Annotated in this window: 49 protein-coding genes, 2 rRNA genes and 2 pseudogenes; 16 read left to right on the top strand and 37 right to left on the bottom strand. The window is 60.5% G+C overall.

Annotated elements, in window-relative coordinates; all coding sequences use genetic code 11:
- The 4 genes from WDJ60_RS16970 to WDJ60_RS16955 all read left to right on the top strand — a co-directional run.
- Positions 1-388, top strand: a 23S ribosomal RNA gene (locus WDJ60_RS16970); the annotation flags it as partial.
- Positions 389-549: 161 nt separating this feature from the next.
- Positions 550-671 (top strand): 5S ribosomal RNA (gene rrf, locus WDJ60_RS16965).
- Positions 672-792: 121 nt separating this feature from the next.
- On the top strand, positions 793-969 hold the full coding sequence (locus WDJ60_RS16960) for a hypothetical protein (protein WP_340101887.1): 177 nt from the start codon (positions 793-795) through the stop codon (positions 967-969).
- A gap of 18 nt (positions 970-987) precedes the next feature.
- Positions 988-1602 carry a thermonuclease family protein gene (locus WDJ60_RS16955; protein WP_340101886.1) on the top strand — a complete coding sequence of 205 codons (615 nt, stop codon included), beginning with the start codon at positions 988-990 and terminating at the stop codon, positions 1600-1602.
- Here the strand turns inward: WDJ60_RS16955 and WDJ60_RS16950 are convergent, their stop codons facing one another.
- Genes WDJ60_RS16950 through WDJ60_RS16940 form a run of 3 tightly spaced genes read right to left on the bottom strand, consistent with a single transcriptional unit; the run spans position 1603 to position 3763 of the window.
- Positions 1603-2172 carry a DUF7524 family protein gene (locus WDJ60_RS16950; RefSeq protein ID WP_340101884.1) on the bottom strand — a complete coding sequence of 190 codons (570 nt, stop codon included), beginning with the start codon at positions 2170-2172 and terminating at the stop codon, positions 1603-1605.
- Positions 2173-2196: 24 nt separating this feature from the next.
- On the bottom strand, positions 2197-2391 hold the full coding sequence (locus tag WDJ60_RS16945; protein ID WP_340101882.1) for a methytransferase partner Trm112: 195 nt from the start codon (positions 2389-2391) through the stop codon (positions 2197-2199).
- Between the two features lie 40 nt (positions 2392-2431).
- Positions 2432-3763, bottom strand: a complete 1332-nt coding sequence (locus tag WDJ60_RS16940) for an adenylosuccinate synthase (protein WP_340101881.1) — start codon at positions 3761-3763, stop codon at positions 2432-2434.
- Between the two features lie 278 nt (positions 3764-4041).
- Between WDJ60_RS16940 and WDJ60_RS16935 the strand changes: the two genes are divergently transcribed.
- Positions 4042-4347 carry a hypothetical protein gene (locus WDJ60_RS16935; RefSeq protein WP_340101880.1) on the top strand — a complete coding sequence of 102 codons (306 nt, stop codon included), beginning with the start codon at positions 4042-4044 and terminating at the stop codon, positions 4345-4347.
- On the opposite strand, the gene WDJ60_RS16930 is transcribed toward WDJ60_RS16935, so the two are convergent.
- The gene (locus WDJ60_RS16930; RefSeq protein WP_340101879.1) at positions 4344-6896 is read right to left on the bottom strand and encodes a DUF7527 domain-containing protein; all 2553 of its coding nucleotides are present in this window, start codon (positions 6894-6896) and stop codon (positions 4344-4346) included. The genes WDJ60_RS16935 and WDJ60_RS16930 overlap by 4 nt on opposite strands.
- A gap of 116 nt (positions 6897-7012) precedes the next feature.
- Between WDJ60_RS16930 and WDJ60_RS16925 the strand changes: the two genes are divergently transcribed.
- The 4 genes from WDJ60_RS16925 to WDJ60_RS16910 all read left to right on the top strand — a co-directional run bounded on the left by WDJ60_RS16925 (position 7013) and on the right by WDJ60_RS16910 (position 10369).
- Positions 7013-7444: a DUF7541 family protein gene (locus WDJ60_RS16925; RefSeq protein WP_340101878.1), complete on the top strand. Its 432-nt coding sequence runs from the start codon at positions 7013-7015 to the stop codon at positions 7442-7444.
- Between the two features lie 39 nt (positions 7445-7483).
- A complete protein-coding gene (locus tag WDJ60_RS16920; protein WP_340101877.1) occupies positions 7484-7789 on the top strand; it encodes a DUF6684 family protein in 306 nt (101 codons plus the stop codon).
- 179 nt (positions 7790-7968) lie between these two features.
- Positions 7969-9885, top strand: a complete 1917-nt coding sequence (locus WDJ60_RS16915; protein ID WP_417750474.1) for a cytochrome c oxidase subunit I — start codon at positions 7969-7971, stop codon at positions 9883-9885.
- Positions 9886-10099: 214 nt separating this feature from the next.
- Positions 10100-10369 (top strand): DUF7520 family protein, encoded by a 270-nt coding sequence (locus tag WDJ60_RS16910; protein ID WP_340101875.1) that lies wholly within the window; start codon positions 10100-10102, stop codon positions 10367-10369.
- A 2-nt stretch (positions 10370-10371) separates the two neighbouring features.
- On the opposite strand, the gene WDJ60_RS16905 is transcribed toward WDJ60_RS16910, so the two are convergent.
- The 7 genes from WDJ60_RS16905 to WDJ60_RS16875 form a co-directional block, all read right to left on the bottom strand.
- The gene (locus WDJ60_RS16905; RefSeq protein WP_340101874.1) at positions 10372-11982 is read right to left on the bottom strand and encodes a long-chain-fatty-acid--CoA ligase; all 1611 of its coding nucleotides are present in this window, start codon (positions 11980-11982) and stop codon (positions 10372-10374) included.
- Between the two features lie 87 nt (positions 11983-12069).
- A complete protein-coding gene (locus tag WDJ60_RS16900; RefSeq protein ID WP_340101873.1) occupies positions 12070-12864 on the bottom strand; it encodes a CBS pair associated ParBc domain-containing protein in 795 nt (264 codons plus the stop codon).
- 39 nt (positions 12865-12903) lie between these two features.
- A complete protein-coding gene (locus WDJ60_RS16895; RefSeq protein WP_340101872.1) occupies positions 12904-14409 on the bottom strand; it encodes a DHH family phosphoesterase in 1506 nt (501 codons plus the stop codon).
- A gap of 62 nt (positions 14410-14471) precedes the next feature.
- The gene (gene lrpA1 / locus WDJ60_RS16890) at positions 14472-14900 is read right to left on the bottom strand and encodes an HTH-type transcriptional regulator LrpA1 (RefSeq protein ID WP_340101871.1); all 429 of its coding nucleotides are present in this window, start codon (positions 14898-14900) and stop codon (positions 14472-14474) included.
- Between the two features lie 116 nt (positions 14901-15016).
- Positions 15017-15955 carry a thiamine pyrophosphate-dependent enzyme gene (locus WDJ60_RS16885; protein WP_340101870.1) on the bottom strand — a complete coding sequence of 313 codons (939 nt, stop codon included), beginning with the start codon at positions 15953-15955 and terminating at the stop codon, positions 15017-15019.
- A 2-nt stretch (positions 15956-15957) separates the two neighbouring features.
- Positions 15958-17856 (bottom strand): 2-oxoacid:acceptor oxidoreductase subunit alpha, encoded by a 1899-nt coding sequence (locus WDJ60_RS16880; RefSeq protein WP_340101869.1) that lies wholly within the window; start codon positions 17854-17856, stop codon positions 15958-15960.
- A gap of 291 nt (positions 17857-18147) precedes the next feature.
- Complete coding sequence (locus WDJ60_RS16875; RefSeq protein WP_340101868.1) at positions 18148-20001, bottom strand: glycosyltransferase family 39 protein; 1854 nt, start codon at positions 19999-20001, stop codon at positions 18148-18150.
- A gap of 156 nt (positions 20002-20157) precedes the next feature.
- On the opposite strand from WDJ60_RS16875, the gene WDJ60_RS16870 reads away from it, so the two are divergent.
- Positions 20158-21177, top strand: coding sequence for a sensor histidine kinase (locus WDJ60_RS16870; protein WP_340101867.1), 1020 nt, complete (start codon positions 20158-20160; stop codon positions 21175-21177).
- 63 nt (positions 21178-21240) lie between these two features.
- Here the strand turns inward: WDJ60_RS16870 and WDJ60_RS16865 are convergent, their stop codons facing one another.
- From WDJ60_RS16865 to WDJ60_RS16820, 10 genes and pseudogenes are all read right to left on the bottom strand, one after another.
- The gene (locus WDJ60_RS16865) at positions 21241-21609 is read right to left on the bottom strand and encodes a DUF7522 family protein (RefSeq protein WP_465269249.1); all 369 of its coding nucleotides are present in this window, start codon (positions 21607-21609) and stop codon (positions 21241-21243) included.
- Positions 21610-22138: 529 nt separating this feature from the next.
- On the bottom strand, positions 22139-22738 hold the full coding sequence (locus WDJ60_RS16860; RefSeq protein ID WP_340101865.1) for a cupredoxin domain-containing protein: 600 nt from the start codon (positions 22736-22738) through the stop codon (positions 22139-22141).
- 303 nt (positions 22739-23041) lie between these two features.
- Complete coding sequence (locus tag WDJ60_RS16855) at positions 23042-23383, bottom strand: hypothetical protein (RefSeq protein ID WP_340101864.1); 342 nt, start codon at positions 23381-23383, stop codon at positions 23042-23044.
- Positions 23384-23413: 30 nt separating this feature from the next.
- Positions 23414-23793: pseudogene (locus WDJ60_RS16850) on the bottom strand (mechanosensitive ion channel domain-containing protein); the annotation flags it as partial.
- Between the two features lie 53 nt (positions 23794-23846).
- Entirely contained in the window at positions 23847-24842 is a 996-nt protein-coding gene (locus tag WDJ60_RS16845; RefSeq protein WP_340101862.1) for a hypothetical protein, read from the bottom strand.
- A gap of 294 nt (positions 24843-25136) precedes the next feature.
- Positions 25137-26291, bottom strand: coding sequence for an acyl-CoA dehydrogenase family protein (locus tag WDJ60_RS16840; protein ID WP_340101861.1), 1155 nt, complete (start codon positions 26289-26291; stop codon positions 25137-25139).
- 68 nt (positions 26292-26359) lie between these two features.
- Positions 26360-26962, bottom strand: a complete 603-nt coding sequence (locus WDJ60_RS16835) for a chemotaxis protein CheC (RefSeq protein WP_340101860.1) — start codon at positions 26960-26962, stop codon at positions 26360-26362.
- Between the two features lie 112 nt (positions 26963-27074).
- Positions 27075-27743 carry an O-methyltransferase gene (locus tag WDJ60_RS16830; RefSeq protein ID WP_340101859.1) on the bottom strand — a complete coding sequence of 223 codons (669 nt, stop codon included), beginning with the start codon at positions 27741-27743 and terminating at the stop codon, positions 27075-27077.
- A 45-nt stretch (positions 27744-27788) separates the two neighbouring features.
- Positions 27789-28598 carry a BtpA/SgcQ family protein gene (locus WDJ60_RS16825; protein ID WP_340101858.1) on the bottom strand — a complete coding sequence of 270 codons (810 nt, stop codon included), beginning with the start codon at positions 28596-28598 and terminating at the stop codon, positions 27789-27791.
- Positions 28599-28678: 80 nt separating this feature from the next.
- A complete protein-coding gene (locus WDJ60_RS16820) occupies positions 28679-29263 on the bottom strand; it encodes a thioredoxin family protein (RefSeq protein ID WP_340101857.1) in 585 nt (194 codons plus the stop codon).
- A gap of 108 nt (positions 29264-29371) precedes the next feature.
- Here WDJ60_RS16820 and WDJ60_RS16815 point away from each other — a divergent pair, with 108 nt between their 5' ends.
- Positions 29372-30229 (top strand): alpha/beta fold hydrolase, encoded by an 858-nt coding sequence (locus tag WDJ60_RS16815; protein WP_340101856.1) that lies wholly within the window; start codon positions 29372-29374, stop codon positions 30227-30229.
- A 6-nt stretch (positions 30230-30235) separates the two neighbouring features.
- Here WDJ60_RS16815 and WDJ60_RS16810 read toward each other — a convergent pair whose 3' ends face one another.
- Positions 30236-31510, bottom strand: a complete 1275-nt coding sequence (locus WDJ60_RS16810) for an MFS transporter (RefSeq protein ID WP_340101855.1) — start codon at positions 31508-31510, stop codon at positions 30236-30238.
- A 67-nt stretch (positions 31511-31577) separates the two neighbouring features.
- Positions 31578-31898 carry a hypothetical protein gene (locus WDJ60_RS16805; protein WP_340101854.1) on the bottom strand — a complete coding sequence of 107 codons (321 nt, stop codon included), beginning with the start codon at positions 31896-31898 and terminating at the stop codon, positions 31578-31580.
- Positions 31899-32026: 128 nt separating this feature from the next.
- On the opposite strand from WDJ60_RS16805, the gene WDJ60_RS16800 reads away from it, so the two are divergent.
- From WDJ60_RS16800 to WDJ60_RS16785, 4 genes and pseudogenes are all read left to right on the top strand, one after another.
- Positions 32027-32515 carry an Lrp/AsnC family transcriptional regulator gene (locus WDJ60_RS16800; RefSeq protein WP_340101853.1) on the top strand — a complete coding sequence of 163 codons (489 nt, stop codon included), beginning with the start codon at positions 32027-32029 and terminating at the stop codon, positions 32513-32515.
- Entirely contained in the window at positions 32512-33657 is a 1146-nt protein-coding gene (locus WDJ60_RS16795; protein WP_340101852.1) for a pyridoxal phosphate-dependent aminotransferase, read from the top strand. Before WDJ60_RS16800 ends, WDJ60_RS16795 begins: the two co-directional genes overlap by 4 nt.
- 117 nt (positions 33658-33774) lie before the next feature.
- A complete protein-coding gene (locus WDJ60_RS16790) occupies positions 33775-36291 on the top strand; it encodes a type II/IV secretion system ATPase subunit (RefSeq protein WP_340101851.1) in 2517 nt (838 codons plus the stop codon).
- Positions 36288-38309 (top strand): annotated as a pseudogene (locus WDJ60_RS16785) (type II secretion system F family protein); the annotation flags it as partial. The gene WDJ60_RS16790 and the pseudogene WDJ60_RS16785, both read left to right, overlap by 4 nt.
- Positions 38310-38824: 515 nt before the next feature.
- On the opposite strand, the gene WDJ60_RS16780 reads toward WDJ60_RS16785, so the two are convergent.
- From WDJ60_RS16780 to WDJ60_RS16760, 5 genes are all read right to left on the bottom strand, one after another.
- Complete coding sequence (locus WDJ60_RS16780) at positions 38825-39847, bottom strand: tyrosine-type recombinase/integrase (protein ID WP_340101849.1); 1023 nt, start codon at positions 39845-39847, stop codon at positions 38825-38827.
- Positions 39848-39938: 91 nt separating this feature from the next.
- Complete coding sequence (locus WDJ60_RS16775) at positions 39939-40265, bottom strand: hypothetical protein (RefSeq protein WP_340101848.1); 327 nt, start codon at positions 40263-40265, stop codon at positions 39939-39941.
- Positions 40262-40405, bottom strand: coding sequence for a hypothetical protein (locus tag WDJ60_RS16770; protein ID WP_340101847.1), 144 nt, complete (start codon positions 40403-40405; stop codon positions 40262-40264). The genes WDJ60_RS16775 and WDJ60_RS16770 overlap by 4 nt, the downstream gene beginning before the upstream one ends.
- Positions 40405-40803, bottom strand: coding sequence for a hypothetical protein (locus WDJ60_RS16765; RefSeq protein WP_340101846.1), 399 nt, complete (start codon positions 40801-40803; stop codon positions 40405-40407). Before WDJ60_RS16765 ends, WDJ60_RS16770 begins: the two co-directional genes overlap by 1 nt.
- Positions 40796-41218, bottom strand: a complete 423-nt coding sequence (locus WDJ60_RS16760) for a hypothetical protein (RefSeq protein WP_340101845.1) — start codon at positions 41216-41218, stop codon at positions 40796-40798. The genes WDJ60_RS16765 and WDJ60_RS16760 overlap by 8 nt, the downstream gene beginning before the upstream one ends.
- A gap of 516 nt (positions 41219-41734) precedes the next feature.
- Between WDJ60_RS16760 and WDJ60_RS16755 the strand changes: the two genes are divergently transcribed.
- A complete protein-coding gene (locus WDJ60_RS16755) occupies positions 41735-41974 on the top strand; it encodes a transcriptional regulator (RefSeq protein ID WP_417750473.1) in 240 nt (79 codons plus the stop codon).
- A gap of 92 nt (positions 41975-42066) precedes the next feature.
- Here WDJ60_RS16755 and WDJ60_RS16750 read toward each other — a convergent pair whose 3' ends face one another.
- The 9 genes from WDJ60_RS16750 to WDJ60_RS16710 all read right to left on the bottom strand — a co-directional run bounded on the left by WDJ60_RS16750 (position 42067) and on the right by WDJ60_RS16710 (position 52667).
- Positions 42067-44184, bottom strand: coding sequence for a type B DNA-directed DNA polymerase (locus WDJ60_RS16750; protein WP_340101843.1), 2118 nt, complete (start codon positions 44182-44184; stop codon positions 42067-42069).
- Between the two features lie 3 nt (positions 44185-44187).
- Entirely contained in the window at positions 44188-44433 is a 246-nt protein-coding gene (locus WDJ60_RS16745) for a DUF8156 family protein (RefSeq protein WP_340101842.1), read from the bottom strand.
- Position 44434: 1 nt separating this feature from the next.
- Entirely contained in the window at positions 44435-45124 is a 690-nt protein-coding gene (locus WDJ60_RS16740) for a hypothetical protein (RefSeq protein WP_340101841.1), read from the bottom strand.
- Entirely contained in the window at positions 45121-45384 is a 264-nt protein-coding gene (locus WDJ60_RS16735) for a hypothetical protein (RefSeq protein ID WP_340101840.1), read from the bottom strand. Before WDJ60_RS16735 ends, WDJ60_RS16740 begins: the two co-directional genes overlap by 4 nt.
- Positions 45385-45530: 146 nt before the next feature.
- Positions 45531-46568 (bottom strand): Cdc6/Cdc18 family protein, encoded by a 1038-nt coding sequence (locus tag WDJ60_RS16730; RefSeq protein ID WP_340101839.1) that lies wholly within the window; start codon positions 46566-46568, stop codon positions 45531-45533.
- Positions 46569-47533: 965 nt separating this feature from the next.
- Positions 47534-47668: a DUF7692 domain-containing protein gene (locus WDJ60_RS16725; RefSeq protein WP_340101838.1), complete on the bottom strand. Its 135-nt coding sequence runs from the start codon at positions 47666-47668 to the stop codon at positions 47534-47536.
- 356 nt (positions 47669-48024) lie between these two features.
- The gene (locus WDJ60_RS16720) at positions 48025-48747 is read right to left on the bottom strand and encodes a class I SAM-dependent methyltransferase (RefSeq protein WP_340101837.1); all 723 of its coding nucleotides are present in this window, start codon (positions 48745-48747) and stop codon (positions 48025-48027) included.
- A 7-nt stretch (positions 48748-48754) separates the two neighbouring features.
- Entirely contained in the window at positions 48755-49639 is an 885-nt protein-coding gene (locus tag WDJ60_RS16715) for an aldo/keto reductase (protein ID WP_340101889.1), read from the bottom strand.
- Between the two features lie 292 nt (positions 49640-49931).
- Positions 49932-52667: a hypothetical protein gene (locus tag WDJ60_RS16710; RefSeq protein WP_340101836.1), complete on the bottom strand. Its 2736-nt coding sequence runs from the start codon at positions 52665-52667 to the stop codon at positions 49932-49934.
- Positions 52668-53022 lie beyond the last annotated feature (355 nt).

Genomic DNA, 53022 nt, shown 5'->3' with positions numbered 1-53022 from the left:
ATGTCGGTTCCCTCCATCCTGCCCGTGCAGAAGCGGGCAAGGGTGAGGTTGTTCGCCTATTAAAGGAGGTCGTGAGCTGGGTTTAGACCGTCGTGAGACAGGTCGGCTGCTATCTATTGGGGGTGTTTTGGTACCTGACGGGAACGACCGTATAGTACGAGAGGAACTACGGTTGGTCGCCACTGGTGTACCGGTTGTCCGAGAGGGCACTGCCGGGTAGCTACGCGACACGGGGTAAGAGCTGAACGCATCTAAGCTCGAAACCCACCTGGAAAAGAGGTACCGTCGAGGTCTCTCGTAGAAGACGAGTTCGATAGACTCGGGGTGTACGCACCGAGGTAACGAGGTGTTTAGCCCGCGAGAACTAACTGACCGAAGCCACCATTCATACGCATAGGACGCACTGACCCGTTGATTCGGGTTCAGGCGTAAACTGGATTGCACGTACATATTGGTTTGACCGACACATGGTATTCCGGACGAGCGTCCGGAGCCCGGGAGACAACTTCTCCCGGTGCAGCATTGTGGTTCGAATCCGCAAGTCGGCGTTAAGGCGGCCATAGCGGCGGGGTTACACCCGTACCCATCCCGAACACGGAAGTTAAGCCCGCCAGCGTTCCGGCGAGTACTGGAGTGCGTGAGCCTCTGGGAAATCCGGTTCGCCGCCTCTCCTCATACCGCGGTGGCCATTCCACCGCACTCATTCATTACCCCCGAACAGTGACAACGCTGTTCGGGGGTTTCTGTCGTCGCAGACCACACTTATCCGCTCGCAGACGCAACGGGTAGGCAATGGGACTGTTCAACGACCTCGGCAAGAAATTCGAGAAACTGAAGCAGACGGCCGAGTCGTCGGCCGACGGTGAAGCGACACACGGGTGCAAGGAGTGTGAAACGCTGCTGTACACTGACTACGACGAGTGCCCCGAGTGTGGCAGCGACAGCGTCGTCCCGGTGCGCCAGGACTGAGTCCATTTCGGCCTCCCTATGACAGCTGCACTCCGAGTCCTGTTTCTCCTCGTTCTCGTTGCGCTCGCCGGGTGTACCGTTGGCATCACTGATTCCCCAGCAGCCGACGCGGAGACACCTACACCCGGGACGCTGCCAGATGCCAACGGGACGAATCTCACCCTCCCGTCCGCAGAGCGCGTTTCGGTCGAGGTGACGAACGTCGTCGACGGCGATACGATCGACGTGCGTCTGCCCGACGGGAGCGAAGACACCGTTCGACTGCTGGGTGTCGACACGCCGGAGGTCTACGCCGACAACAGTCCCACGGAATTCGAAGGTGTCCCAGACTCTGAGGCGGGTGCGGAGTGTCTCCGTGACGCCGGCGAGGACTCGACGGCCTACGCCACCGAGCAGCTGGAAACAGGGAACATCACGCTCGTCTTCGACCCGAACGCCGACCGCCGCGGCGGGTACGGTCGACTGCTCGCGTACGTGACTGTCGATGGCCGAAATCTCAACTACGACCTGGTAGCGACGGGTCACGCGCGGGTCTACGATACCGACTTCGGATTCCGAGATAGTTTCGACGCCGCAGAACAGCACGCGCGAGACCACCAGCGTGGGCTCTGGCGCTGTCAGCGCGCCGGGTAATCACTCGACGAGCAGAAAGTACGTCGCGACGAGGACGCCGGCGAGTACCACCAGCGACCCGAGGGTGACCAGCAGGTCGCCGATGATCAGTGCGGTGAGGGCGGCGACGAGAAGAGCGACCCCGCCGAGGACGAGCACGGGCAGCTCCGGTCGTGCGAGGCTCGTCTCGGGCTCCGGTTCGGTCTCGCGGGGCTGTGGCTGGGCGAGCGACTCGTCGACTTCGACCGTCTTTCGCTCTTCGACGGGGGGTTCGAGCTCCACGTCAATCCAGCGCGTCTCGGCGCCGTACGCCGAGGCGACTTTGAGCCGGCCGAAGACGCCGTCGTCGGGGAGTCGGTCGGTGTCGACGGTGACGCGGACAGCGCGCTGGGACTCGCCCTCGACGTAGTGATTCGAGGCGTCCATGGTCGCCACATCCGAGAGTGCGTCGTCGAGGTGGAGGTGGACGTGGAGCGACTCACCGTGATTGACGAGCACGACGTCGAACGAGCGACTGGCCTCGAAAGACGCTGGAACCTCTAATGCGTGGAGATTCTGGCGGCTCACGTGGACGGGAAGCTCGTCTGGCACGGTTTTGTCGTATGAGAGTCGACGTCAGGCGGGCGCTTCGTCGCGCATATCCGGCGGCAGGAGGTTCGGAATCCCGTCTTCGATGGGGTAGGCCTCTCCACACTCCGTACAGACGAGGCGGCCACTGAGAATCTCGCCGTCGTCACGCTCGTCGACCTCCAGTTCGAGGTCGTGCTTGTCCACTGGACAGCACAGGATATCCATGAGTTCCTCTTTCATATACAGGTCCAGGGAAGGGCGATAGAAAAGCGTTTGCAGTTTACTGCTCGAACGGCCGCTCGAGCACGATAGATTCGCTGCGGTCCGGGCCGATGCCGACAGTGTAGATGGGCGTGTCCAGTTCCTCACTGAGGTAGTCAAGATATGCCTGGGCGGTGTCGGGCAACGCGTCGTACCCTTTTTCGGCGACTGCCTCCCAGTCTTCCTCGGGCCAGCCGTCGAACGTCCGGAAGACGGGGTCACACTCGCCCCACTTCTCGGTCGTCGGTGGCATCGAGTAGATGGTCTCTCCGTCGAGTTCGTAGGCGTGACCGACTTTCACTTCGTCCAGTCCGGCCAGCACGTCGAGGTGGTTGATCGCGAGACCAGTAAATCCACTCGCGCGCGTAGCGTGACGGAGCATCGGCACGTCGAGCCAGCCGACGCGACGCGGCCGCCCCGTGACGGTACCGTACTCGCCACCTTCTTCGCGGATGTACTCCGCAAGTTCTTCCTGCTCGTCGTCGCCTTTCAGTTCTGTCGGGAGCGGACCGGTGCCGACTCGAGAGAGGTAGGCTTTGACGATGCCGACGATTTCGCCCTGGCCGACGGTAGTGGGACCGAGACCGGTGCCGGTACAGGCCCCGCCAGCGGTGGGGTTCGAAGAGGTGACGTAGGGGTAGATTCCGTGGTCGATGTCGATGGACGTCCCCTGTGCACCTTCGAGGACGACGTTGTCGCCGTCGTCGACGGAGTCTGCGAGGAACTCGCCGGCGTTGACGGTCATGCCCTCCTCACGGAGGCGACGGCCGTACTCGCTGAACTCCTCGTGGAGGGCGTCGATGTCGAACTCCTCGCCGGCTTCCATGCCGAAGACGTCCTCGACGAGTGCGCGTTTCTGGGGGACGACGTATTCGAGTCGGTCACGGAACACCTCTGGGTCGAGCAGATCCCCGATTCGGATGCCCCGGCGGCCGGCCTTGTCTTCGTAGGTGGGGCCGATACCGCGGCCGGTCGTGCCGGCTTCGAGGTCGTCGTCGCTCTTTGCCTCTTCTTCGATGCCATCGAGAACGCGGTGGTACGGCAGAATTGCGTGTGCGCGCTCGGCCACGCGAACGTCAGGGTCGAGTCCGCGCTCACGGAGCGTATCGAGTTCGTCGAAGAGCGTCCGCAGATTGACGACACAGCCATTGCCGAGGATACCAACCTTGCCTCGGATGGCGCCACTCGGCACGAGCGAGAGCTTGTACTCCTCGCCCTGGTGGACGACGGTGTGACCGGCGTTGTCGCCGCCCTGGTAGCGCGCGACGACGTCCGCCGCGTCGCCAAACAGGTCGACGATACCGCCCTTCCCTTCGTCTCCGAGCTGTGCGCCGACGATTGTAACGGTCATCAAAGCGACGTTCCGCCTATGGTGGTAAACAGATTACGGTCCTGCCCGGACCGACCTCGGACCACACAGTTTAAGTTCGGCCTATGTCAAACATTGTGGTGCTAACAGTAAACATGGTACTGGCTCTGGCTGGCGGTCCCCCCTGATACGGCTCTGCCACGCCAGACCAAACCAAGACATTGATTACCAGTAAAATCCAACCAGTGGAGTGAAAGACCCGGAAAACGGCTGCACCGACAGCAACCTTTAAATCCGGGCAATACAAGTTAACAATTGCCATGATAGATAGACTGGAGAAAGAAGTCGACATGCTGGAGCGCCATCTGCAGGTGCTGCGGATGGTTATCGAAAGCGAACCGATCGGTATCGTAAAGATGTCCAACGAGACAGGCTACCCTCACCACAAGGTCCGATACTCCCTCCGCGTTCTCGAGGAAGAGAACCTCATCGAGCCGTCGAGTCAGGGTGCGATTACGACCGAGGAGACTGAGGAGTTCGTCGAGGACCTCGACGAGAAGGTCGACCATATCATCGAGAAACTCGAAGGGATGAAAATCGAGAGCGTCGCGGAAATCGAAAGCTAGAGTTCCGGTACTTCGAGGTGGAAGTTCTGGTTTCGCGCTTCGACCAGACAGAGGTGGTAGCCGCGTTTTCTCGAGAGGTTCACGAAGCTCTTTCGCTTGTCTCGACTTAGAATGCCGCCGCGAGTCGCCTCTGCGACCGTTTCGAGGGCTTCCGGCTCGAAGAAGCTCTCTGTGACCAGAAACGCCGAGGCGAACTGATCGCTCGTCTGCCCGACGCGTTCCGCGGCCGTGATGAGTCCCTCCATCATCGATTCGGACGCGCCCTGCCGTGAGTTGTTGATGTTTGCCACCAGCAGCGGGTCCCCCATCCGTTCGCGAAAGACCACGTCGAACGTCTCGGTCGACTCCGTCTCCTGCCCGCCCTCGCTGACGGTGACGGTGACCGCACCGTTGAGTTCGACCCGGTTTATTTTCGGGAGCGCGTCGTAGAGGTCGCCCAGCGTCTCCGTGTGGCCGGTACTCTGAATTTCGAACAGGAGGTCCTCGACTACCCAGCGGACGAACTTGTAGGCGATCGTGTCTTCCAGAAACTCGTCGTACTCACGTCCACCGACGGCGGAGACATCGGCGTCGAACTGCGTGTGTTTCTCTAACCGGAGATTCTCGGTGACATCTGTCTTTACCGCCCCGCTGTCGTGGGCTTTCTCCAGGGTCGCATCCCCCTTCGAACGGTATCGAACAAAGATGTCCGTCCCCGTCAGTGCCTCCTGGGGGGTCATTCGCTGTTGTGCGTTCGTCGCCGCGCCGAGTTCTTCCTCCAACTGCTGCAGGTCCCGCTCTAACTTCTCGACTTGATTCTCCAGTTCGTCGCGTTCCGCTCTGACCTGCTCCAGTTCCTGACGAACCGACTCGCGTTCCGTCTCTGCGGTCTCCAGGTCCGACTTCAGACGCTTGATCTCCGTTTCGCGCTCCGTGAGCAGGTTCTGGAGCTCCTCGATTCGTTCGCTGACGGACTCGTCTGTGTCTGTTTCCTCCCCTTGAGTCTCCTGTTCTGGTTGATCTGGCTCCACTGTGGCCGGTTTCTCCGTCGTGGTCGAGTCCTGCGACGGTACCCTGGACCGGTCCTGCCGGGCTACCGACTGTTCCTCTGACTCGCTCGATTCTTCCGCGGTGCTCGTCGATTGGTCTTTCTGCGGTGTCGACTCGACTGGTTCGGCGGTCTGGGCTGCCCCGTTGGTCTCTGCATCTCTCTCCCGTCCCGGTGCGTCGCGACGCGGCTCGCTCGCCCCGCTGCGCGTGCTGGTCCGTTCGGGATCCAGTGAGGGAATTGCACGCGTCTCTAGCGATCGGGGGGCACCAACCGCCGATTCGCCGTCGTCCGGACGCTCCGTCGTCGGCGTCGGTGGCACATCCTGCTGTGGCTCTGTTGGCGCTGCCGGCTCCGTCCCATCGTGGCCTGAACCGCTCCCGGTCGAACCGGTCTGCTCCGGTGTCGACTGGGGTACCGTCTGCTCCGGTGTCGTGTCGTCCGCCTCACTGAGAGTCGGCGTGTCGGTCGCACCGCTCACCTCGGCCGTCTGACCCCGGGAGTCGACGTGCTGGCCGGTCTCGGAGTCTCCGGTTTCTGCCTGCTCGGTCCATTCGACGCTAGATTCCTCTACGCCCGTCTCGGAACTCCCGTCTCGTTCTGGCTCCGGGGTTGCGGGTCCGTGGTCAGCGTCCGCCCCGGACTGGTCGAGCGCGGGTTCCGGGTCGTTCACGTCTGGACTGGGGGTTTGCGTGTCCTCTTCGGTGTCGACCACTGCCTCGCTCGGTTCGGTATCTGCTGTCGCTGTCTGCTCGGTGACCGCTGACTCCGGGCTGACCGCCGATTCGTCGTCGACGGGTGTGGGCGGTTCATCGTCGACAGGTGTCACTGGTTCGTCGGTTGACTGTGTGGATTCGTCGTCGGCCTCGGTCGCTGTCGCCGCCTCGATGACGGTTTCTGCCGACTCGGTGTCCGCAGCGTCTGGGTCGCCGTCGGGAGCGCCCGCCACCATCGGGTCGGAATCGTCCGGTTCGGGCTCGGGCGGTTCTGGAATCTCGACCGGTTCGATGTCGACCGGTCGAACCTCGAAGATGCCGACCTCGTCGTCGGCCCGCTGGAAGGCTTCGTCGTCGGTCAACAGTTGCTCGGCGTTGCCGACGTAGGCGACGCTCATCGAGCGTCCCTGATGGTAGACGAGATAGTAGTCACCGCTGAGGACGTTCTCCGAGAGTTCGACGTAGCCGGTGAACTTGCCGTCTTCGAGTGTCCGGTCGACCTCCGAGATGCTGGTCTCTTCGCTGTAGTACTTCGCACGGACCTCGTCGCTTCGCTCTTGCATGACCGCGAGCAGCGGGAGGGCATCGGTCGGTGCGTCGTAGACCGTTCCCGAGGCGTCCTCGAAGTCGTCTATCGAGCCTCGGTGGATTCCGACGACGGTCCCTTTCGTCATGTACAGTTCCGCGCCGCCAGCCCGAACGGCGCCCGAAAACTCCGAGTCGGCGAGGTTCTGCAGTTCCCGATACCCCCCGCTGAACGGTCGTTCGGTCCAGTTGTCGACACGTTCTGTCACGGGAGTACTCATTGGTTCACACCAGGCCGATGCGGGACTAATACTTTGTGGGCCGTCAGACGCACCCAGGCTCGGATGTGCGTCGGACGAACGACGGACCTTTGATTCTTGATTCCGTACGTATGCGTATGTCTGACGAGTACGACGATGTCGGCGAGGTCCAACCGGGGTTGAGCGACCAGTACCGGAAGGCCAGTCCGTGGCCGATGCTGGTCGCGCTCGGCTTCGTCATCTCGGAGGTCGGGGTGGTCCTCGGCCTCTTTCCCGTCACTGTCGGCGGACTGCTCCTCTTTGGCGGCACCGTCTCGGGCATCCTGAGCGAGTCGGGGTACGTCGAACAGACCTGGCGGTCGCTCGTCGCCTTCGGCGTCTTTTTGCTCGCGCTCGGGGCACTGACCATCGGTCTCAACATCGACCCGAGCGCGCTCTCTGTCGATGCGTTACTCGATACCGCACGACCGTTCGTCTACCGGGGCAGCGCTATCGCCGCTTCGGGACTCATGCTCGTCGCCGTTGGCGCGACACTGCGGCTCACCAGTCCGTCGCGTCCGTCGCCGTGAACCAACACGCTATTTACGCCCTCCGTTCAATAACCGAGTATGTCCGAAAAAGTCTTCGACCGTGAAACCCTGCTGGACCTCACGGTCAACGTCATTCCGTTCGGCATTCTGGTCATATTCTTCGTGGGATACCTCCTATTCAGTCCCTGGGGCTTCGACAGCGTCATTTCAGGAATCCAGCTCGCTATCATCGCCGTCTTCGGTATCGGGCTGATGATTCTGACCTACTATTCGGGTGCCGCTGTCTCGAAGGCGGAGATGCGCACCGAAGCGGCGCTCGAAGCCGAAGAAACCGCCGAACTCGAATCAGGCGACGAAACAGACGGCGAAGAAACTCCAGAATAGCTGCGTTACTCTATTGCCGACTCGTCCAGTTGAGCGGATTTTCGGCCGGTTCTGACTCTCCTCTCTTAAGCAAGCCGAAGCTGTTCGGAACCCCCCCGGAAGGCGGAACCTAAGCTTTGATAATCCTGTGGTCCTGAGAAACGTCCATGGCTGCAGAACAACTTCTGTTGACGGGGCTGATGGGCGTCTTGCTCCTCGTCGTTATCGCCCTTCTCGGGCGCGTCGAGGACTGGCGCTCGTACACGCCACTTGCCGGCGGTGGCGCGTACGGCGGTGACTCAGCTCACGTTCACGAGGAGAAGCCGGCTGGGCTCATCCGCTGGCTGACCACGGTCGACCACAAGGACATCGGGCTGTTGTACGGTACCTACGCTATCATCGCCTTCGCGGTCGGAGGACTGATGGCCGTCGGTATTCGGCTTCAGCTCATCACACCCGAGGGAACCGCGTTCGGAAATCAGTTCTACAACGCTATCCTGACCAGTCACGGCATCACGATGCTGTTCCTGTTCGGGACGCCGATTATCGCGGCGTTTGCGAACTACTTCGTCCCGCTGCTCATCGGCGCGGACGACATGGCGTTCCCGCGTATCAACGCCATCGCGTTCTGGCTGCTTCCGCCGGGTGCGATACTCATCTGGGCGGGCTTCTTCCTCGAACCGCTCACTGGCGGCACCATCCAGGCGGCACAGACCTCCTGGACGATGTACACGCCGCTGTCGGTCGAGCAGGTCAACCCCGGTGTGGATCTCATGCTCCTGGGGCTGCACCTCACCGGTGTTTCGGCAACGATGGGGGCGATAAACTTCATCGCGACAATCTTCACCGAGCGCGGTGACGACGTGAACTGGGCGAATCTCGACATCTTCTCGTGGACGATTCTCACCCAGTCAGCGCTCATCCTCTTTGCATTCCCGCTGCTCGGCAGCGCGCTCGTCATGCTGCTGATGGACCGCAACCTCGGCACCCTCTTTTTCGCACAGGAGGGCGGCGGTGCCATGCTCTGGCAGCACCTGTTCTGGTTCTTCGGTCACCCCGAAGTGTACATCCTCGTGCTCCCGCCGATGGGGCTCGTGAGTCTCATTCTGCCGAAGTTCGCCGGCCGGAAGCTCTTCGGGTTCAAGTTCGTCGTCTACTCGACGCTCGCTATCGGTGTCCTCTCGTTCGGTGTGTGGGCCCACCACATGTTCTCGACGGGGATGGACCCACGCTTGCAGGCGTCGTTCATGGCTGTCTCTTTGGCAATCGCGGTGCCGAGTGCAGTCAAGACGTTCAACTGGATTACGACCCTGTGGAACGGGTCTCTCAGACTGACGACGCCGATGCTGTTCTGTATCGGCTTCGTCTCTAACTTCATCATCGGCGGCATCACCGGTGTCTTTCTGGCATCGGTGCCCGTCGACCTCATACTCCACGACACCTACTACGTCGTGGGTCACTTCCACTACATCGTCATGGGTGTGATCGGGTTCGGTGCCTTCGCCGGCATCTACTACTGGTTCCCGGTCTTCACCGGCCGGATGTACCAGAAGAAACTCGGCAAGGCACACTTCTGGCTCTCGATGGTTGGGACCAACGTGACGTTCTTCGCGATGCTCCTGCTGGGCTATCTCGGGATGCCCCGGCGGTACGCGACTTACGAGGTTGCGGCCGGTGTCGCGCCGCTCGACCTGCTGACACTGAGCCATCAGGCTGCAAGCGTCGGCGCGCTCATCCTGCTGATCGGTCAGATCATCTTCGTCTGGAACTTCGCCCAGTCGTGGCTCGAAGGTCCGGAAGTCGACGAGGGTGACCCGTGGGACCTCGAAAAGACTGGTCAGAAGACCAAGGAGTTCCAGTGGCACGAAGATCGGATTTCGACGGCGCTGACCGACGGCGGTTCCGAGAGCGGAGAGAGCGGAACCACGTCAGAGCTCCGCTCTGACGGCGGTTCCGAGAGCGAAGAAGAAGAGGTTGTCACTGACGGCGGTTCCACGAGCGAAGAGAGCGGAACTTCGTCAGAGCTCCGCTCTGACGGCGGTTCCGAGAGCGAAGAAGAAGAGGTTGTCACTGACGGCGGTTCCACGAGCGAAGAGAGCGGAACTTCGTCAGAGTAACACTCTGACGGCGGTTCCACGAGCGAAGAGAGCTGGACGCAGTTGATTTTCGCGGCGCGGATGTGCTACGCGTTAAAGATGAGGACGATACCGGTGAGGAACATCATCAGCGCGATACCCCCAAGGACGAGCATCAGCAGGTCTTTCTCGGACATACAGACGATACGGTGGCAAACGTGTAAAGCCTATTCGTCTGCGAATCCAACACTCGCCTGTGACAGAGACATCCGAGTGGCGGGGCCAACGGTTCGTGCTGGTGCTGTACGTGATATTGGTCGCTCTGGCGGGAACGTTCGGGTTTATTATCGGACTCGTCCGTCCGAAAGACCTCGACCCCAAACTCTTCATGCTCGTGGACTTGCCACCAAACGCGGTCGGGATGGCGCTGTACGGCGCGCTGACGATCGGGACGATTCTCGGTGTGTTGTTACTGGCTGTGCGCTACATCGCTAACGAATACGACACCGTCGAGAATAGAGGGTAGCCCTACCCCTGGCCGACCATCCGGTCTTCGTCGTCCCACTCCTGCTCGCGGAGTTCGTACTTCTGGACCTTCCCGGTCGCCGTCGTCGGGAGTTCCTCGACGAACTCGTACCGGCGGACAATCTTGTAGCGTGCGAGTCGGTCCGCGGTGAACTCCTTGAGGTCGTCGCTGGTGACGCCCGGATTCTCGGAGTCACCGCTCTCGGGGACGATGAACGCTTTGGGCGTCTCACCCCACTCGTCGCTCGGGGCGGGAATGATGGCCACGTCGGACACGTCGGGATGTTCGAACAGCGTATCTTCCAGTTCGATGCTGGAGATGTTCTCCCCGCCGGAGATGATGATGTCTTTCTTGCGGTCCTGGATGGCGATCATGCCGTTCTCGTCGACGGTCGCGAGATCGCCCATGTGGTAGTAGCCCTCGACGCGGTCGTTGAACGCCTCTTCGGTGGCCTCGGGCTTGTTCCAGTAGTGGTCCATGACCTGATTACCGCGGACGACGATTTCGCCGATTTCAGCGTCATTCCAGGCCACGTCGGTGCCGTCCTCGTCGACGACGCGCACGTCGGTGCCGTGGACGCCCATCCCCTGGCGTTTCTTGATGTCGAAGCGGGTCTCGTCGTCGATGCGGCGCTTGTTGTCCGACATCGTCACGAGCGGCCCGGTCTCGGTCGCGCCGTAGAGGTGTTTGAGATACCAGCCGAAGTCGTCTTCTACCTCGCGGATCGTCGCTTCCGGTGGGGCGGAACCGGCCGTGGTGACGCGCACGTCGTTGGCCCCGCTCATCGCCGGCTGGTCGTTCTTGTTGTAGTAATCGATGAGCTGGTTCAGGACCGTCGGTGCCGCACAGAGGAAGGACACGTCCTCGGTCGTGACCGTCTCGACGATGTCGGCGGGGTCGACGCCGCGCGTACAGACGTGTTTCGCGCCGACGCCGCTGACGGCGTAGATGTGGCCCCACCCGTTGACGTGGAACATCGGGAGCGTCCACAGATAGACGTCGTCGTCGGTGAGCTCGTGGTACATCGTGACGATGTACGCGTGGAGCGTCTCGGTCCGGTGGGTCCGACAGACGCCTTTCGGGTCACCCGTCGTTCCGGAGGTGTAGTTGATGGTGATGACCTCGTCTTCGGCCATCTCCGGTCGGTCGTAGTCGGCGCTGGCGGCGTCGAGGACTGCATCGAACTCCTCCCAGTCACCGTCGACAGCGTCGGCGTCGTTCGTGATGAACGTCTCCGTCGGAACCTCGTCGCGGATTGCTTCGATCTTGTGTGCGAAGTCGTAGTCGGCGTAGATTGCGTCGACGCCGGCGTCGTCGAGGATGTACTCGTAGTCTTCGGGGATGAGTCGGTAGTTCAACGGCGTGTGGACCGCGCCGATCTGCATCGCGCCGTAGGCGGCTTCGAGATGATAGTGCGTGTTGGGGTCGAGAATAGCGACGCGGTCGCCCTTCTCGATACCGCGTGCCTGCAGTGCGGCCGCAAACCGATCGGAACGCTCTCCCAGTTCGTCGTACGTGTACCGTTCGCCTGTCGTTGCGACGACGGCTTCCTGGTCACCGTAGTATTTCCGTGCCCGGTCGAGGAATTCAGTTACCAGTAGTGGCTTCTCCATAGCTCAATGGTTTTCACCCCCGTCAAAAAGCACACCGGCTAGTTATCTTAAATTGAGAATCGTGAGGGTAGCGACGCAGTCCGGTCGCTACTCCTCTTGCAACCGTTGTGTCGTCTCGATGAGTGGATGGTGGGCGTAGTCGACGGCGTCGATGTCCGAGATCGATTCGAGATTCTCCTTCTCTGCGGTCTTTGCCATCCCGAGGTCGACGGGTTCGTCGATGACGATGACGTAGGCGTCCATCTCTTCGATGCCGAGCCGGCTCGCCGCTTTCACGCGGTGGTGGCCGTCGGCGAGCAGGAGTTCCTGCCCGGTATCGATAACGACGAGCGGCTCTGCGAGACCCCGCTCGAGTTCGTAGCGTCTCCCTTCGAGTTCGTCGGCATACACTTTGCTCTGAGTCGGTGTGAGTTTCGCCAGCGGAACGTCCTGTCGTTCTTCGCGAGCGGCGACACCGTGGATATTCTCCAGCGTGCGCATCAGCTTGTCGACCTTTCCGGGCGTCGCCCGCTCGATCTGGCTCCGGATGACATCCGCATTCGAGATGATGCCGACGAGGTTTCCCGCGTCGTCGACGACGGGCAAGCGACGGATGCCCGACCGGAGGATGACGCGAGCAGCGTCGTTGATTTCCATGCCAGGATGAGCGACCAGTAGGTTTGTCGTCATTACCTTGAAAATCGGCTCGTGGTCATCTTCGAGCAGGAGATCGCGGGCGCTGACGAACCCCTCGACGTGGCGGCCGTCACAGACCGGAAATCCGCTGTGTTCGTCACTTTCGGCGATACGCTCGGCCACGTCCCTGACGGTGTCGTCGGGCGAGACCGTTGCCACGTCGTGCGTCATGTAATCTTGGACGGTCGGCTTCCCCTCGTCTGCCATTACTCACACTGATGGGTCGGGACCGCAAAAGCCTCCCGGCTACTCGCTCCCGGGCTCCTCCTCGGCATCCGTCGGGAAGTCTTCGTCGGGGACGAGATACTTGTCGGCGTTGAGACTGCCGGGGTAGATGTCGACGACAGTCTGTTCTGCACGGTTGTCCAGTGCTTCGAGAAAACGTCCGTTGACGACTTCTTCGACGATTTCGCGGATCGATTCTTCACGCTCTTCGACGGACTCGAAGACACCCAGCGTGATCTGTGCACCCGCCATGTCGGCATGGCCGCCGGCACTGCCGATACGACCGAAGGCGTCACGGAGCACTTCGCCGAGGTCGATGTCGGTTCCTCGTGAGCGCGCCGAGACGTAGATTGTTCCCTCACGGAACCCGTAGACGACCGTCGTCGATACGTCTTCCAGCGTCAGCAAGCGGTCGGCGGCCTGCGCGAGCGCGTCTCTGTTCGTGAGTTCTCCGACACAACTCAACAGGACAGTCCCTTCCTGAGTGCGATTGGCGATGGCACTGGCGATGATCTCGAAGGTATCCGCGCTGATGCTCGGTGATTCGATCCGTTCGAGCATTCCCAGGTCCGCTGCCGGGAGCAGTTTCGCAGCCGCCTCGAAATCCGCCTGCACCGCTTCCCGAGTGAACTCCCTCGTGTCGACGCGGATGCCAAAGAGCAGTCCAGTTGCCACTGCATCGGTGAACTCGATGCCAAACAACTCCAGATAGTCGACCAGGAGCGTACTCGTCGCACCGACGTTGCTCTGCAGGTCGACGAACCGCGCCTCGACAGGTGCGCGCGGCGGATGGTGATCGATGACGATATCCACGGGAAGTTCCTCCGGTAGCTGGTCGTTGACGCCGGGTCGCGAGTGATCCACGAGTGCGAATCCGTCGAACTCCTCGAGGCTCTCCCCCGGGGAGAGGTTCCGGAGGTCGAAATCCAGCAGATTGACCAACGCGCGGTTTTCCTGGTGGGTAATATCGCCATAGTAACAGATATCCACTGTACAGCCCTTGGTCTTCGCGAGTCGACCGAGTGCGACGGCGCTGGCGATGGCGTCCGGGTCGGGGTTGTCGTGCATGACGACCGCCAGTCGGTCGATACTCCGAAGTACGCGACCGAGCTGGCGCTTCTGGAGTCCGTCGTCGCCCACGCGTTCGAGTAGCTGATCGGCCACGGCCGCCGTCGGGTCGACAACTCTGTCTGCAAACTGTTCTAACTGGTCTCGCTGGCTGGTGTCTCCGTTACTGACGTAGGCAACGAGCAACGCGTCGGGCGCAACTGTGCGGGCGGCGCGCGCGGCTGCTACGTTGACTGCGGGGTCGTCGTCGGCGACGAGAATGGTGTCGACTGGCAGTTTCTCGCGGAGAGCGGACTCGTCCGTCGGGTCGGCTGCAGTGGCCGCGATTCCGCTCCCGACGAACGTCTCGACCCGACTCTCGTCGGTGGTGAGAACTTCGAGCGTGCCCGGCCGGTCGGAGAGCGTCTCTGCGAGTCGATCTCCGAGCGATCCACTCCCCAGTACCAACCGGTCGAGCATGTAGTCGTCTTCCGGAGTGCGTCCCCTAAAAGGTCCGGCTTTGCCGCGCCCACCGTCGACCGTTACTTGAGTCGTTCCTGCAGGAAAGACGGGTGTGCAGCAGCGACGCCGTCGATAGATTTGATTCCTTCGTTGATGATGTCTCCGAGTTCGTCACCATCGCTGGCGCGGACCTCGGCCATCAACATGTGATCTCCGCTGGACGTGTACAGCGCCTCGATCGCGTCCAACTCCTTGAGTTTGCGGGTCACTTCGACGTAGTGTTCGCTCTCGACGTCCACGCCGACGATTGCAATCGACTGCCCGGCGAGTTTCTTCGGGTCGATATCCGCTGAATACCCGACGATAACACCTTCCTCTTCCAGTTTCTGGATGTACTTTCGAACCGTCGGCTTGGAGACGCCTGCCCGTTCTGCAATCTCCGCATACGACGCCTGTGCATCATCTTCTAACACCGACAGAATTTGCTCTTCGGTGGGCTCGGCACTCATACTACTTCTTTTTGCTCCGATGAAAAAATATCTTCCGAACCGCAAAACATCATCCAGACCGGACGAAGCCAGTGTCAGATGTCGCGTGCGGGCCGGTCGCAGATCGGCAGTCGCCCTCAGGTATGGCGTTCGATGAGTTTGTCGGCGGTGCGCTCCCACTCTGCGTCCTCGTCGAAGTACCGCTCCGCGAGGGGTTCCTCGGGCATCTCGCCGACGTCGCGTTTCTCCTCGCCGTAGGAGAGTCGGTTCTCGTCGTGGTAGAACCGACCGGTGAGGACTTCACCCTCCCAGAGTCGGGATTCGGCTTCGTACATCATGTCGGCCGCTTCCCGGCGGTCGGTGATGTCGAAGTCGAACTCGTCGTCGTTCTGGATGTCGGTGTAGGGGACGTACTCCTTTGCGTCCTTGTTCCAGGTGGGACACTGGGTGAGGAAGTCGACGTGGGCGAAGCCGTCGTGTTCGATGGCTTCGACGAGAATCTCCTTGGCCTGGCGGGGGTTGACTGCTGCCGTTCGGGCGACGTAGGAGGCACCCGAAGCCAGCGAGAGCGAGAGGGGTCGGACGGGGTCCTTGGCGCTCCCGTGTGGCTGGGTTTTGGATTTGTGCCCCTTCGGGCTCGTCGGGGAGGTCTGGCCCTTCGTCAGCCCGAAAATCTCGTTGTTGAACACGATATACGTCATATCGTGGTTCTCGCGGGCGGTGTGCATGAAGTGGTTCCCGCCGATCCCGTAGCCGTCGCCGTCACCGCCGGCCGCGATTACTTCCAGGCCGGGGTTTGCCAGCTTTGCTGCGCGTGCGATTGGCAGTGAGCGACCGTGAATCGAGTGGTAGCCGTAGCTCTCGAAGTACGAGGAGAGTTTCCCCGAGCAACCGATGCCGGTCACCAGCAGCGTCTCGTCGGGGGAACGGCCGATCTCGGGCATGGCCTGTTTCAGCGCCTTCAGCACGCCGAAGTCGCCACAGCCCGGACACCACGTCGCCTGCGGCTCAATACCGGGTGTGAAGTCTTCCTGGTCGATTTCGCTGTCGTCGTCGATTGCTGAGAATGTACTCATGGTTAGTCACCTGCCGCGGGAACGTATTTGACGTTCTGTCCCGCTGGCTGGTTGCCGTCGAGTGTCGATTCGAATCCCTCGACGATTTCGCCGGGTTCGAACGGTTCGCCGTCGAATTTCAACAGACTGGATAGCTTCGGCCCGAAGCGACCGAGCTCTTTCTGCGTCAGTCCGCGGAACTGTCCGCTTGCGTTCATCTCGACGACCAGACACTCCTCGACGCTCTCCAGGAACGCCGTCACGTCTGCCTCGGGGTACGGCATCAGGTCGCTGACGCCAATCGCTTTCACCGAGTGGCCGAGATCGTTCAGCCGGTCGACGGCCTCGAAGACGGTGTCCTGCTGGCTGCCCCAGGTCAGGATACCGTACTCCGCGTCTGCCGGGCCGTGGTAGGTCTGATTCGACTCCTCTCGGTCGTCCAGACTCTCACGAATCAGATCGAGCTTGCCGAGCCGTCGCTCGACCTGTGCCACGCGGTTGTCGGGATCTTCGCTGATGTGGCCGGTCGGCTCGGACTCGTTGCCCGTCGCGAGGAAGCGGCCGTCCTTCTGGCCCGGAACCGTCCGGGGGTTGACGCCGTCTTCGGGGTCGTGGGCGAACCGCTGGAACTTCCCGGACTTGTGGTGGGCGGCCTCTCGAATCTCTTCTTCGGAGAGCGTCTTGCCCGTCGATGGGTCCGGCTCCCGGTCGAAGAAGCTCTTCGGGACGTTCCGTACTTCGCCCTGTATCTTCTGGTCGTAGACGACAATGGCCGGTAGCTGGTAGTCGTAGGCGAGTTCGAACGCTACTCGCGTCTGTTCGTACGCCTCCCGGATGTTCGCGGGAGCGAAGACGACGCGGTTGGAATCGCCCTGGCTCGTGTAGAGGACGTGTTCGAGGTCGGATTGCTCGGTCTTCGTCGGCATTCCCGTCGACGGTCCGGCTCGCATCGCCTCCACGAGGACGACCGGGGTTTCGGTCATCTCTGCGAGACCAAGCGGCTCGCTCATCAGTGCGAAGCCACCGCCCGAGGAACCACTCATCGCTTTGACGCCAGCGTGAGAGGCCCCGAGTGCGAGTGCCGCGGCGGCAATCTCGTCTTCGACCTGCTCGGATATCCCCCCGAACTCGGGGAGATTCTGGGTCATGATGGTGAACACGTCCGTCCACGGCGTCATCGGATAGCCCGAAATGAACCGACAGCCGGCGTCGAGCGCGCCGTACGCGATGGCGTTGCTGCCGGTCAGCATCGCCTGCTCTTCGTCGTGACTGCCCGTGGGGACGCGGAGCTCGTGTTCGCCGTTGGAGAGCTCCTTTGCTCGCTCGTAGGCCGCATCGAGGATCTCGATGTTGGCCTCCATTACCTCGCCCGACATGGCCTCCTGGATGAGGTCCTCGAAGTGTGTGGGGTCCATGCCGATGAGGGCTGCCGTTGCGCCGACGCCCGCGGTGTTGCGCATCACGTCGCGGCCGTGTTCGCGCGCAATCTCCCGCAGGTCCATCGGGTAAACGTGCCAGTTGTTCGCTTCCGCTCGTTCCTCCAGCTCTGTCTGTGCGACTTCTTCTTCATCGAGCTGGCCGGTATCGTAGACGATGATACCGCCCTCGTTCAGGTCGTCGAGGTTCTCCGTCAGCGGTTTCAGTTCCTCGTTGCCGTAGTAGGCCCCTTCCTGTGGATTCCGGGCGAAACTGTCGCCCAGACACAACAGGAAGTTGAAACCGTCGCCGCGCGAACGCACGGGCTCGTCCGATGCCCGTACCTCGACGTACGTGTGGCCGCCACGAATCCGCGAGGGATAGTGGCGGTGAGTGAAGATGTCCAGTCCTGCGCGCATCAGCGCCTTGGCGAAATTCTGGCTTGTCGAATCAATGCCGTCACCGGAGCCACCGGCGATTCGCCACATTAGTGTGTTTGCTGTCATGTGTAGGTCCGTGGCCCCGCCTGTGCTGGTGTCTGACAGTCGGTGTCCGCCGAAACACTGACGGCGGACCCGGGACTACAGACACCGGCGTGGGTGCCGTATCTGTACACAGGACCGGTCGGAACTAAAGACTTATCACGATGAATAATGATTATCGTTACCAATCATCGATGATGGACAGACGGCGCGTGTATATGGACAGCTGACACGTCCTCGGACGACCTGACTGTCACCGTCGAATCGGTGATTTGGAGACTCTCTCTGTGGGGTTTCAGCGTTCCTGGTGTGTCATCAGCCCGCAGACCCGGTACACTGTCCGGTCCGTTCGAGGACGACGGTGTACTGGTTTTCTCCCAGATCCTGGGGGTCGCCGTACTGGATAGTCCGTGGATAGACGCCGACGCGGCCGAGGTTCCACCACCAGCCGCGCGGCTCGGGGTCCTGGCTTTCCAGGAACCACGGTCGCGGGCCGAACGTCCCGGCAATCCGGTAGGGGTACGTCTCCTCCGCGAGCAGGTCACCGATATACGCGGCCAGTTCCGGGTTCGACATCGCCTGGGCGCGCACGCTGTGGTTCTCCGGGGCGAGGTAGTAGAGCGCGCCCGGATACGTCAGCGACACGTATTCGGGACAGCGGTGCGGCATCGCGCGCATCCACTCGCTCCGTCCCGGTTCGACCCGTTCGCCGTCGATGACCATCGTCCGGTTGGTCGGCTGGTTGACGGTCATTCCGTGCGGAACTGCGGCCTCCTGTGGGTCGTACTCGTAGGTTTCGACCGTCGCGTCGTCGGGCGCGTTGGCTGCCAGCCAGTTCGTCGCCTGGTCGCGGGGCTCTGCGACGTACCCGGCGACGCCGACGGTCGTGTAGAGCCCGCTCGTCACGAGCAGTACTGCAACCAGTGCGCGACCGGCGGTCCTGTGGGAGTCGATGAGTCGACGCAGCGCGAGGACGACAAGCACGAGGAGTATCGGAACGGTCGGAAACAGGTGCGTCGAGCGGATGTACTCCCACTGGAAGAAGACAGCCAGCCAGACGCCCAGTCCCACCAGCGCGAGAATACTCCCCTCTGATTCCAGCGACCGCTTTCGGATGCGTGGCACGGCTGCGATGACGCCTCCGACGAAGGCGACGGCCATCGGTATGCCGACGCTGTGGAGATACCCCCGAAGAATCCACCACCAGCTGGGTTGGTTCCGCCAGCCGTGGGTGTCCTGTTTCGTCGAGACGCCGCGCGCGAATCGGTCGACGACCACGTCGAACCCACCCGCGAACGAACTCGGATACCCCGCGACGAGCGTGACCACACCGAGTCCCAGCGCACCGACGAAGAGTTTCGGTTTCCAGAGGGCGGTTGTCCAGCGGTCCTCACTGCGACGCGCACGCAACAGGTACGCGACCCCGAGGAAGATTGCGGAGACGCCCATCGAGAGTTTGACTGCGGTGGCAAAGCCGCCGACGGCCGCGCCGGCAGCGAAGTGAAACGGCTCGCCGGACTCGACGTAGCGGATTGCCAGATAGAACGACACCAGCAAGAAGAACGTTCCCGGTCCGTCCTCGCCGGCTTCGTGGATGAGTATCTGGAACACCCAGCTGAGCGTCAGAAAGAGCGCCATGAGTCGTCCCGCCGCCCGGTCACGCAGCGTCGTCCCGATGCGATACATCACGTAGACGCTGGCGACACCCAGCGCGACGTTGACAGCGCGCGCGAGGACGATGCTCCACGTCCAGACCCACGCTGGCGTCTGCTGCCAGTGGTGCCAGTAGCTGACGATTTCGCGGCCCGACGGGGCGGCAAAGCGGTGGGTCGCGGCGTCGACGAACACCTCCATCTGCCCGTTCAGGAACGCCACCGCGACCACCGGTAGAAGTGCGATCGCGTAGAGGTAGAAGGTCCCGCCGTAGTTGCGCCAGGAGAGCAATCCTTCCTTGAATGAGTCGAGACTCGGGTCGGCGAGGACGTGACCGATGACTTCCATCGGGTCGATGACCCGCCAGCGCTCGTCACGGGTAGCGAAGTTCGGGACTCGGTGCCAGATACCGGCCAGTCCAAGCACGAGCGCGAAGCCGAGGATGTACACGAGATGGGGGTCTGTGGTGATGTCGTCGACGAACTGCCGTTTTGCGGCCCGCAGACGCCCTCTCATTCTCGACTGTCCCTCCGATTGCTGAATGAAAAAACCTGCCGAGTCGGCGGGACGATTCCTCACCGCTGGACACCGCTTTAATTAGGATGGCTGGCCAGTACCTGGTATGCGAGTAGCTCGTATTCCACTCAGCGTGGCTATCAGACGGTGGTCGAGGTGGATCTGAGACGATTGCTCGCCGGTGGCGTCGTTGCGGTGACCGGCGTTGGCGTGGCGTTGCCGAACGCAACGGCGTTGGCGACGGGCGACATCTACGAACTGGCAGCGACATCGCTCGGCGTCGTGCTCGGTCTCGCAATCGTCGGTGCGGCTGCGGTCCTCTACCGGAGTGACGTGTCCACCGCTCACGCCCTTCGAGTCGCTGGCTGGAACACGCTCGGCGTCGCAGTGCTCGGTTCCGTACTGTTGCTGGCGATGGAGTATCCCGGCGTCTCGCTGCCGACACCGATTGCTGCCTCGATACTCGGTGTGAGTGCCGTTGCGCATATCCTCATCGGGTTCAACGACGTGCGCCGCATCCGCGCGGGCGAACTCGCCCGCGAGCGGGAGAAACTGGCAGTGCTCAACCGACTGGCGCGACACAACCTGCGCAACCAGGCGCAGATACTGACCAGCGCCGGCGAACTGGTTGCCGAACATACCGCCGACGAGACGGGTCGTGCGGCTGCCGAGCGCGTTCAAAATGGTGCAGCGCGGATTGCGACTATCAACACCAAACTCAAACGGTTTCAGGATGTGACCGAACGCGATGCCCCACTCTCGTCGCTCGACGCCGCACGCGTCCTCGAAAGCGCCGTCGCCCCATACCGTGAGGTACACCCCGATATCGACATCGCTGTCGAGGCTTCCGACGGGCTCGCTGTCGAAGCGTCCGAGGACCTCGAAATCGCTCTCGACGAACTCCTGGAAAACGCGTTCGAACACGGCGACGCCGCCGCGACTGGGGTGACCATCAGTGCGACGGCCGACGGAAATCAGGTCGAACTCACCGTGTCCGACGGCGGTCCCGGAATCCCCGACCACGAGTGGCAGGCGGTCTCCGGTGAGACGACACAGACCCAACTGGAACACGCGAGCGGGCTCGGGCTCTGGGTCGTCAAGGCTGTCGTCGAGCGTGTCGATGGCGATTTCCGGCGCAGCGATGGCGGTATCACGATGTCTGTGCCCCAGGCTTGAGTACGACTGGTGGGCGGTCATTGACTCCCGGTTGAGAACCCATTGCGCAGTCCGGTTCCCGAATCAGATCTGCTCTCGGCAGCCGTCGATGAACGACTTCAGCCGTGAGCCGACCCGCGGTTCGACGCTCAGCAGAATACTGTGGCAGTTTTCGTGGGGGAACTGGAAGATGTAGGCGCTGTCGTGGTAGTGGATGACCGTCGCTTTCTCGCCGATTGGTGCACCTTCCCAGTCGTTCGTCTCCGCGTTCATCTCAATTCGGAATGACTCGGCCACCGACTCGTACTCGTCTGGACTGTAACTACCTTTCAGGTCGTCACGGAGGTGCAGAATCTCGTAGCCGTCGTCGTAGAGGATCAGAACCGTGCGTAACGCGTCGTCCACCTGCCGTCTCGCATACTGGACGAGCCGGTTTCCCGTATTCTGGGGCATAACAGGAGCGTCTCTCTTGTTTGACGTGAAGTACCACGGGCACGGTGGCCCGTGGCTTCGCCGTGGTCTCTGGCGTGGAGCCAGCGAAACGACCGGTGGCGAATTTAATTCCGCCCGCACTCGTCTCTGGAGAGACTTGCGTGGAACCGGTAACACCCGAACACACCGGAAGTGCCACCGCAACAGAGGTCGTCTGTTGCTGCCGTGGCGGGTGTCTCCGTGGGCGTCCGCCCCCTCACGTGGGCGCGACACAGGCCCGGCGCACCGCGTCTTACCCCGAAGTGGGTGCGCGGGTTTTGCGAGGCCGATAACGTGGGTTCCAAACTGGTGTAGGGCGTCCCAGTCCTTAAAAACAGGGACGCAGCCGAGCGTACGCGCTTCACCCCTGCCCACGGTGGGGCGGGGAACTCGCGCTGCTTTCCATTTAGAAACTACGTCCTTGTTGAACCCCTCAGCAACTGGGAGGACCGGACTGCTGCATACAGAGGTTAAGTTCAGCAGACAGCCCGGTCAATATCAAATTACAAATTTATTCCTCCCAACTAGACAATACCTGTAGTTTTCCTACCATGTCCTCTCTAGCCCCGGATTCGTGGTCGGTACAGAATTCTTCACCGCACGTAATCTCGTACTCTGTATCTTCCCCAGATTCGTTAAATTCGACTGTGACTTCAACGATCTCCTCGGATGGTATTTTAGCATTTATATTCTTATTTTCAAGGGTGAATGCATGTGTTATATCCCGTGAGGTCATGTAAAAGGTTACCACGCTGTTTTCGGGCACTTCGATCGGATCGATCGATCCTGGTCTGTATATATACATCATAGCTTCTACGGCAACAGCATACTCATCACCCTCGACGTGGGTAGCCCGTGGATTCTGATACTGTTCAAAGAGCTCATGATCAGAAATATTTTCTGGATCAACTTCTGCTACCACCTCTCCATCAGTTGGCTCCTCCTCGTCGGTATCCTCTGGCTCCTCCTCGTCGGTATCCTCTGGCTCCTCCTCGTCGGTATCCTCTGGCTCCTCCTCGTCGGTATCCTCTGGCTCCTCCTCACCAGTACAACCAGCTACTCCGGCTATTGCCATAGTCCCGAAACCGGTCAAATACTTCCTACGTTTCATGGTTGCTACATGTTATACAGTATATTCTATATAACTTTTATTCCATATCTCGCTTACTTCATCTCACGCAAGACTTGCGCCCTGTATCTTACACGCCTCGTTCAAAGTATGCAGAAACTGTCAGAAATGGTATGTGATACAGAGGATGTATGCAGCAGAAGCCAGTGTTCGTTTCAGGTGGTACAGCGTGAGTTAAGCCGTTACGACGAGCAGCATCTAGCCGGGCCTGAGAAGTGGTTCGCTCCAGAATCGACCTTCGAGATACTTGCTTCGGCGGGCGAAACCAACAGGCGACACGCAGAGTCAGCGGTGCTCGGAGACGCGAACGGGTGCCTCGGGCATTTCGATCCCTTCGCTGGCGAAGGCGGCCATCGAGCGCTCTGTCACGTCCGAGGCGAACTCGAACTCGTCGCGCAGGTCGGCTACATAAGCCTTGCCGCGAATCGTCCGATAGTAGGATTCGTCCTCGACCAGGACCGTGAACGGGTGGTTGTCGTCGACGTAGACGTACTTCGAAGTCACCATGGCCTCCTCGACGATCGCACTCGCTCGATCGACGTCGGCAGCGGCCGTGACCGCGAGTTCGACGACGACCATCATCTGCGGCTGACCGTTGTTGGCGTTCGAGACGTTCGCAGTGAACATCGTTGCGTTCGGAACACTTACGGCGCTGTCATCGGGCGTCCTCAGCGTCGTCGCCCGGAGTCGATGTCGGTTACCTCGCCGTAGTCGCCGTCGATGGTGACCTTGTCGCCGACCTGATAGGGACGCTCGGTGACGAGCACCAGCCCACCGACTATCGCCGCGAAGAGGTCCTTCAGGCCGAGCCCCAGAGCCGCCCCGAACAGTCCCGACACTGCGAGCAACTGTGCGGCCGATAGTTGAAGCAACGGTCCCAGGATCAGATACGCCGCGGTTCCGTAGATGAGAACCCGCGCGACCGGAATGAAAATCTTGATCGTGATCCCCCGGCGGGGAATGCGCTCGATGACCGCCGTGAGCACGTACCTGACGACACGGGTGGCCAGGTACGCGGCTACGAGCACGCCCACCATTCTCGTGAGCGTCTCCTGGGCTACCCCCAGGTCTACCAGCGCCTGGAGCGCGGTCACAGTATCCGCCCCAGTTCGGTCGCCGGTGCGGCAGCCGGCACTGCCGCTGGTACCAGTTCCACGATATCGTCCTTGACCGTGACGAGGCCGTCGCGCGAGAGGCGCCCGAGAACACGGTCGAGACCGTCAATAATGCCCGTGAGCTGTGCCCGGTTGACCCGCTCTTTCGCGAGCACGATCCGCAGACAGAACGCCTCCTCGCGGTCCAGATCCGGGTCGGACGCGGGGACGGTCACGTCGCTCGGGCGCACCTCCGGCCCCTGCCGGGTCTCCCAGATCGCCGTGGCGACGCCGAGGTTCCCGTTCGAGACCGCAGCGAGGCGGCCGAACGTTACGTCCTGTGGGTCCAGACTTCTCTCCGAAAACAGGTTCTTGACTGCAACTGGGCTCAGCATAGGGATTGGCACCGATACCGACCAGTCCCGCCAGCCAATCTCGTGGCGCGTCGTGACGACCAAGCCGCCCTGCTCGGAGTCGTCTGCGACGAACGCCGGCATCTCGTCGTACCGATCAAGCACAAGTTCCGCAATCTGTTCTGCGGGAAGGGACTGAATCTCAACAGTGACGGGAAACTCCCGCCCGAGGGCCCGCACTGCCGTGAGGTACGCCCACGCATACCGGTTCCAGCCGGTCACCACTGTCGCATCGACGCTCGCCAGGTCGTCGAGAAACGCAGACAGCTCCTCGAAGCCGCCGATGCGACGCTCGTACAAGTGCTGGCAGTCCTCTATCACGACTGGCCCCCCATTGCTCCTCGCCCGGAGCCGGTCGACCCCGTCACCCGGGTCAAGGCTAACCCGGGTTGCGTCCAGATCCCGCACGGCCCGGTCTAGGACGGATCCGCGTCCGGAGAAGGGATCGCCCACGACGGCAACGGGCCCGGCCTCCTCGCCCGCGAGGACTGCCTTGAACGCCTCGTGGTCATCACCGAGGAGCGTGGGAACGCCGACGTCCGGTCCCGGACGTCTCCTTTCGACGGCACTATCCTTCATTATACCCTCACTTTTTCGTCCAGCCGGTTGACAATACCGGATCAGGGTCGACCCCGTCAAACGGTCTTAAGCCCCCTATCAATTCGTCTGGATCGCGGCTCAACACGGCTGTGATACGATCATTCGAGTCACTGATTGTGTCCTACCCGGCCCATCTACGTACTTTAGCGATACCGCCGCTGAATTCGCGCTGTGTAGTCACCACAACTGCTGAAAATTGTCAAGTAATGAGGGTTTCAATCGAGCAAGAACTGCGGGTGTTCGCTCACCCGGGCGTCGATCCGACCACCGACACTACCGCGGGGCCTGGTTGTAGATGAGATTTCGCTGGACCGCGTTTGCGCCCTCGTAGATGACCGGAATCCGCACGTCGCGGTAGACGCGCGAGATGCGATTTTCCGTCAGGACCGACCGGCCGCCGTGGAGTTGCATTCCGCGTTCGGCACAGGTCACCGCCGTTTCGGTGGCGTCGGCTTTCGCCAGCGCGGCCCAGTAGCCGGAGTGGTCCTGATTGGCGACCTTCTCGGCGGCACGCCAGACGAGCGCGCGCGACCCCTCGAACTCCATGCGCATCTCCGCGAGGTCGTGCTGGACGGCCTGGAACTCGTCGACTGAGCGGCCGAACGCTTCGCGGTCGTGGACGAACTCGGACGCTTCTTCGATGGCCGCCGCCGCGAGACCGAGTCCGTGACCACCGACGATGACTCGTCCGTGATTGAAGAACTCCGCGAGCATGTAGAAGCCCGCCCCCTCGGCACCGACGAGATTCTCCGCCGGAACTCGGCAGTCGTCGAAGACGATGTGGGCCTGTTTCGACGCTCGAAAGCCCATCTTCTCGGGGATGTGTTCGGCTTCGTAGCCGTCGGTATCCGTGGGGACGATGAACATCGAGAAGTTACCGTACCGGTTGTTCTCGTCGTCGCCCGTCTTCGCGTAGACAGTTACCCAGTCGGCCTCGACGCCGTTGCCAATCCAGTACTTTTCACCGTTGAGGACGTACTCGTCGCCGTCCTTTTCGGCCGTCGTCGACATCCCGGCGAGGTCGCTACCCGTCTCGGGTTCCGAGACTGCCAGTCCGGTGAGTTGGTCGTTCTCGGCGACTGGCCGGACGTACTCTTCTTTCTGTTCCTCGTCCCCGTGGTCGACGACGATTTCCGCGCCGAAACTCGCCAACTGGAGCGTCAGCGCGATCCCGGCATCGGCTCGGTAGAACTCCTCGGCGATCGCCAGAACTTGCTCTAGAGAGAGCCCCCGTCCGCCGTACTCCTCGGGGATATCTTGTGCAACGAGATTCGCGTCCATCCCCGCTTCCAGAATCTCCCAGGGGTACTCGCCCGATTCGAAATACTCCGCCGCGTTCGGCTCGATGTGCTCCTGAGCAAACTCCCGGGCCTGTGTCTTCACCTCGCGTGCCTCCTCGGGCACGATGCTGTCTTCGAGTAGCTCCATACCCCGTCCAAGGGAGCCATTCACATATAGGACAGGGAACCCATTAAAACTCTAAATGAGTTCTTTATTCAAACTTCGATTTGCTGCATCAGGCCGACCAACTCTTCGAGTTCGGGGAAGGTGTAGACTTTGACGTTGATATCGGATTCGAGCGCGTGGACGCGGGAGTCGAACATCAGCGCCATCTCGTCGGCGCGAGTGCCCACGAGGTCGTCGACCATGCCGCTGCCGGGACCGTACGTGAAGGTCGGCGTGGACATGTCGATCGTCGTGTTGAGGACGTTCGCCCACCCGTCGATGAAGCCGCTCGTCATGATGTTGCCGATCTCCTGAATTGCCGAGCGCTCCATGTTCGAGAAGCCGCTTTCGGAGGGTTCGGCGCCCGCCATGTCGCCCATCATCCCGTGGGCGAGTTCCTTCGCGCTCTGGGCGTTGAACAGAAAGAGAATGTGACCGTGTGGGGGCTCGAGCATCTCGATGCTGATACCGATCTGCTTCTGGTCGCCGACGTGGGTCTTGATGTCGGGAATGTCGATGAAGTTAATTTTCGTAATCTCCATCTCCGTCTCCATCCCCGTCATCTGGCTGAGGTGACTCGCAACCGTGTTGCCACCTTCCTTTGCCATCTTGTTGAACAACCCGAGCTTCCGGATATCTATCATCAGACTCATGGATACAAAGCGAGCGTTGCCCGTGGCTTTCGGTCGGACCCATATAATTCATCGCCCTCCATTTTCGGTAGCGAGAATGCTGGCTGCACCGCTGTCTGCCGCTTGTCGGTCATCACAGTCGAACGCTCACTGCGACGCCCTCCCCGAGTGGGAGCAGCGATGTCTCGAAGTTCTCGGCGGTGCGCACGTGGTCGAGATAATTGGCTATGCCGACACTCGACTCGCTTGCCGCCGGCCGAGGCTCCTCGGCCAGTAACCTGTGAACGTCTTCGGCGTCGATGCTGCCCGCGGTCACGGCGTTGTCCGCCAGCACGAGACTCCCCTCCCGGAGCTTCCCTCGGACGGCCTCGAAGGCCTCGACGTACCGGTCTTTCTCGTTGTCTAGCAGGACCACGTCGAAGGGACCGTCGTAGGTCTGGACGATTTCAATAGCGTCGCCGTGTTCGAACTGCGCCAGGTCCGCGACGCCGCCGCGGTCGAAGTACTCGCGAGCGACTTCGAGTTCGTCGGCGTCGATTTCTGTGAGAACGACTTCGCCGTCGGAATCGAGTGCGCGTGCGAACCAGTACGCCGAGTAGCCAAAGCCCGACCCGAACTCGAAGACGCGCTCGGCGTCGACGGCACGGGCCAGCAGCGAGAGCCACCCGCCGACCTGTGGACCCACTGTCGGGAACCCTTCACGGTCGGCGCGCTCGTCCATCTCACGGAGTATCTCGTCTCGCTCTGGACCGACAGCCGCTGCAATCCCACTGACCGTCTCGGTGACCAGGTCGTCAGTCATACTCGAGTGTTCGACTGGCTGCCGGATAACTGCTGGTCCGCCGTCTTACCTGTCCCGTACCGCACCGACGAATGCCTTCGCCCGGTCGGGGTCGACGGGCGCCGTCGTCTCACCGCCCCGTTTGAGTGCCGTCCCGACGATGACGCCATCGGCGAGATCCAGCAGAGCAGAGACGTTCTCGGGGGTGACGCCACTGCCGACGAAGACGGGAACGGACGGATCGACGCTGTCACGGCGGTCCAGCACCGTTTTCAGTTCCTCGGCGTCGGCCGGTTCGCCGGTTGCCGGGCCAGAGACGACGAGTCCATCTGTCAGGCCACGCGTGATGGTTTCCTCGGCGACGGCCGCGATGTCGCGCTCGCCCACCGGTGCAGAGTGTTTGACGGCCACGTCCGCGAGAATCGACACGTCCGCGTCCAGTTGCTCGCGCCGTCGGAGTGTCTCGTGGGCTGTTCCTTCCAGTATGCCCTGGTCGGTCACGCGCGAGCCAGTGTGGACGTTGACGCGGATGAACGAGCCACCGCCGGCGGCCGCCACCGAGAGCGCGGCATCGGCGTCGTTTCGGAGGACGTTGACGCCGTACGGACACTCCACGCCGATGCCCAGCTCCCTGACGATAGCAGTCATCTCGGCGACGGTCGACTTCGGGACGTCGTCGGGATAGTAGGGGGCGTCGCCGAAGTTCTCGACGAGCAGACCGTCGAAGTCGGCCTCGACGAGCGCGGACACGTCGGCGAGTGCCCGCCCGCGGAGTTCCGTCCGGTCGCCGGCAAAACGTGGCGACCCCGGGAGCGGCGGCAGGTGAACCATCCCGATAAGCGGTGATTCGCTCTCGAAGCGCTCGACGACGTTCATACGGGCTATTCTGGTGGGGGTATCAAAACAGGTGCGTTCCTCCCAGCTTTGGGGGCGTCGGTGGCTCTTCAGCCGACTGTTCAGTTCCAGTAGTCCGGCTCGTTGCCCTCTTTCCACTTGATAGAACAGCCACGGGAGGGCTGGAACTCCTCGGAGACCTCATCGCCGGCCAGCAGGCTGTCGATGTGTGCTTTCATCTCCCGCTCGGTCGGTTCGTCGTCGGGGTTCAGCGCGTCGTCGAGTCGGCCGTGGTAGACCAGTTCGAACCTGTCGTCGCTCCGTTCAAACAGGAACGGGTCCGGTGTACACGTCGCGCCGTACGCGGCTGCCACCTCCTGTGTCTCGTCGAAGAGATAGGCGTCGTACTGAATCGTGCCGTCTGCGACGAGTTCCTGCATTCGCTCGAAGGAGTCGTCGGGATACTCCGCAGGGTCGTTCGAGTTGATTCCGACGACAGCAACGTCGTCGTACTCGGTTGCGAGCGCGTTCAGTTCGTCGAATTTCGCCTGTGCGTACGGGCAGTGGTTGCACGTGAACACGACCAGCAGTGCTTCGTTGTCGGCGAAATCCGAAAGGGTGTACGTCTCTTCGTCCGTGCCTGTCAGTTCGAAATCCGGTGCCTGATCTCCTCGTTCGAGGACTTCGACGGAATCTGCTGCGACCATACCCGCGTTTGGGTCTCGACAGTCTAATCGGTTCGGCCAGCGGCAACTCACTGGCCGGTCCCAACGGTCCGCGAGCGAGTTTATCGGGCCGTGCTTCCTACGTCCGGTATGCCGACCGTTCAGACCAACGACATCGAGACGTACTACGAGCGCCGAGGGAGCGGACCGCCGGTGGTGTTCGTCCACGGCGCAATCGTCGATTACACGCAGTGGCAACCACAGTTCGACGCACTCAGCGACGACTACACCACGATTGCCTACGACGTGCGCGGCCACGGCCGGACAGGCGGCTCTGACAGGGAATCGTACTCCATGGACCTTTTTTCGGACGACCTGGCGGCTCTCGTCGACGCCCTGGAACTGGACCGCCCGGTTGTCTGCGGGCTCTCGCTGGGCGGGTGCATCGCGCAGGCGTACGCCGATCGTTACCCTGACCGACTGTCTGGGCTCGTTCTCGTCGATACGTTCGGTCCGTCGCCACTCTCCCCTGGCGAACGAGTTCAGCGCCGACTCTTGCGCGCGATTATTCCACTGGTTCGGCTGTTCGGCTACGAGCGCGTCGAGCGGGTGATGGTGTGGCTCCAGGAGCGTCTCTCGAGGGGTGTCAGCGGCGAGTACGAGAACATCGAGGCGATTCGTGCGACCGGACCGACGATGGCAACCGAGGAGTTCGCCAAGGTCATCCGCGCGCTCGCTCGCTTTCACGAAACGCCAGTCGGCTATCGCTCGATTACGGTCCCGACGCTCGTCCTCTACGGCGAACACGACGCGGGATTCATTCGACAGCACGCGCCGGCACTGGCCGATGCAATTCGGGGTGCCAAGGTCCGGGAAGTACCCGGCGCCGGCCACGCATCCAACCTCGACAACCCCGAGTTCGTTACAGACGCACTTCGGCTGTTTCTCTGGGGTATCTGGTCTGGTGATCGAACTGCCCGCGACGCCACAGCCGTCGGGCCGGCCTGACTGGCGTCAGTCGTCACCCGGCTGTGGCGTTCTCGCTGGACGGGCACTCTCGACGCGCAGGACGACGGCCGTCAGGGCGAGCGAGACGATGCCGAGAGCGCCCATCACTGCGAACGACGCTTCGACGCCGTACCTCCCCGACACCCACCCTAACACCGGTGGAGCGATGGCGCCGCCTCCTGAGATGCCGATGGTGACCAGCCCGAAGCTCTTTCCGATGTCGTCGGCCGACGAGAAGCGGTCTGCGAGCGTCGCGCGAGCCGGACGGCTGTAGTCGATCGTCGAGGCGAGGACGAGCGTGAGTCCGACGACCAGGAGTGCGGGGAGGATACCGGTAGCCAGCGCCGCGGTAACGGCCACGAGCGAGACGTAGCCGGCGACCAGCACGAACCCGGGCGAGGTGCGGTCGGTGAGCCAGCCGCCGCCGAACATCAACACCGCACCGACGACGAACATCGCCGAGACGAGCGTGTTTCCGGTGGCTTCCGGCAGGCCGTAGGTCTCGGTCAACAGTGGCAGTGTCTGGGTCTTGATGCCCCATCCCGCGATAGACGTGACCAGCCAGAGTACGGTCACGAGAAGGATTCCGCGGTCGGAGAGCATCCCGCGGAGGCTGCCGACGGCCCGCTTCGGGAGCGCCTGCACGCGAGAGACGGTCCACGATTCGTCGGCGTGGCTGGTATCGCTGGGTGCCGTAATCTCGTCGTCGACGAAGCGAACGAACACGGAGATGCAGCCGACCGCGTAGACCGCCCCGAGAGCGGCAACGACTCCGAGTGCGACCCGCCAGTCGTAACCGAGTGTCACGACGCCCGCGACGACCGCCGGAGTCGCAGCGAACCCGAGCGCGCCGGTAAAGCCGTGGACACTGAAGGCTCGTCCCCTTGTTCCGGGGTCGGTCGCCGCAGAGAGCAGCGGGTAGTGGGCGGGGTGATGACCGGCGATACCGACGCCGAGAACCACCTGCGACGCGAGGAGCCACGCGTAACTCTGTGCTGTGGCAGTGAGGATGGCACCGACTGCGCCGAAGCCGAGCGAGAGGGCGAGCATCGGCGTCCGGCCGCGGGTGTCCGAGAGGTGACCGAAAGGCAACTGCAGCGCAGTCACGACGGCGCCGAGGAGACCGATAGCGAGACCGATGCGGGCGACACCCACCCCGAGGTCTGCGGCCGCGACGGTCGTCACTGGTGGCAACAGGATGTAGTACATGTGGTTGATGACGTGTGAGCCACCGACCAGTGAGACGACGAGTGCGGCCTGCCGGTCTCTGAACCTCGTCACAGACGGTCGCAGACAGTGCGGAGACAAAGAACTCTCGAAACGAGTGTGTCGGGCGGTGTGTCGCTGCCTACTCTGCTTCGACCGCGAGCTGTTCGGCGACCGCGTCGTCGAATGCCCGGGCAGCCTGAACGACGGCACTGTCTTCGTTGAGAACGAACGTGGCTTCGCTGTTCTCGCTCTCGGTGTGATCGAGTGCACCCACGTCGACGAGGTCCTCGAGCGCGTCTGCCAGATAGAGCGTTTTCAGTGGAATGCCGGCCGCGTCGGCGATGTCCGACCGGGTGTACTCGGTCCCTGCATCGAGTGTGACGATCGCACCGATGAGTGACGCTGCTTCGTCTCGCTGTGCGACGAGTTCCCAGCCGGATTCGGGCACTTCTGGGCGCATTGGGCGGCAATACGGAGTCATTCACTATAAAATCTCGAATCGACTCAGACAGTGAGTGCTCGACGTCGGGGGGGTGCCACCGGCGACGTGTAGCAAGTCTTTATACTGTCGCACGGCGGTCTATCGGTATGAGCAGTCGCGACGAGGTCCTAGAGCTACTCCGAGAGAACGCCCGCTACACTGTCGAGGATATAGCCCGCCAGACCGACATAGACTCCGAGACAGTCGAGGAAATAATCGTCGACCTCGAATCGGAAGGCGTCCTGAAGGGGTATCGCGCCGTCGTCGACTGGGACAAACTCGAACAGGAGACTGTGCGCGCGGCAGTCGAACTCAACCTCACACTCGACCGCGAGACCAGTTACAACGACGTCGCCGAGCGCATCGCCAAATTCCCGATGGTCGAGTCGCTCCACCTCGTCAGTGGCGACTACGACTTCATGATGGAAGTCGAAGGCGACTCGATGCGCGAAGTGTCTCACTTCATCAGCGAGAAAGTCGCGCCCGTCCCCGAAATCACGCAGACTGTGACCCACTACGTCATGGAGTCCTACAAGGAACACGGCATCGAGTTTGGCGACGGCGACGACGACGACCGGCTCTCCGTCTCACCATGACATTCGACATCGCCGACCGGGTCGACGCGGTGCCACCGTCGGGTATCCGACGGTTTTTCGAACTCGCCGAGGAGATGGACGACATCATCTCGCTGGGCGTCGGTGAGCCTGACTTTTCGGCGCCGTGGGCGGCACGCGACGCCGCGATCGCCTCGCTGGAGCAGGGCAAAACCTCCTACACCGCGAACCGCGGCCGACGAGAACTCCGCGAGAAGATTTCCGACCACGTCGCCAGGCGGTACGACCTCGACTACGGCGCCGACGAGGAGATTCTCGTCACCGCCGGGGCCAGCGAGGGAATCGACCTCGCCTACCGGGCGCTGGTCGACCCCGGCGACACCGTCGCTGTCGTCCAGCCGTGTTACGTCTCCTACGTTCCCGGCGTCATCTTCACTGGGGGGAACGTCCTCTCGGTCGAGACGCAACGCGAAGACGAGTTCAAGCTCACTCGCGAGGTTCTGGAGGAATCCGGTGCAGCCGACGCGGACGTCCTCGTCCTCTGTTACCCGAACAACCCGACCGGTGCGACGATGACCGGCGAGGAACTCCGACCGGTCGCTGATTTCGCCTGCGAGCACGACCTGACGGTGTTCTCGGACGAAATTTATGCGGATTTGACCTACGAACACGAACACACTTCCATCGCGACGCTGCCGGGGATGCGCGAGCGAACTGTCGTATTCAACGGCTTCTCGAAGGCGTACGCGATGACGGGATTGCGACTGGGCTACGCGATGGCCCCACCGGAAGCGACCGCCGCGATGAACCGTATCCATCAGTACACGATGCTGTCGGCGCCGACCACCGCGCAGTACGCCGCAATCGAGGCGCTCGAGTCGTGCGACGGCGCCGTCGCCGAGATGAAAACGCAGTACGACCGCCGCCGGAAGTACGTCCTCTCGCGGTTCGAAGACATGGGAATCGACTGCTTCCGGGCCAGCGGCGCGTTCTACGCGTTCCCGGAGTGTCCCTGGGACGACGCCGGCGAGTTCGCGGAGGCTCTCCTCCACGAGGAGGGCGTCGCTGTCGTGCCGGGAACTGCCTTCGGTGAGGGGGGCGAGGGGCACCTTCGCGTCTCGTATGCGACCGGTCTCGACGAGTTGAAAGAGGCGATGGCGAGAATCGAGCGGTTCGTCGACTGACCGCCCCGCTCTCGAACTTGCGAGCCTCAACCGCGCCGGTCGGGAGAATCGAGAATTTGGTGGCAGGCGGTGTTCCTGGCGTAAAGTTTTTTCACCCATAGGGGCAGATGAATTGTAATGGCAATCGATGACACAGGGGGCGGCGAGGAAGAGGCCTCGGCGGGGGTCGATGTCGGGGGGGGCACGAGTGTAGCAGTGGGGGAATACTCCTGGAGTGATTTTCGGAGGGAAGAACACGACGAGGGTCGGTTCGATCGGTCGGCGTATCTCGGGTTCGACCCGCGGGACCTCCCGCGAAAACTCGAATCCGGTGCGAGCGCCGGCAAGACGCTCAGCGAGCACTTCGAGGCGTTCTGTGACCCCGAGCGCACCCCTGTCGTGAAGGGGACGTACTCCTGGGAGCATTTCAAACGGGAGTACTACTACGACGAGAGCGGGAACGCGCCACGCAAGAGCGACGGACAGAAGGAACCGTTCGAGCCGGAACAGTACCTCGGATTCGACCCCGACGGTACCGAGGAACGACTGAGCCACGCCCAGTCGATCGCCTCGGACCTCGAGCATCTCGTCGACGAACGGACCGTCAACGTCCCCGACGAACTCGACGAGGACGCCTTCTTTTCGGACCGAAACGGCAACACGACGGTCGTCAACCGCTACGACCTCGAAAAGGCCGTCCCGCTGGAGAAGAAGAGTCACTTCGTCGAGGAGAACCGCTACTGGGTGAACAAACCCTACGCCTGTGTCATCATCTTTCACTCCCGCAAGGAGAACGAGCGCAAGTACTACGTTATCGAGCCACACTTAAACGATATCGAGGACGAGCTCAAGGAGTTCCTCTCGCGGAAACTCAAAACCGCAATCAAGTACTCCGAAGACGATGTCATCGTCCAGGGCGACGAGACCGACCGGGCGGAAGTCATCCAGCGCGAAGCAGAACGGCTCCTCCAGCGCTACGGGCTCTACGAGGGAAAGATAACCGACGTGACTGGCTCTACCGACGGCGGGGGAATGATGGGGTCACTAAAGGAGATGCTCGGGATGAACGAAGCCGAGCAGACGGTCGAGGAAAGCGGTCTCGACGGCATCGAGGTGCGGCCCGAACCCATCATCCTCGATGAGGACCCCGACACGTTGACCGAGTACCAGGTCGAGAAACTCCTCTATCTGCTCAAGCGAAACTTCATCGGGTACGCCAACATCGACCCGGTGAAACACGACATCAACGTCGAGGACATCTCCTGTGACGGCTACAACAGCCGCGTATTCGTCTACCACACTGACTACGAACAGATTATTTCGAACGTCACGCACGGCGAGTCCGAACTCGACGATTTCGTGGTCAAACTCGCTCAGCGCTCCGGGAAAGGCATCTCGAAACGGCAACCGCAGGTCGACGCGACGCTTCCGGACGGGTCGCGTGCCCAGCTGACGCTCGGCCGTGAAGTCTCGGACCACGGAACCAACTACACCATCCGTCAGTTCAAAGACGTGCCGTTCACCCCCATCGACCTCATCAACTGGAACACGTTCAACTTAGACGAGATGGCTTTCCTCTGGCTCTGTATCGAGAATCACAAGTCGCTCATCTTCGCCGGCGGGACGGCTTCGGGGAAGACGACCAGCCTGAACGCGATCTCCCTGTTCATACCTTCGAACGCAAAAATCGTCTCGATCGAGGACACCCGTGAGGTCGAACTCCCACAGCGAAACTGGGTTGCGAGTGTTACCCGTCCGTCGTTCGGACAGGACGACACCGGTGACGTCGACGAGTTCGACCTGCTGGAAGCCGCACTCCGGCAGCGTCCCGACTACATCGTCATGGGTGAGATTCGGGGCGAGGAGGGTCGGACGCTGTTCCAGGTCATGTCGACCGGTCACACGACCTACACCACGTTTCACGCCGACTCGGTGGGTGAAGTCATCAAGCGTTTTACCACCGAACCAATCAACGTCTCGAAGACGCTGTTTACGGCGCTCGACCTGGTGTCGATTCAGACCCAGACCAGGGTCGGCGGGCACAAGGTGCGCCGGAACAAGTCACTGACCGAAATCAACGAGTACTCCCCGGAGAACGACGAGATAAACGTCCGGGACGTCTACGAGTGGCGCGCCGAGACGGACAACTTCATCCAGATGGGGTCGTCCTCGACGCTGGAAGAGATCAAGTTCGACCGCGGGTGGACCCAGGAACGACTCGACGAGGAACTGTTCAAGCGGAAAGTGGTGCTGGCCTACCTCATCGAGAACGGGTTGAACACCTACACGCAGGTGGCGGCGACAGTGCAGGCCTTTATCAACGACCCCGAAACGATTCTGACTATCATCGCAAACGAGTCCCTGGAGCGTTCTCTGGAAGACCTTCGGGAGATGGAATCGGTCCAGATAGAAATCGAACCCGAAAAAGAGGAACTCGTTCCACGCCCCGAAGCGCCCGAGGACCTGCTGGAGGAGACTGGGGAGATTCTGGAGAATGCCAATCCGCTGCTCCAGCGGTACCGTGAGCGCGATTCGACGGACATCGTTTCTGCCCTCTCGGGGCTCGAAGCCGACGACGGCGGTGGAACTGAAGAGGAAGCTATCGACTTCGGGCAGTTCGTGCCGAAGGCCGGTTCCGGGGAGGACGAAGAATGAGCCTCGACACACGAGGTGGCCAACAGGTCGGCGGAGCCGGCGGGTCTGCCCTCGGCGACGCCTTTTACCCGCTCTTCGAGTGGCTGTTCGACGAGGACGGCGACTTTGTGGGCGGCATCGAGACGAAGTTGGCCGAGGCACGGATGGCCGACAACGTGGAGATGTTTCTCTCGCGTGCGCTCGCCATCGGGTCGATTGCCGGCCTCGCACTCTGGTTGCTCGGGATGTTCGTCGGCTACCTGTTCGTCCAGTTTCTCGGCGTTCCGGAGGGGATACTCACGTTCAATCTCCCGGAGTACATTACCGCACTGAAGACGCCGGCTATCATCATTTTCTCTGGGTTGATTTTCGGAACCATCGGCTTCGCCATGGGGTTTGGCTCGCTCGTCTCGATACCCTACTTCCGGTCGAGTGCTCGCGAACGCGAGATCAACGTCCTGCTCTCGGATTCGATTTCGTTCATGTACGCGCTGTCGGTGGGGGGAATGAACCAACTCGAAATCCTGCAGGCGATGGCCAAAGCCGACGACACCTACGGGGAGGTCGCAAAGGAGTTCCAGTCTATCGTGCTGGAGACGGAGTATTTCGATACCGATTACCGGACGGCCATCCGGAACCAGTCCCTCGAAACGCCCAGTGACGAGCTCTCACAGTTCCTGACTGACATGCTCTCTATCGTCAACTCAGGAGGTGACATGACGGATTTCCTCGAAGACCAGAAGGACAAGCACATGCGGACGGCAAAGCAGGAACAGGAGAAGTTGCTAGACACGCTGGAGTTGTTCGGCGAGATGTACATGACCCTCTCGCTGTTTCCGTTGCTTCTCATTATCATCCTGGTGATTATGGACCTGATGCAGGGCGGAAACCAGGAGCAACTGCTGTATGGCACCGTCTACGGGCTGATTCCGCTCATCGGCGTCGGCTTTCTGGTGCTCGTCTCGACGGTCACCCAGGACGATATCGGCGACGGTTATCTGCGTCCGGACAGCAAAGAAGAGGAGTTTCGGGTCGACGAAGGTATCGGCGTGTTCAATCCCGGTCTCGTCGAGCAGTACACCGGCGAGCGAACCGTCTTCGACCGCATCAAGCGCCGGGAAGGGACCTACGAGCTGATGGAGATTCTGCGAGCCCCACACTTCTTCTTCCGGGACCACCCGCTGATGGTGCTCGTCGTCACGGTGCCGTTGACCGCGCTCGTCCTCATCGGGGCTGTCGCGACGGGGAACGCACCACTCTCGGTGGAGGCGATGGAGAACAATGTCATCTACGGGACGGTCGTCTGGGTCTATCTCCCGCTGTACCTGAATCTGCTCCCGCTCGGCGTGTTCTACGAGTGGAACGTCCGCTCGCGCCGCGGCGTCCTCGGGAACATCTCGGAGAACCTCCGGAAACTCGCAAGCGCCAACGACACCGGGATGACGCTGCTCGAATCCATCAAGGTCGTCTCCGAAACGTCCTCCGGGAAGCTGGCAGACGAGTTCGAGACGATGCACGCGAAGGTCAACTACGGTACGAACCTGAAAGACGCCCTCCGGGAGTTCAACAACAAGTACCACATCCCGCGCCTGGCGCGGACGGTCAAACTCATTAGCGAAGCCCAGGAGACCTCGAGCCAGATTCAGGACGTGCTCTCGACGGCGGCTCAGTCCTCGGAGAATCAGGACGATATCGACCGCGAACGGAAGTCACGAACCCGGATGCAGACGGTTATTATCATCATGACCTACCTGACGCTGCTGGGCGTGATGGCGCTCTTGCGCGTGCAGTTCATCGATGTCATCGGTGGGCTGGACATGAGCGCCGGCGGGAGCGGTGCCGGGACTGGAACCGGTGCCGGTACCGGCGGTGGCTCGATCTCGCCCGAGCGGATGTCAATGCTGTTTTTCCACGCAGTGACACTGCAGGCGATCATCTCGTCGTTTATCGCCGGCTACATCCGGAACGTGGAACTCATCTCGGGCGTCAAATACGCTGTCGTCCTCTCGACTATCGCACTCATCGTATGGGTCACGGTCGAACAAATGACCAGTGGTGGGGGTGACGAAGCGGCGCTGCTGTTGCTGGTCGGGTCAGTGGGGAGACCACTGTGGGACCGGGTGGAACGCAGGCGTGGCAGTGACATCAGGGATACTTCGGGTTCGACCAAACGGGAAGGCGGGGGCGATGTCAGATGTGTCTGAAGTAGTTGGACCGAATAAATGGAGAATGTTTGGGAGGAATCGCCGGGACCGAGCAAACGCACAGCGTTTGCGAGGGTCGGAGCAGCGACGCTGCTCCGGGATTCTCGTGAGCGAAGCGAACGAGAAGTCGGCGAGGAAACGGCTGAACGAACGGAGTGAGTGAAGAAGTGAACTCGTCGGGATTTGAACCCGATGGCGAGACTCGCTGCCGCTCGTCTCGCGTGATTCAAATCCCGCGTCGACTATTCTCGCTCGTAAAACGCGCTCCGATGGACTCGCCGGGGTGCGAGGTTCTTTCGGGCCGGTGCGTCGTGGGTTTCAATTGCGGTAGTGCTTGCAGTGGTCATATTTTAGCTGTCCAGGAACTCTCTCCTGGTCTCCATTCGCTCGCGTTCGGAACGCTGGTCGTAGTGCTGGTCGAGGACATCTGACGAGACGTTCATCCGGTCAGTGACGACTTCCTCCGGGACTCCGTCTCGCAAGTGCTGAGTAATCGATCCGCGTCGGACTCCATGCGGTGATCGCGAGCTGGGGCAACCACTCGCCTTCGAGTCGTTGAGCATCCACTCGCAGGAATCGGGTTCCTTGTCGTGCGGACACCCAGAAATCATGCACGGGCGCGTCCATCGGTAGAGTATCTGTCGGATGGGTGCCTCGGTCAGTCTGCCCTGCCGACTGCTGATTAAGGGCTCTCTCCCGTACTCATCGGTGACATCATGCCGATGATGCCGAATGTAGTCACTGATGACCTGCGAGTAGTGGTTCCCAACAGCGATCTTCCGCTCTGCTGCTCTCTTGTTCTTCAGCGGCGTTCCTTCATCTGGCCGATGCCGTAGGGTAATGTACTGGCCTTCCGGGTCAAAATCAGACACATCGAGCGCACGCAGACTACCGAGTCGTATTCCAGTGTGCCACAGAATCGCGATGACAACATGGTCGCGGCTCGCGTACTGGAACTTATCCAGGTACCTGAGCAAGTCTCTGGCGTGCTCCTCTGGCAACTTCACATCGCTCGCTTCCTCTTCAGCCTCTACCTTCGGTAATAGCACCCGCTCACGGAGACCGTCCTCAACGGCATCGATACTGGCACAAAACTCCAGGAACTTCCGGAGTGTCATCAGGATACCCCGGAGTGTGACCGTCGAGACGGCGTCGTAGCGTTCACTATCACCGTTTGACCGCCAAACGCGGAACTGGTGCAGATCACGACCAGTCAGGTCGTTCATATTGTCGATATCCTCAGACTTGCACCAGTGGACGAAACTGAGGAGGCGGTACCGCTGGTTCTCAATCGATTTCTCGGACAACTCCGACTCGCGGGCATCAAGGTAGAGCGTCATGGCCTCCTCCGGCGTAATCGGCTTCAACGTCATGGCTGGCAGTCGTGCTCGTCACCTTCCGAAAACCCCAGCAAGAGGTCCCCGCAGTCGTCGCACTGCACCAGTTGACTCCGTCGCTGACTCTTCACTCCAGACCACCTCTCTCGTCGACGACGAGATCTCGAACATCGTCGGCGTCCCCGTTGTTCTCTTCATCAGATTCTGCCAGTTCTTCGGTGAACGTCTCGACTTCCTGGCGGAATAGCTCGAAGAACTCGCGCGTCGAATCCTGCGAACGGACCTGCGAGTGCTGTTTCGTGATGCTCGTCACGAGTGACTCGAAGACCTGGTCCTCGTCTTCGAGAACCTCAATACCATCTGCGAGACGTCGGTAGGCCAGAGCCTTCTGGAACATCCGCGTGTTGACGACCGACCGAATTTCCTCGTCGCTGAGTTCGTCGAGGTCGATCATGCCGAATCCCCACCCAGTGTCTCCTGATTGCAGTCCGGACAGAGGGGGATCACGTCACCGTCGACGCGGGTCTGTGTCACGCACAGCCCGGAGAACCCACACACTTCACACGTCCGCACGGAGTTCTGTTCGCAGTACATCAAGCATCAACCTCCAACTCGTCGCGATCGAACTCCTGCTCACAGAGGTCGAACTGACATTCGAAGTGGTCGCCACAGTTGGAGAAGCCACTGTGTCCACACGGACAAATTGCGTCGCGACTCTCAATTGATTCCTCGACAAGCGGAGGGACCCAGTCTCGAATCCGGTACTCCCGACGGTCGTTGTTAGTGCTGTCCAGGTGTTCGTACTCAACGAAACCGACTTTCTCGATGACGCCGACTCGACAGAGGGAACGAACAACCCCGTGGTACTGCTCAGGGAGATCCATCGCGACGAACGTTTCTGGCGGGTTTGGGAGGTGGTTTAGCAGATCTGAGTTGTTCCGGATCAGAACGTTCGCCTCTTTTGTTCCAGGCGTCCCGCGAGCCCTACTCATCGGTATCACCTCCGTTGGAAGGGACCAGTCGACCGTGTGGGAATGCGTACACGGTGACGTAGCCGTATTCGGTTTCGATAGACTCGACATCGAGGTCCCGGAGTGTCCGGAGGACCGCCTCGATGCCGAGGTCGTCGTCGGTCCGCACAGCCTCCGGGAATGCTTCGATGACGCTCTCGACGTAGACACAGCGGACAACCGGCTCGTCCGTTTCGTACTGACCGCGATGGTAGTCGTAGACCGTCTCTTCCGTGCCGTCGTCGGTCTCGTAGACGACGACCTCACTGATAGTCTCGTCCACCTGCTCAACGACCCACACCTCGGCGTCCGGATTGTCGTTGTCGCTATCGACAAGCCGCGTCCCCACCGACCAGCTCAGACGTCCATCTTTGGTGGCAGTCTCCTGCTCACTCATCGAGATCACCGTTGGCGTTGTCGTCGATTACGGTCGGTTCGGTGTCGGTGCTACTCGGGGTGTTAGTGTCGGGATTCATAGTTCAGGAATCGCGAGCGTGCGCACGCTCAGGTCAGTCACATTGTGTCCGCACGGGAGCACGCGGTACTGCGCGCCGCGGGACTCGAAGCCCTCGATGGGCGTCCCGCAGTGAGGACACGTTTGCTGGTTAGAAGCCGCTACACCGCGTCGTGCCGGCCTTTTATGGGTCCGGGGAGCATCCTGTTGTAGCACGGTCAGAGTCCTGACCGACGCGGCGTCCCTGCTGGTTCCAGGGGCGGCGCACTCGTTTTCGAGGTGAGTTACCGCCCTACGGAGCGCCACGCCAGCCACCATCTCACTAATTAGTGAACAACTACTAATAGCTTTCTCACCAAATAGTGATATATACCTCATCAAACGGTGATTAAAATATGATATGTGTGTGGCGTCTGAACACAGGAAGTAGTGACTCAGAAGCGCGAACCAGCGAGGTGGATGCAGTTGCCAATTGACGATAGAATACTTGAGACTTTGTCTCAATCGGGTCTGACGCTGTCGCCAGCCATTATCGCGTACAACATCGACAAATCCAGGGAGGAAGTAACCCGCAGACTCTCGGAGATGGTCGATAGAGACCTCGTCATCCGCGAGAAGCGTGGCTACTACTCCATCGCCGACAAAGGCGAAGCGTACCTCTCGGGCGACGTCGAACTCGACGACAAAGACGACTCCTGACCTTTTTGTAGGCGGGCATGGCAACCTCGGCGTGCCAGGCGACTGAAACCCACCAACCCCACTACATTCCGCGTCCGGCATTGCTATCTTCATCACTGAAACCCCTCCAGCGAGAGCTCTGTCGTCCCACTCGTGTAGCGCTGGTAGTCAGAACGGTCCCAGCCCAGAGGCCGCATAATAGACTCGCCCGCGCGGAGCGCGAGTTCGCGGTAGAAGTCCGCATCATACTCACGGAGGGACTCGTGGGCGAGCTGTACCCGTTCCTTCGACCGCCGACTGTCGTCGACGACGAGGTACTCCACGTCCTGCCCAGCGTGTCGCGGCAACTCCTGGTCTGCAGCGCGTTGCAATGCGGCGACGGTCTGTGTCCGTTGGTCGTACTCATCAACAGATTTCGACACTCGCTTTCGAATCAGCAGGTTCGAGGGGTCAACGCGACCCTGCACTAGGGTTTGGATACCGCGGTGGAGACGCTCCGCGACCGCTTCCGGCGTGCGCTCGCGGTCCAACGTCCAGATCAACTCCCGCTGAAGTTCCTCAATGTATGTTGGCGTGCTACGTTGGACCGCTTCGATACCCTTCGTGACGATTTCGTCTTCGCCAGCGATTTTCCCGAAGTATTTGGTCAGCGCCCCCGCTTCGGAATCTGCCAACGGGACGAAGCACACCCAATCCAGACGGTCCTCCAATTCCAGCGGGATAGACGCCTCAGCAGAAATCCGGTCACAGAGTTCTGGAATCGGTGTTTGAGTCTCGTCCTCTACTGGTTGGACCCAGAGACTATCGACGATGCCGTGAACGACACGCCAGCCGCCAGTTTCGAGTGTCTCCTTTGCATCCAGTAGTATCTCTCGTGCGAACGCGTTGATGGATTCGTGGCACTCGATTCGTCCGAACTTCGCGTTCTTGTAGCCCTGATAACCGAAACAGGAGACGAGAATCCATTTTAATGCGTCTGACTTCGCCTGCAGGTTCGTTTCCCGCTCGGTGTCTTCGGCAGCGGTAATCTGGTCCTTGATTGCCGCGCGGTCGCTGATGATCGGCTCAAGCACATCAGGGATGAAACCGGCACGGTCGCAGATGGAGTAGCCGATGCCCGGTACGTCTTCGCGGTCGTGACACTCGCAGCAGACTGTCTCGGGGCTGATATTGTGCTCGACCATGATATTCGGGTACAGCGACCCGAAATCCACCTGCACGACATCCTCGTGGATACCGACCTCTGGTGCGAAGGTGAATCCGCCGCGGTCGGCATCATGCAGCGTTGCGACCGACTTGAACGCCTCAGGTTCCCACTTATTCCAGGGGATGAGGACACCGCGCGACAGTGCTTCACGAACCTGTATAGCAGTGAGGATGGTCCCGATGGACCCCCATGCGGTCTCTTGGAGTGGTCGCCATGACCGCTCGACTAAATCCAGGAGTCCAGATATGCCCGATTCGTCCAGGAGAAACGAGTTGGACTCGTCAACCACAGCGCGACCGGGTACGCGGAATCGCGCGGGCGAGTGGCCGACCTGCCCGTAACTCTCGTAGGTGCTCGCGCCGGCGAGCTTGCTGTACCCCCCTGCTCGGCCAAGGCGGAACTCACCGATACCGACCTCTTGTGCCTGCTTGTGGCAGAGCGGGATGATACGAGCCGTCGAGCAGCACAGGACATCCGGGTCACGGTGTTCGAGGCGGTCGTGCAGGGTAGTCAAGACCGCTGACGGAACCTCGCCAAGCGCCTCACCATCCAGCGTCAGCGCGGTCACGTCGCCGTCGCGGAGTGCCGTCTCCAGGAGTGCCAGCCTGACGACATCGAGGTCACGCGCTGGTACTGGTGAAGTCTCTGTTTCGACGCAAAACCGAAATTGCGGCGCTAAGTCGACGTTGTAGAGCCGGAAAGTCGCTGGATAGAAGATCTCGTCTTCGTAGTGATGCCGGATTTCGTGGGCGAGCGTTCGTACTTCGTCAAAGCGGTCCAGCGAGATAGCCAGGACGAGTGATCTTTTCTTCTCACCGAGGTCGGTAAACCACCGTTCGAATCCGGTGCTGGCGACCTTGGGGTCATCACGCAGAGCGTACTGGAGATCCTCAAGGGCTTCCCGCGGGCCGTCGACGTAGATCGTCGGTCGGTAGTCGCGCGTCCACCGCTGTTCGACACCCTGATTGGTCGCGTGCCACTCTCGAACGTCCCCGTCTTGAAACTCACATGTTAGTAGTGGCATGGCTCAGACTTCTCCCTCGTCGCGTAGCTGCTGGATCTCACGTTGTTGAGCGACCAGAACCGACAGAAGAACTGCCAGTTCGGGGTCGGTACTGTTGAGGTACCCGGCAGCATCTGCATGCTGCTGGGCGTGCTCAAACACCTCGTCGAATGCTGGCTTGTATTGCCGGCGAAGTGCCCGTCGAAATGGACTACAGCGGTCTTCGAACCGCCCGAGGAAGTCACGATAGGTTGGATTTGTCCGCCCCATTTCAGGCATCCCCCAGTCTGGCGGGTGTGATTGGGCCAATGCCGGGCGCTTCTACCTCGTCTGTGACGGTCCCGAACATTTCGACCCAGTATGGAATCGTCGTCTGCCAGCCACTGTTGTCCCAGAACACGGTCGTTTCGAAACCCTCGCCCTCAAATCGGTAGCCGAGTGGGGTTTGCTCGCTCCGATACTCAGCCGAAGCGTGGTCCGCAATGAGTGCGGTCAGCTCGTCGTCGATGGCTGCCGTAACCAGTAGCCGAATATCGTACGTTGTACAGACCTTCTCGAGCGATGAGACCGCACTGGACAACATCTGCCGAGCTTCGTGGTCTGGAACATCGTCGTCGCGGTAGAGCGACGCCATGTTCGGGACGATGAGACACCCGGTCCGTGGCGTCACGCTGTTGATGAGGCGTTTAACCAGGCTGTAGTGTTGATAGGCCGTGAACGCCCGCGCCAGACGAATCCGACGAAGCAGTCGGTCGTGGTCGGCGATATCGTACAGTGCGTAGGTACTCGCGGTGTTTCGAGCGTCGATCCAGTATGCTATCCCGTCGACATTGCGGACAGTCTGGTGCGCCATCCGGTGCAGCGCTGTCGAGCGATGCCCCTCAGTTTTCAAGAGCGTCAGCCCTGGCGAAGTCTCGGGTATCTCCGCGCCGTGCGTGGCGTTCGTTCGCTGCCCGCTCATGCATCGTCGACCTCCACGCCAAGAGACCGAAACGACCGTTCGATCCACTCTGGGACCTCGACACCGTCCACGTCGGGTGACATGACCGATGCAGTGTCGTCATCGTCGATACCGAATATCCACTCGTCGCTGCCGTGCTCTATTTCGATGCGCTTCTCGTAGGACGGGTGGGCGTAGCTGTCGCAGAGTCGGATCTCTGCCTGCGTGCCGTGGACTTTTCGCCGGTCGATACGGTCAGGTCGGCTTCGGGAGCTCGACATACACGAGACCAGGATACCGTTTGAAAAAGCGATAGTCCGCGAGTTCACGGAAATTCACGAAACTGATGGTAGAAGAATTCAACCGCCACAAAAAGAGCGTGAGAGTAAATTCCCGGAAATTCACGGAAGTACTGCCGTCTGGCGATTCACGGATTCACGGTTTTCGCTTCAGTGTGCCGGACGACTTTGTACCGGGTTCCGCGCCCGGAACCGGACTGTGAGATGAGGTCATACCGCTGGAGACTCGTGAGATACCGCCGTCGCATACTCTTACTCCGGGGACTCTGGGTTCTGTTCTCATAGCGCTCGTGCAGATCTGAGGCTGTCACTCCTTTGGAGCCCGCATCACGAATGATGGTATAGAGCGCTCGTTGGTGCGTCCCGAGCGAGCGAACGTGCAGGTCACGGACAGCAGCCTGGGCATCGTCGGCAACCGCTTCGACAACTGACCTGGTAAGCCGCTCGGAATCCTCGTTCATCACGTAGCGCGCGGCTCGGCGAAGGTGGGTGATTGCCAACCGAGCGTTCCCGGCAGCGCTGTCCGCGATAGCCGCGATAGCTTCGTCGTCAACGCGGCTTCCGTCAAGCCCGTGCTCGACGCGATAGGAGAGGATGTCGAGGAGTTCTTGGTGGCTGTAGGAATTGAGCGACATACGCATCATCGATCGGAGTCGGGACTGTGTTCCTGGACCGACTTCAGAGTTGGCGATGAGATCGTCATCATCGACGCAGATACAGATTACTGTCACACCCGGTATATCAACCAGCGCGTGGATCAGTTTCGGGTCGGTGACAACGTTGGCCTCGTCGATTATCGTGACAATCTGGCCGTCGTACTGGCGGAGCCGGTCGAAGTAATAGCTGCGGCTCGTCCCTTCGGGTCGCCGAGCTCCGAGTCCTGCGGTCCGGATTAGCTCGTGGAGAGCTGCCGTCGGCGTCGGGTCTGATTGACAATTCACGTACCCCCAGGAGAAGTCGAGACGCTCCTGATCGAGTTTGCGCGCGACATACTTCGATAGCGTGGTTTTCCCGCTTCCACTCGGTCCGTCAATCAGGGTATTCTCACCGATTCCGCCGTACGTGATTGGGCTCAGCGCGGAGGCCAGTGCGTCTATCTGCCCATCACGATGTGTCAGGTCCTGTGGAACGAATTGATGTTCGAGTGCTCGGGCGTCCCGTATCATTGTATTCTGATTCGAAGGTGACTAGGAAAGTAAATGGGAGCCAACCGTACTGAAAGTGAAACTATTGCTCTTTGAACCCTTGATATTCGACTGGAAATCTGACCAACGGCGGGCAATTTGAGAGTGGAAAAAACAGTGATGAAATGACCCCCAATAGACAATATAGTCCTCTAAACGTCTCAACAGCGCAATTAGACGAAGCTATGACCTTTCTGCTGGAAGGAGGCAGGCGTGAGACCGGTATCGGAAAGCTCAGCTGAGATATTCAGATTTCAGTACGATGTTGAGGGTGATTCAAGCCGCCGGTTCCGTGTGGTATTGCACAACAACGATATTCTCTATTTTATCGCGGAACAGAAAGAGGCGGACAGATGGGACGTGGTCAACCAGCAGGCAATCGCCTACTTTGAGTACAGTTATGAGGATCTTGAATTCCGCCCGCATCAACGCAGTCGTAGATAGCCAGGGTGCAGCTGCTTTTCGTCTTCACTATCAAAAAGTGTCATATCACAGTTCACAAGGTTGATTTCCACCAAATTGGAGTGTGATAACCGTCCAGTAGAGTCGCGTATCGATTTCTACAGGAATGAATACAGCAGACCAGAGAACAAACGAAATTAGTTTTCAAGATGGGAGACTGTACACTATACAGACATGCCCTCTGAGAAGGTCTGTCCAGATTGTGAGGAACCATTAGAACAGATGGAGCTACAAGGCACCGACGTCGTTGGCGAACTATCTATTGTCTCAAAGTCGACGGAAGACGGATTTCTTGGTAGCGTACGAGCGGATGAGATCCTTACGCCGGTCCCGTACGTTTGTCCCGAATGCCGACGAACCCTCTTCTATGCCGAAGGGTAATCGATAACCCGGCCACCTGTACGTAGCATAAACAGATTGGTGTGACTCCTTCTATGACACCCTGTATCAAATACAGACGTCATCACTGAGGCAATCGAAGGTACTCACGCGTAGTAGACCCCCAGAGCGTCGAAATGGAGTTCTACGTTGACGCGGGTCAGCTTGCACCCGTAGAAATGGATAGCTTTGTCGATGACGTCCTGTCGACACTCGTAGTCACAGTCGGGTCGGATTCTCATGTTCGTACACACGAGCTTAGCGCGCGGGTGGGTACTCGTGTGCACATTGAGCGAAGAGGTCCGCAGGACGTACAACCGGGGGATGTCGCAGACAGGTTGTATTCAGCCGGATTCCACGGTTGCTGACAGGAATTGCCTGCTGAATATAGAGCGTGAGCCTTGTTTAGGCGCTCCAGAAGGCGTCAGTTAGTGTCTATGTCGGGAGAGTAGAACCAGTCTGTGAGTGCCTCTCGGCCCGGTTTCGTTGTTCCGGTAAAGGCAGTAGAAGACAATCTGCACCGCGTCTAAACAAGGCCTAGAGAGTGTATTCAGCAGAGCGGTATCGACAGGCGAGAACGGTAATGAAGTACGGCGAACTACCGCTCGGACATCCGAAACGCGAGACTGTACATCGTCCCTGTCGACTCTGACCCAATCTCTTCGACGAGCCGATCGAGTTCGGCGGCGAGGGGATCAGCGAGCCTTCGGGGGAGATCACTCGCAGTCTTCCGAGCGAGGTCAGCGTGAGCCTTGACGTGAGAGACCGTCCAGGGGACGGGATCAAGCAGGATTCGTTTGCGATCAAAGGTCAGACCGTGGCCTTCGAAGACCCGGCGCAACATATCGGATGGATAGAACGTGAGCGCGGGCGTGCCGTCAGCCAGCTCCGACGCAGCGTTTTCGACGGCGAAGAGGTCCCTGATAGCCGCGTCGTCGGGGAGCGGCTCGTAATCGTCAACGACGAGGTGTGCCCCAGGGGCGGCAATCCGGGCTAGCTCTGCCGAAATCCGTCCGAGAGCAGAGGGTGGAACAACGTTACACAAGCCATGTGCGGTGATGAGATCGACCGCGTTCGACTGGAGAGGTGTGGATTGAAGGTCCGCTTCCAGGATCGAGGTCCGGGACGCCTCGTGGGAATTAAGAGAGGACCTGAGGTCCTGGGCGTGTTCGGCGTTGTTCGTGACTGCGTAGACGTGGCCTGCGCCCTGTTCGAGTAGCCCACGGGTGGTATTACCGACGCCGGCTCCTGCCTCGAGGCAGGTCGCACCCTCGACCGGGCGGTCCGCGAGAGCGGTTTCGACAGTCTGTGGAACCGACATCGAGCGATCAGTGGTGAAGTTGCTCGGGGACGGGCGAGTCTTCGTGGCGCAGCTCCTCGATCAGCGACCGCTGGGCGGCTTCGTCCATGGGCTCGTACCGCGAGGCAGCGTCGAAGGCCATCGAAACGAGCTTGGGATCGCCCGGTGTCACGACGCTCGTCACGTCCTGAGAGGCCACGAAGTTGAAGCGCTCGCGCATCTCTTCGGGCGTATCGACGGGCTCGTACCAGTTCGCGTACGGGCGGTCCTCGACCGGGAGTTCGGCCTCGGAGGGCCAGGGACCTCTCGCGAAGGCCTTGATGATCAACGTCCCGAGGCCCTCTTCGTTGGCGCGTTTGAGGACTGCCTCGTAGTCGTACTCGGCGTCGGTCTTGGCCATCACCACGGGGTTCAGCGGAAACATCAGCGTCTCGAGATCGTCGATGCGGTCGATCGCGTCCATGATGAGGTCAGGATCCCCATGGCTCGTCAGGCCGATGTGATCGATCAGTCCCTCGGCCTTTGCCTCGCGGAACGCCTCGAGGGCGCCGCCTTCACCCGTGATGGTGTCGAGTTCCTCCTCATACTCCAGCCCGTGGACCTGGTAGAGATTGATCGTGTCGATGCCGAGTCTGTCGAGCGAGCGCTCGAGTTTGTGCCGAGCACCATCATACTCGCGTTTCTGGGTTTTACAGCCGAGGAAGATTTCCTCACGGTGCTGGCGGAGTTTTGGCCCGAGTTTGAGTTCGGCATCGCCGTACTGGGGTGCTACGTCGAAGTGGTTCACACCGTGATCGAGAGCGTGTTCGATCATCTGATTGGCCCCCTCCTGTTCGACCCAGTTCAGGGCAATGGCGCCGAACGTGACGACCGTGCTTTCCTGATCGGTGTCGCCAAGCTTGCGGGCCTCCAGATCGCCTGTCATAGTTCGACTTGAGGGGAGTCGGAAGATAAAGGGCAGGGGTGGGATAGAATTCGTCTCAGGGTGGGCGGCAGGAATAGTTCTTCCCACTGTCACAGTGAGCGTTTCGAGGAAGACGTAGCGTGCAAGCGGTCCCTCGATACCGCCACGGTCGATAGAATGCCATGTGCGGGAGACAGTACCGGAATCATCAAGCGCGTCTCAAATCGCCATCAGTGCCTCCCACTGACAACCATACTCGGAAGAATAGATTCTGTTGTTTTAGTGGTAGGTGTGGGTATGGTTACTTTGACAGCTCGAGCTCACCGTGGTCTAACGCGCGGCGGTTCTTGTACAGGACGGCGACGTGAATCTCTCGGGAATTGTCCGTCTCAGTACCAATATCGACACTGACCGAGTCACCCTCCGTGACGCGAGACCCTGACTGCGTCCAGGCGTTGCGTTGGCGACCCTCGGAGCCGCCGTGGACGGCAATGGTTAACTCGTCGGCAGCGACTGCGTCACCGCCATCGTGCTCGATTGTCATCGTCCCAGTCTCGGCATCCAGGTCGAATGCGAAATCGACATCCGGGGTAACGGTGTGTGTCCGAACCTCGTATGGCTGCTCAGGCACGACCCACTCGACAGTAAGCGTGGTGCCCGCAGCGAACTCGCCGAGATTGACCTCCGCACCGTGCTCGAGCCTGTCGTGAACATCGTCTGGCTGTAAATCGCTTTCCTCGCCATCGACCAGGATGCGGAACGACGACGCATCGCGTGTACTTCGTCCCCGGTAGAGTGCTACGATCTTGCCATCACGCTCGTCGAAAGAGAAGCCCCACTGCGGCTGTGGCGTAAACCCGAGGAGAGTTCGATGCCCTTGGTCGTCTTCTGTGAGAACGACACTGAGGCGTTCGTCGACATCGACGCTTGTAATCTGGATACTATCTCCTTCAGTGAGCGTGTCGTGTTCCATTTCGAATGCGGTCGGCTCGCTGCCGTCTCGTGACTGGTGGGTGCTACCCCGAACAACATCGATACGCTCGGGCTTCGCCGGTTGTTGACCGACGTAGGCAAATTCCACGTTGCCTTTGTCAGGATTGTAGGACGCCTCGATGGACTCTTCGCCTGTCACCGTCCGTCCGATTTCGTGTGATTCTCCCTCGCGCTCCCAGACCATCTCGACAAATGAGAACGGCGGTGCTTCGACCGTCAGTTTGTCTTCGGGTTCGTACTGCTGGTAGTCGTCATTCGGCTGCGTTGAGGCTGGCTCGCCGTCGATGGTGACGGAGAGGTTCTCAGCGTTCAACGCGGGCCCCTCGCGGTACTGCAGATCGACCGTCCCTTTAGCGTCGTCGTAGCTCATCTCGACATAGCCGTGTGGAACGATCACTTCCCGTGCAATTTCGACGGGGTCATCCGGTTCGACCCACTCGACCGTTATCTCCTCGCCGAGTGCCAGGTCGTCGAGTCGGAGCTGACTGCCGCGCGTGAGTGTCTCATACTCGTCCTCGAACTGCTGGTCGACCGCCTTGTCTCCGATTAGGATCTCGAATTCCTCGGCGTCCCGTTCCGTTTCGTTGTGGTATCGGACGGTCACTCCCTCACCGAATTGATGGATATGGACGCGCGGCGGTTGTGCGTGGAATCGGACGAGAGACGTCGGTGACCCTCGCGGTCTGGCTGGTACGTCGAGTGACACCGTGACGCGGTCACCCATCTCGACGCCAGCAACAGTCGTACTTTCACCACTGGTCAGTTCATCGGTGTCATCGAATTCGGTTGGTTCCGAGCCGCTCGCGGCGTCACTTCGATGACGGAAAGCCAGCTTCTCGGGATCTGCTGGCTGGTCGCCAGTGTAGGTAAGCGTCAATTGACCGTTCTCTACGTCGTATTCCGTCTCGAAGGCATCCTCGCCGAAGAGTCGCTGGACGTAATCATAGTAGACGTTTTGCTCCTCGTCGAGCCAGCGAAGTGTAACCGTTGCTAGCGCATCCGCCTCGACAGCAAAGCTGTCTCCCGACGCGAGCCGCTGTCCGTCGATCGGCTCCGAGACGCGCTCGCCGTCTATCCAGAGTTCAAGCTCCGACGCAGCAACTGGCTCGCCACCCGTATGCTCGAAGGAGATGGCTGACCCGTCTCGCATGGCCTGGATACGGGCAGTTGGAGCTGCTTCCCGATCACGCTCTGGTGGTTGTTTTGCGACTACCGTGGCATGGACAACACCGTTAGTTCGGCTGAGCTCCAGCTTAACGACCTGCGCCGGTTCAAGCTCTCGAACGGCCTGCTCGGCGGACGCTTTGTCGAGAGATCCGTCGACAAACAGCAGATACTCGTTTTCGGTCGTTCCCTCGATTTCGTTTGGTTGCTGCTCGAATCCGGCTGCCACAGCAGCGATGTTATCTGCCATCGGTAGCCATCCGTCGTCGGTCGCGAGCAGGAGATAGACCAGCCGACTTTCGCCGAGTCTGTCGAAGGCCGTGGCAGCGTACTCGGTGGTGTCGAGCACGGACTCCGCCTCGTCTTGGGCGACATCTACTGCGGCCTCGACGCCGGCGACGCGGTTGTCTTCGGCACCGCCTGCAAAGGCTAGCTGGCCACTGTTGCTTGCGACTGCAAACTCGCCAGTATCGGCAATTCGCCACTCGCCGTCTCTCTTATGCTTCTCGCCTGGTTTGGGTGCGTCAAAGGAACCGACAGCCCCACCAAATAGCCCCGATTCGCTACCGCGAGCAGAGACGACGTGATCTACATTGCTTGCTTCGAGTGCGTCGATTTCCTCGATGATCGCTCGCGTCTGGTAGGTGAGTTCGTCCGTACTTTCTACCTCGGTCGCGTCTGCAAGTAAGACCGTTCGATACTCGCCATCAATTGCGGCTTCGGCGGGGACAAGCTTGAAAACCGATTCGACGCTCTCTGTCAACTCTCGGTTTGTCGATACTGCATTGACGACGACGTCGTCTTGGAGACCGTAGCCGGAGATGCCGGCTATGGTCGCAAGGCTCCCGCTAAGGAAGCTTCGCCTGGAGGGCTCTTCCATATTGGAAATCTCAGGTACTCTATTTAAGTATCTTATGTTAACGAGGGACGAGTTCGTCGAATCAGGCGTAGGGATGTTATGATAAATGATACGATACAGGCTCACTATTGAATAAAATGCCTCACTTTTTCGTTTTTTGCCTTGGGAATCAATATACTGGACACTCTGTGACGAACCGTTGAACTGTTTCGTTGGATTCTACCCACTGTTGACCGACTCGCGCCCTGTATTCACCTATGGAAATTCTGCTGACTGAACAAACCACCGTTGACGAGATAACTGTTTTGACGATCCCAAGACGAGCCCAACTGAGGGGGAGAAAACCGGACGACAGAGACACGATAGCTGCCTGAGA

The organism is Salinibaculum salinum (assembly GCF_037645885.1).
GTDB lineage: Archaea > Halobacteriota > Halobacteria > Halobacteriales > Haloarculaceae > Salinibaculum > Salinibaculum salinum.
Note: the sequence above shows the minus strand (reverse complement) of the source record. Positions and strands in the feature narration are given on the sequence as shown.

Bases quoted from the DNA above. Each gene is read 5' to 3' on its own strand.
- WDJ60_RS16815 (WP_340101856.1), top strand. From the start codon at position 29,372: ATGCCGACCGTTCAGACCAACGACATCGAGACGTACTACGAGCGCCGA.
- WDJ60_RS16920 (WP_340101877.1), top strand. From the start codon at position 7,484: ATGTCCGAAAAAGTCTTCGACCGTGAAACCCTGCTGGACCTCACGGTC.
- WDJ60_RS16720 (WP_340101837.1), bottom strand. From the start codon at position 48,747: ATGTCGGTTCCACAGACTGTCGAAACCGCTCTCGCGGACCGCCCGGTC.
- WDJ60_RS16855 (WP_340101864.1), bottom strand. From the start codon at position 23,383: ATGTTCACTGCGAACGTCTCGAACGCCAACAACGGTCAGCCGCAGATG.
- WDJ60_RS16790 (WP_340101851.1), top strand. From the start codon at position 33,775: ATGGCAATCGATGACACAGGGGGCGGCGAGGAAGAGGCCTCGGCGGGG.
- WDJ60_RS16770 (WP_340101847.1), bottom strand. From the start codon at position 40,405: ATGTACTGCGAACAGAACTCCGTGCGGACGTGTGAAGTGTGTGGGTTC.
- WDJ60_RS16825 (WP_340101858.1), bottom strand. From the start codon at position 28,598: ATGAACGTCGTCGAGCGCTTCGAGAGCGAATCACCGCTTATCGGGATG.
- WDJ60_RS16835 (WP_340101860.1), bottom strand. From the start codon at position 26,962: ATGAGTCTGATGATAGATATCCGGAAGCTCGGGTTGTTCAACAAGATG.
- lrpA1 (WP_340101871.1), bottom strand. From the start codon at position 14,900: ATGAGTGCCGAGCCCACCGAAGAGCAAATTCTGTCGGTGTTAGAAGAT.
- WDJ60_RS16800 (WP_340101853.1), top strand. From the start codon at position 32,027: ATGAGCAGTCGCGACGAGGTCCTAGAGCTACTCCGAGAGAACGCCCGC.
- WDJ60_RS16930 (WP_340101879.1), bottom strand. From the start codon at position 6,896: ATGAGTACTCCCGTGACAGAACGTGTCGACAACTGGACCGAACGACCG.
- WDJ60_RS16865 (WP_465269249.1), bottom strand. From the start codon at position 21,609: ATGCCCCAGAATACGGGAAACCGGCTCGTCCAGTATGCGAGACGGCAG.
- WDJ60_RS16760 (WP_340101845.1), bottom strand. From the start codon at position 41,218: ATGAGTGAGCAGGAGACTGCCACCAAAGATGGACGTCTGAGCTGGTCG.
- WDJ60_RS16955 (WP_340101886.1), top strand. From the start codon at position 988: ATGACAGCTGCACTCCGAGTCCTGTTTCTCCTCGTTCTCGTTGCGCTC.
- WDJ60_RS16805 (WP_340101854.1), bottom strand. From the start codon at position 31,898: ATGCGCCCAGAAGTGCCCGAATCCGGCTGGGAACTCGTCGCACAGCGA.
- WDJ60_RS16710 (WP_340101836.1), bottom strand. From the start codon at position 52,667: ATGGAAGAGCCCTCCAGGCGAAGCTTCCTTAGCGGGAGCCTTGCGACC.
- WDJ60_RS16780 (WP_340101849.1), bottom strand. From the start codon at position 39,847: ATGACGTTGAAGCCGATTACGCCGGAGGAGGCCATGACGCTCTACCTT.
- WDJ60_RS16915 (WP_417750474.1), top strand. From the start codon at position 7,969: ATGGGCGTCTTGCTCCTCGTCGTTATCGCCCTTCTCGGGCGCGTCGAG.
- WDJ60_RS16900 (WP_340101873.1), bottom strand. From the start codon at position 12,864: ATGGCAGACGAGGGGAAGCCGACCGTCCAAGATTACATGACGCACGAC.
- WDJ60_RS16940 (WP_340101881.1), bottom strand. From the start codon at position 3,763: ATGACCGTTACAATCGTCGGCGCACAGCTCGGAGACGAAGGGAAGGGC.
- WDJ60_RS16880 (WP_340101869.1), bottom strand. From the start codon at position 17,856: ATGACAGCAAACACACTAATGTGGCGAATCGCCGGTGGCTCCGGTGAC.
- WDJ60_RS16840 (WP_340101861.1), bottom strand. From the start codon at position 26,291: ATGGAGCTACTCGAAGACAGCATCGTGCCCGAGGAGGCACGCGAGGTG.
- WDJ60_RS16935 (WP_340101880.1), top strand. From the start codon at position 4,042: ATGATAGATAGACTGGAGAAAGAAGTCGACATGCTGGAGCGCCATCTG.
- WDJ60_RS16730 (WP_340101839.1), bottom strand. From the start codon at position 46,568: ATGATACGGGACGCCCGAGCACTCGAACATCAATTCGTTCCACAGGAC.
- WDJ60_RS16945 (WP_340101882.1), bottom strand. From the start codon at position 2,391: ATGAAAGAGGAACTCATGGATATCCTGTGCTGTCCAGTGGACAAGCAC.
- WDJ60_RS16830 (WP_340101859.1), bottom strand. From the start codon at position 27,743: ATGACTGACGACCTGGTCACCGAGACGGTCAGTGGGATTGCAGCGGCT.
- WDJ60_RS16925 (WP_340101878.1), top strand. From the start codon at position 7,013: ATGTCTGACGAGTACGACGATGTCGGCGAGGTCCAACCGGGGTTGAGC.
- WDJ60_RS16795 (WP_340101852.1), top strand. From the start codon at position 32,512: ATGACATTCGACATCGCCGACCGGGTCGACGCGGTGCCACCGTCGGGT.
- WDJ60_RS16960 (WP_340101887.1), top strand. From the start codon at position 793: ATGGGACTGTTCAACGACCTCGGCAAGAAATTCGAGAAACTGAAGCAG.
- WDJ60_RS16765 (WP_340101846.1), bottom strand. From the start codon at position 40,803: ATGAGTAGGGCTCGCGGGACGCCTGGAACAAAAGAGGCGAACGTTCTG.
- WDJ60_RS16845 (WP_340101862.1), bottom strand. From the start codon at position 24,842: ATGAAGGATAGTGCCGTCGAAAGGAGACGTCCGGGACCGGACGTCGGC.
- WDJ60_RS16740 (WP_340101841.1), bottom strand. From the start codon at position 45,124: ATGAGCGGGCAGCGAACGAACGCCACGCACGGCGCGGAGATACCCGAG.
- WDJ60_RS16755 (WP_417750473.1), top strand. From the start codon at position 41,735: ATGCAGTTGCCAATTGACGATAGAATACTTGAGACTTTGTCTCAATCG.
- WDJ60_RS16905 (WP_340101874.1), bottom strand. From the start codon at position 11,982: ATGGAGAAGCCACTACTGGTAACTGAATTCCTCGACCGGGCACGGAAA.
- WDJ60_RS16860 (WP_340101865.1), bottom strand. From the start codon at position 22,738: ATGAAACGTAGGAAGTATTTGACCGGTTTCGGGACTATGGCAATAGCC.
- WDJ60_RS16885 (WP_340101870.1), bottom strand. From the start codon at position 15,955: ATGAGTACATTCTCAGCAATCGACGACGACAGCGAAATCGACCAGGAA.
- WDJ60_RS16820 (WP_340101857.1), bottom strand. From the start codon at position 29,263: ATGGTCGCAGCAGATTCCGTCGAAGTCCTCGAACGAGGAGATCAGGCA.
- WDJ60_RS16775 (WP_340101848.1), bottom strand. From the start codon at position 40,265: ATGATCGACCTCGACGAACTCAGCGACGAGGAAATTCGGTCGGTCGTC.
- WDJ60_RS16725 (WP_340101838.1), bottom strand. From the start codon at position 47,668: ATGAGAATCCGACCCGACTGTGACTACGAGTGTCGACAGGACGTCATC.
- WDJ60_RS16735 (WP_340101840.1), bottom strand. From the start codon at position 45,384: ATGTCGAGCTCCCGAAGCCGACCTGACCGTATCGACCGGCGAAAAGTC.
- WDJ60_RS16895 (WP_340101872.1), bottom strand. From the start codon at position 14,409: ATGCTCGACCGGTTGGTACTGGGGAGTGGATCGCTCGGAGATCGACTC.
- WDJ60_RS16875 (WP_340101868.1), bottom strand. From the start codon at position 20,001: ATGAGAGGGCGTCTGCGGGCCGCAAAACGGCAGTTCGTCGACGACATC.
- WDJ60_RS16750 (WP_340101843.1), bottom strand. From the start codon at position 44,184: ATGCCACTACTAACATGTGAGTTTCAAGACGGGGACGTTCGAGAGTGG.
- WDJ60_RS16745 (WP_340101842.1), bottom strand. From the start codon at position 44,433: ATGGGGCGGACAAATCCAACCTATCGTGACTTCCTCGGGCGGTTCGAA.